Source organism: Streptomyces sp. NPDC060184, assembly GCF_042728795.1.
Lineage (GTDB): Bacteria > Actinomycetota > Actinomycetes > Streptomycetales > Streptomycetaceae > Streptomyces.
The window spans coordinates 103355-160419 of sequence record NZ_JBHWYX010000003.1 but is presented as its reverse complement, the minus strand read 5'-3'; the positions used below and the strand labels follow the sequence as shown (position 1 = coordinate 160419).

Annotated in this window: 46 protein-coding genes, 1 tRNA gene and 1 pseudogene (2 of these 48 running past the window's edge); 18 read left to right on the top strand and 30 right to left on the bottom strand. The window is 72.4% G+C overall.

All coding sequences use genetic code 11. The features are described 5' to 3' along the window. Both ACFWEE_RS03675 and ACFWEE_RS03670 read left to right on the top strand, forming a co-directional pair. Window positions 1–482: the final stretch of a PspC domain-containing protein gene (locus ACFWEE_RS03675; protein ID WP_386886030.1), read on the top strand. 949 nt of this gene lie to the left of the window's left edge; 482 of the gene's 1431 nt are visible here — the last part of the coding sequence; the start codon falls outside the window, past its left edge; the stop codon is at window positions 480–482. Further along, window positions 469–732, top strand: coding sequence for a hypothetical protein (locus ACFWEE_RS03670; protein ID WP_386886028.1), 264 nt, complete (start codon window positions 469–471; stop codon window positions 730–732). The genes ACFWEE_RS03675 and ACFWEE_RS03670 overlap by 14 nt, the downstream gene beginning before the upstream one ends. Here the strand turns inward: ACFWEE_RS03670 and ACFWEE_RS03665 are convergent. Then, window positions 639–1154, bottom strand: coding sequence for a DoxX family protein (locus ACFWEE_RS03665; protein WP_386886026.1), 516 nt, complete (start codon window positions 1152–1154; stop codon window positions 639–641). The two genes, ACFWEE_RS03670 and ACFWEE_RS03665, sit on opposite strands and share 94 nt — an antisense overlap. A gap of 197 nt (window positions 1155–1351) precedes the next feature. Between ACFWEE_RS03665 and ACFWEE_RS03660 the strand changes: the two genes are divergently transcribed. After that, on the top strand, window positions 1352–1801 hold the full coding sequence (locus tag ACFWEE_RS03660; protein ID WP_386886024.1) for a hypothetical protein: 450 nt from the start codon (window positions 1352–1354) through the stop codon (window positions 1799–1801). Here ACFWEE_RS03660 and ACFWEE_RS03655 read toward each other — a convergent pair. From ACFWEE_RS03655 to guaA, 3 genes are all read right to left on the bottom strand, one after another. Further along, window positions 1779–1949 carry a hypothetical protein gene (locus ACFWEE_RS03655; protein WP_386886023.1) on the bottom strand — a complete coding sequence of 57 codons (171 nt, stop codon included), beginning with the start codon at window positions 1947–1949 and terminating at the stop codon, window positions 1779–1781. The two genes, ACFWEE_RS03660 and ACFWEE_RS03655, sit on opposite strands and share 23 nt — an antisense overlap. A 137-nt stretch (window positions 1950–2086) precedes the next feature. Beyond that, window positions 2087–3355, bottom strand: a complete 1269-nt coding sequence (locus ACFWEE_RS03650) for a hypothetical protein (RefSeq protein ID WP_386886157.1) — start codon at window positions 3353–3355, stop codon at window positions 2087–2089. 193 nt (window positions 3356–3548) lie between these two features. Then, window positions 3549–5144, bottom strand: coding sequence for a glutamine-hydrolyzing GMP synthase (gene guaA, locus ACFWEE_RS03645; protein ID WP_386886021.1), 1596 nt, complete (start codon window positions 5142–5144; stop codon window positions 3549–3551). A 322-nt stretch (window positions 5145–5466) separates the two neighbouring features. Here guaA and ACFWEE_RS03640 point away from each other — a divergent pair, with 322 nt between their 5' ends. Continuing rightward, window positions 5467–5808, top strand: coding sequence for a chorismate mutase (locus ACFWEE_RS03640; RefSeq protein ID WP_386886019.1), 342 nt, complete (start codon window positions 5467–5469; stop codon window positions 5806–5808). 435 nt (window positions 5809–6243) lie between these two features. Here the strand turns inward: ACFWEE_RS03640 and ACFWEE_RS03635 are convergent, their stop codons facing one another. The 6 genes from ACFWEE_RS03635 to ACFWEE_RS03610 form a co-directional block, all read right to left on the bottom strand. Then, window positions 6244–8172, bottom strand: a complete 1929-nt coding sequence (locus ACFWEE_RS03635; RefSeq protein WP_386886018.1) for a GMC oxidoreductase — start codon at window positions 8170–8172, stop codon at window positions 6244–6246. Window positions 8173–8241: 69 nt separating this feature from the next. Continuing rightward, the gene (locus tag ACFWEE_RS03630) at window positions 8242–9948 is read right to left on the bottom strand and encodes a succinic semialdehyde dehydrogenase (RefSeq protein ID WP_386886016.1); all 1707 of its coding nucleotides are present in this window, start codon (window positions 9946–9948) and stop codon (window positions 8242–8244) included. A 197-nt stretch (window positions 9949–10145) separates the two neighbouring features. Next, window positions 10146–11939, bottom strand: a complete 1794-nt coding sequence (locus tag ACFWEE_RS03625) for a protein kinase (RefSeq protein ID WP_386886156.1) — start codon at window positions 11937–11939, stop codon at window positions 10146–10148. Window positions 11940–12177: 238 nt separating this feature from the next. Then, window positions 12178–15204: a protein kinase gene (locus ACFWEE_RS03620; protein WP_386886015.1), complete on the bottom strand. Its 3027-nt coding sequence runs from the start codon at window positions 15202–15204 to the stop codon at window positions 12178–12180. A 309-nt stretch (window positions 15205–15513) separates the two neighbouring features. Next, window positions 15514–17553 carry a protein kinase gene (locus tag ACFWEE_RS03615; RefSeq protein ID WP_386886014.1) on the bottom strand — a complete coding sequence of 680 codons (2040 nt, stop codon included), beginning with the start codon at window positions 17551–17553 and terminating at the stop codon, window positions 15514–15516. 322 nt (window positions 17554–17875) lie between these two features. Continuing rightward, on the bottom strand, window positions 17876–19582 hold the full coding sequence (locus ACFWEE_RS03610) for a glycerol-3-phosphate dehydrogenase/oxidase (RefSeq protein ID WP_386886013.1): 1707 nt from the start codon (window positions 19580–19582) through the stop codon (window positions 17876–17878). Between the two features lie 275 nt (window positions 19583–19857). Here ACFWEE_RS03610 and ACFWEE_RS03605 point away from each other — a divergent pair, with 275 nt between their 5' ends. Then, window positions 19858–21120 carry a nucleotide sugar dehydrogenase gene (locus ACFWEE_RS03605; RefSeq protein ID WP_386886011.1) on the top strand — a complete coding sequence of 421 codons (1263 nt, stop codon included), beginning with the start codon at window positions 19858–19860 and terminating at the stop codon, window positions 21118–21120. 146 nt (window positions 21121–21266) lie between these two features. Next, window positions 21267–21998, top strand: a complete 732-nt coding sequence (locus ACFWEE_RS03600; RefSeq protein WP_386886010.1) for a hypothetical protein — start codon at window positions 21267–21269, stop codon at window positions 21996–21998. A 113-nt stretch (window positions 21999–22111) separates the two neighbouring features. Here ACFWEE_RS03600 and ACFWEE_RS03595 read toward each other — a convergent pair whose 3' ends face one another. From ACFWEE_RS03595 to ACFWEE_RS03580, 4 genes are all read right to left on the bottom strand, one after another. Continuing rightward, complete coding sequence (locus ACFWEE_RS03595; RefSeq protein WP_018101158.1) at window positions 22112–23236, bottom strand: GuaB3 family IMP dehydrogenase-related protein; 1125 nt, start codon at window positions 23234–23236, stop codon at window positions 22112–22114. Between the two features lie 106 nt (window positions 23237–23342). Continuing rightward, entirely contained in the window at window positions 23343–24845 is a 1503-nt protein-coding gene (gene guaB / locus ACFWEE_RS03590) for an IMP dehydrogenase (protein ID WP_386886009.1), read from the bottom strand. 174 nt (window positions 24846–25019) lie between these two features. Next, window positions 25020–25595: a sigma-70 family RNA polymerase sigma factor gene (locus ACFWEE_RS03585; protein ID WP_266708156.1), complete on the bottom strand. Its 576-nt coding sequence runs from the start codon at window positions 25593–25595 to the stop codon at window positions 25020–25022. A gap of 304 nt (window positions 25596–25899) precedes the next feature. Further along, window positions 25900–26511 (bottom strand): response regulator transcription factor, encoded by a 612-nt coding sequence (locus tag ACFWEE_RS03580; RefSeq protein WP_003948568.1) that lies wholly within the window; start codon window positions 26509–26511, stop codon window positions 25900–25902. Window positions 26512–26991: 480 nt separating this feature from the next. Between ACFWEE_RS03580 and ACFWEE_RS03575 the strand changes: the two genes are divergently transcribed. Further along, window positions 26992–27339, top strand: a complete 348-nt coding sequence (locus ACFWEE_RS03575) for a WhiB family transcriptional regulator (protein WP_386886008.1) — start codon at window positions 26992–26994, stop codon at window positions 27337–27339. A 78-nt stretch (window positions 27340–27417) separates the two neighbouring features. Here ACFWEE_RS03575 and ACFWEE_RS03570 read toward each other — a convergent pair whose 3' ends face one another. After that, window positions 27418–28335, bottom strand: a complete 918-nt coding sequence (locus ACFWEE_RS03570) for a LysR substrate-binding domain-containing protein (RefSeq protein ID WP_386886006.1) — start codon at window positions 28333–28335, stop codon at window positions 27418–27420. Window positions 28336–28415: 80 nt separating this feature from the next. Here ACFWEE_RS03570 and ACFWEE_RS03565 point away from each other — a divergent pair, with 80 nt between their 5' ends. Then, window positions 28416–29081, top strand: a complete 666-nt coding sequence (locus ACFWEE_RS03565) for an MOSC domain-containing protein (RefSeq protein ID WP_386886004.1) — start codon at window positions 28416–28418, stop codon at window positions 29079–29081. Window positions 29082–29176: 95 nt separating this feature from the next. Here the strand turns inward: ACFWEE_RS03565 and ACFWEE_RS03560 are convergent, their stop codons facing one another. Continuing rightward, a complete protein-coding gene (locus ACFWEE_RS03560; protein WP_386886002.1) occupies window positions 29177–30634 on the bottom strand; it encodes an MFS transporter in 1458 nt (485 codons plus the stop codon). 206 nt (window positions 30635–30840) lie between these two features. Between ACFWEE_RS03560 and ACFWEE_RS03555 the strand changes: the two genes are divergently transcribed. Beyond that, a complete protein-coding gene (locus ACFWEE_RS03555; protein ID WP_386886000.1) occupies window positions 30841–31296 on the top strand; it encodes a MarR family winged helix-turn-helix transcriptional regulator in 456 nt (151 codons plus the stop codon). A 144-nt stretch (window positions 31297–31440) separates the two neighbouring features. Here the strand turns inward: ACFWEE_RS03555 and ACFWEE_RS03550 are convergent, their stop codons facing one another. Then, window positions 31441–31632 carry a hypothetical protein gene (locus ACFWEE_RS03550; protein ID WP_386885999.1) on the bottom strand — a complete coding sequence of 64 codons (192 nt, stop codon included), beginning with the start codon at window positions 31630–31632 and terminating at the stop codon, window positions 31441–31443. Between the two features lie 303 nt (window positions 31633–31935). On the opposite strand from ACFWEE_RS03550, the gene ACFWEE_RS03545 reads away from it, so the two are divergent. Next, a complete protein-coding gene (locus tag ACFWEE_RS03545; protein ID WP_386885997.1) occupies window positions 31936–32553 on the top strand; it encodes a TetR/AcrR family transcriptional regulator in 618 nt (205 codons plus the stop codon). Here ACFWEE_RS03545 and ACFWEE_RS03540 read toward each other — a convergent pair. The 9 genes from ACFWEE_RS03540 to ACFWEE_RS03500 form a co-directional block, all read right to left on the bottom strand. Continuing rightward, entirely contained in the window at window positions 32534–33892 is a 1359-nt protein-coding gene (locus ACFWEE_RS03540) for an MATE family efflux transporter (RefSeq protein ID WP_386885996.1), read from the bottom strand. The two genes, ACFWEE_RS03545 and ACFWEE_RS03540, sit on opposite strands and share 20 nt — an antisense overlap. Continuing rightward, the gene (locus ACFWEE_RS03535) at window positions 33889–34875 is read right to left on the bottom strand and encodes a phosphotransferase family protein (RefSeq protein ID WP_386885995.1); all 987 of its coding nucleotides are present in this window, start codon (window positions 34873–34875) and stop codon (window positions 33889–33891) included. Before ACFWEE_RS03535 ends, ACFWEE_RS03540 begins: the two co-directional genes overlap by 4 nt. A 560-nt stretch (window positions 34876–35435) precedes the next feature. After that, window positions 35436–35518: transfer RNA gene (locus tag ACFWEE_RS03530), tRNA-Leu, on the bottom strand. Window positions 35519–35792: 274 nt separating this feature from the next. Next, entirely contained in the window at window positions 35793–38255 is a 2463-nt protein-coding gene (locus ACFWEE_RS03525) for a glycoside hydrolase family 2 TIM barrel-domain containing protein (protein WP_386885993.1), read from the bottom strand. Next, complete coding sequence (locus ACFWEE_RS03520; RefSeq protein ID WP_386885992.1) at window positions 38252–39169, bottom strand: ATP-binding cassette domain-containing protein; 918 nt, start codon at window positions 39167–39169, stop codon at window positions 38252–38254. The genes ACFWEE_RS03525 and ACFWEE_RS03520 overlap by 4 nt, the downstream gene beginning before the upstream one ends. After that, window positions 39154–40095, bottom strand: a complete 942-nt coding sequence (locus tag ACFWEE_RS03515; protein ID WP_386885991.1) for an ABC transporter ATP-binding protein — start codon at window positions 40093–40095, stop codon at window positions 39154–39156. Before ACFWEE_RS03515 ends, ACFWEE_RS03520 begins: the two co-directional genes overlap by 16 nt. 4 nt (window positions 40096–40099) lie before the next feature. Next, window positions 40100–41044, bottom strand: a complete 945-nt coding sequence (locus tag ACFWEE_RS03510; protein ID WP_386885990.1) for an ABC transporter permease — start codon at window positions 41042–41044, stop codon at window positions 40100–40102. Next, window positions 41041–42036, bottom strand: coding sequence for an ABC transporter permease (locus ACFWEE_RS03505; RefSeq protein WP_327177516.1), 996 nt, complete (start codon window positions 42034–42036; stop codon window positions 41041–41043). Before ACFWEE_RS03505 ends, ACFWEE_RS03510 begins: the two co-directional genes overlap by 4 nt. Before the next feature lie 298 nt (window positions 42037–42334). Further along, complete coding sequence (locus ACFWEE_RS03500; RefSeq protein ID WP_386885988.1) at window positions 42335–44065, bottom strand: ABC transporter substrate-binding protein; 1731 nt, start codon at window positions 44063–44065, stop codon at window positions 42335–42337. A 254-nt stretch (window positions 44066–44319) separates the two neighbouring features. Here ACFWEE_RS03500 and ACFWEE_RS03495 point away from each other — a divergent pair, with 254 nt between their 5' ends. From ACFWEE_RS03495 to ACFWEE_RS03485, 3 genes are all read left to right on the top strand, one after another. Next, on the top strand, window positions 44320–45354 hold the full coding sequence (locus tag ACFWEE_RS03495) for a LacI family DNA-binding transcriptional regulator (protein WP_386886154.1): 1035 nt from the start codon (window positions 44320–44322) through the stop codon (window positions 45352–45354). 251 nt (window positions 45355–45605) lie between these two features. Further along, on the top strand, window positions 45606–46376 hold the full coding sequence (locus ACFWEE_RS03490) for an ABC transporter ATP-binding protein (RefSeq protein ID WP_327177514.1): 771 nt from the start codon (window positions 45606–45608) through the stop codon (window positions 46374–46376). Between the two features lie 207 nt (window positions 46377–46583). Continuing rightward, a complete protein-coding gene (locus ACFWEE_RS03485; RefSeq protein ID WP_386885987.1) occupies window positions 46584–49115 on the top strand; it encodes an ABC transporter permease in 2532 nt (843 codons plus the stop codon). 198 nt (window positions 49116–49313) lie between these two features. On the opposite strand, the gene ACFWEE_RS03480 is transcribed toward ACFWEE_RS03485, so the two are convergent. After that, window positions 49314–50621 carry a class I SAM-dependent methyltransferase gene (locus ACFWEE_RS03480; RefSeq protein WP_386885986.1) on the bottom strand — a complete coding sequence of 436 codons (1308 nt, stop codon included), beginning with the start codon at window positions 50619–50621 and terminating at the stop codon, window positions 49314–49316. A gap of 373 nt (window positions 50622–50994) precedes the next feature. Then, complete coding sequence (locus ACFWEE_RS03475) at window positions 50995–52380, bottom strand: NAD(P)/FAD-dependent oxidoreductase (RefSeq protein ID WP_386885984.1); 1386 nt, start codon at window positions 52378–52380, stop codon at window positions 50995–50997. Window positions 52381–52942: 562 nt separating this feature from the next. On the opposite strand from ACFWEE_RS03475, the pseudogene ACFWEE_RS03470 reads away from it, so the two are divergent. The 3 genes and pseudogenes from ACFWEE_RS03470 to ACFWEE_RS03460 form a co-directional block, all read left to right on the top strand. Then, window positions 52943–53206 (top strand): annotated as a pseudogene (locus ACFWEE_RS03470) (type II toxin-antitoxin system Phd/YefM family antitoxin); the annotation flags it as partial. A 230-nt stretch (window positions 53207–53436) separates the two neighbouring features. Beyond that, on the top strand, window positions 53437–53712 hold the full coding sequence (locus tag ACFWEE_RS03465; RefSeq protein ID WP_386885982.1) for a hypothetical protein: 276 nt from the start codon (window positions 53437–53439) through the stop codon (window positions 53710–53712). After that, entirely contained in the window at window positions 53709–54137 is a 429-nt protein-coding gene (locus ACFWEE_RS03460; RefSeq protein ID WP_386885980.1) for a type II toxin-antitoxin system VapC family toxin, read from the top strand. The genes ACFWEE_RS03465 and ACFWEE_RS03460 overlap by 4 nt, the downstream gene beginning before the upstream one ends. Before the next feature lie 149 nt (window positions 54138–54286). Here ACFWEE_RS03460 and ACFWEE_RS03455 read toward each other — a convergent pair whose 3' ends face one another. Next, window positions 54287–55654 (bottom strand): family 43 glycosylhydrolase, encoded by a 1368-nt coding sequence (locus ACFWEE_RS03455; protein WP_386885978.1) that lies wholly within the window; start codon window positions 55652–55654, stop codon window positions 54287–54289. Between the two features lie 722 nt (window positions 55655–56376). Here ACFWEE_RS03455 and ACFWEE_RS03450 point away from each other — a divergent pair. Further along, window positions 56377–56649: a type II toxin-antitoxin system Phd/YefM family antitoxin gene (locus ACFWEE_RS03450; RefSeq protein ID WP_386885976.1), complete on the top strand. Its 273-nt coding sequence runs from the start codon at window positions 56377–56379 to the stop codon at window positions 56647–56649. After that, window positions 56646–56915 carry a type II toxin-antitoxin system RelE/ParE family toxin gene (locus ACFWEE_RS03445; RefSeq protein WP_386885974.1) on the top strand — a complete coding sequence of 90 codons (270 nt, stop codon included), beginning with the start codon at window positions 56646–56648 and terminating at the stop codon, window positions 56913–56915. The genes ACFWEE_RS03450 and ACFWEE_RS03445 overlap by 4 nt, the downstream gene beginning before the upstream one ends. Before the next feature lie 55 nt (window positions 56916–56970). Here ACFWEE_RS03445 and ACFWEE_RS03440 read toward each other — a convergent pair whose 3' ends face one another. Next, on the bottom strand, window positions 56971–57065 hold the final stretch of the coding sequence (locus ACFWEE_RS03440; RefSeq protein WP_386885972.1) for an exopolyphosphatase. It continues 874 nt past the right edge of the window; 95 of the gene's 969 nt are visible here — the last part of the coding sequence; its start codon lies beyond the right edge, outside the window; it ends in the stop codon at window positions 56971–56973.

The window sequence follows — 57065 nt, the reverse complement described above, 5'->3', positions numbered from 1 at the left end:
CCTCGTTCTTCGGCCGGACCGGCTTCGGCACGCTGGTGTTCGCGCTGCTCGTCACGGGGGTGCTCGCGGCGTCGACCGTGCTGCCGAGGGACATCGGGACGACGTGGGCGCGGGCCGAGTGGCGTCCCGTCACCGCCGCCCAGCTGCGGCCCTCCTACGACATCGGGGCCGGTACCGCCCGGCTCGACCTGTCCGGGCTGCCGGTCCCGCCGGGGGCCGCCCTCTCCACCCGGGTGGAGGCGGGGGCCGGGCGCGTGGTGGTGGTCGTCCCGCAGGACGCGACGGTCCGGGTGCGGGCGGAGGTCGGGCTCGGCGACGTGACCCTGCCCGGCGACCCGGCCGGTCAGGACGTCGACATCGCCCCGGACCGGCGGACCACCCGCACGCTGGCGCCCCCGGAGGGCGCGGACCCGGCCGGCACGATCGAGCTGCGCCTGGAAGTCGGACTCGGACAGGTGGAGGTCACCCGTGCTGCTTCATGAGTTCCGGCCGGGCCGCGCGCTGGCCGGCCTGACCCTGCTGGCCCTGTCGGCCGGGTACGCGGCCGACTGGGCCGGGGCCTGGCAGGCACCGTGGGTGTTCTTCGTCGCGGTGCTGGGCGGCGGGCTCTTCCTCGCCGCCGTGGCCGCCTGGATCGCCTACAGGCTCCGGCGGCGGCGCGGCGGCAGGAGCGTGCCCAGTGAGAAGGGCCCCGATCCGGCGAGCAGCAGCGGCAGCCAGGCCATGAGGTAGACGAGGTCGTTGCCGTAGTAGTACGGGGTCGCCTGCCAGCTCACGGTGAGCCAGAGGCTCAGCGAGATCAGCGCGCCGCCGAGCGCGGCGAGGCGGCCCCAGAGCCCGAACAGGGTGCCGATGCCGACGGCGAGTTCGCCGAGCGCGATGGCGTACCCGAAGCCGACCGGGCTGTGCAGCGCCAGGTCGACGAGCCAGGGGGCCCCGGCGGAGTCGCGGACCCCGCGCATCTGGTCGCCGATCGAACCGGCCCCGCTCGACGACAGGAACGCGCTGTCCGTCAGCTTGTCGAGCCCCGCGTAGATGAAGGTGACACCGAGGAAGACCCGCAGCGGCAGCAGCGCGTACGTGCGCGCCTGCTCCCTCAGCCCCCTCGGTTCGCCGGGAACGCGTCCGTAACCGTTGCTTCCGTGCCCCTGCATGAACTGCCCCACCTTTCCGTTGCCCCGTCAACAGACCTTACGTAAGAACATGCGTACGTGGGAGCGCGCGGGTGCGCGGAGCCGCGACGGGCCCGCACGGGCGTACGCCGGAGCGGCCTGTCACGGCCCTGCACCTCTTCCGTCCCGGCGGGCGATACGGGTGGCGGCGCAGGCGGATCCTCGCGGACGATGCCCGCATGACGGATACGCCCAACTCTCCCGGTCTCGCGGCCCGTTCCGAGAACCCCGACGCCCACGCGGACACGGACCTCCGCGGGGACACGAACGCACCCGAGGGAACGGACCGCCCGGCCCGCCGCACGCTCGTCACCCTTCTCGTGGTGACCGCCGTGCTCCTGCTCCCCCTGCTCCTCGGCTTCTGGTACACCGCCGAAGAGGCGATCCGGAACAAGAGCATCAGCGACTGGCAGGGCAACCACGAGACGAAGCTCGCGCTGCAGCGCACCGCACTGGTGCTCTTCGGGGTACCGGTCCTCTGCGCCGCGTGCGGGTGGATCGTCGCCGCGCTCCGCGACCGGCCCGCCGCCGTCCCCGTCGCGCGCGCCCTGCTGACCGGTGCCGTGCTTCTCTGGCTGATCCTCGCCGGTTCCGTCTACACGACGTTCATGGCGGCGCCGGAGTTCTGAGCCGTACCGGTGGAGTGGTCCCGTCCTCGAAGGAGTCCAGGGAGAGGTCGATGGGCCGCCGGCCGGGATCCAGCGGCTCGTCGGCCGTCGGCGGCTTCACGTACGTGCGGAGGCGTTCATCCGCCACGCCGAGCCGCTGGTAGTGCATCAACTGGTCTCCGTGGCCCGAAGACCTGACGGCGCTCTACTGGTGGCGCCCCACCTTCTGGCGGCTCGGTGAACCGCCGTCGGAGCACCCCGGCACCCCGGGCCTCCGACCGCTCGGGCCTCCGGCCGCCCCGGGCGTCAGTCCGTCACGTCGATCCGGCAGCTGTTGGTCTCCACCCCGGCGGCGGTCACCACCTGGACGTCCACCGAGCCGGGTTCGACCTCCACCGGGACGGGCACGGTGAGGACGGTGTCGGTCGGGTTGGCGAAGCCGCCGGGGACCGGGATCAGCGGGACGTGGACGTGGACCGTCCCTATCCGCACGACGAGCCGGGCCAGCCCGGCCGGGCCGCCCGCGCCGGGCGGTACGAATCCGGCGCCCCGGATCTCGATGTCGTCGCCGGTACGGATCGGGGCGTCCAGGTCACCGGCCTCCCGGGCCCGGACGACCGACAGGACCACCGGCCGGCCGCCCTCCGCGTACTTCCCCGCGAAGTAGGTCGCCGCCGAGACCGCCACCAGCAGCGCGAGCCCCCACGGCAGGTCCGGGAGCTGCTCGGGGCGGCGGGCGAGGCGGACCGCCGCGAAGAGCACCGCGACGCCGCTCACCAGCACGTACTGCACGTCCGTGAAGCTGCCGCGGCCGGAGTCGTCGGTCAGCAGGTCCGCGGCGCGCGGCCGGTCGGCCCGGATCTTCTGGAGCCGCTGCGCCAGGACCCGTACGGAGACGACCCGGCGGACCACGACGGCGACGGCGCAGACCAGCGCCAGCACCGTCAGCACCCCCGCCGAACGCATCAGGTCCAGCCCCTCGATGAGCGCGTCGCGCTGCTCGTGGTCGGAGGCCCCGGCGAGCTGGAGGGAGAGCACCAGGACGGCGAAGACGGCGAGCAGCACCCAGGCGGCGGCGACGGTCCGCGAGGTGGAGAGGCGGTTGTCCTCGCCGATGAGCGGGGCGAGGAGCCCGCCGCGCGCCCGGTGGTAGGAGGCGCCGGCGGCCAGCAGCGCGGCGGTGACGAGCCCGGCGATCAGCCCGGCGGTACGGGCGGTGGACCAGCCCGGCCCGATCGCGGTGGCGGTCTCGCCGAGGACGAGGGCGACGAGCGCGACCGCGATGACGGCGAGGGTGCGCAGCCGTACCTCGTGGAGCCAGGCGTCACCGGCTTCGCGGCTGCGGTCGGCGACCGCGCGGGCCGCGCCGGTCAGCTCGTCGGAGACCCACTGCCGGGAGGCGGAGGGCGACTGCGCCACGCCGGGGGGCAGCCCCTTCCCGGCGGCGAACTCGTCCCGTTTGGCGAGGAAGGCCGCGACCGCGCGCCGGTGTCCTTCGCGTGCTCCGTGCGGGCAGTCGCCGCACGTACAGCCCCCGCCGTGCGCCCTGCTTGCCCTCGCCTCGTCCAACGCCACGACCCGTGCCGCCCTTTCCCTCCCCGGTGGAACCAACTGGCCCACGATGTCCATGAATTGTGCCGTACCGGACGCCTTCGGGCCGCATCGGGCAGGTCCGGGCGACGGCGCCCGCGCCGAGGAGGTCCGGACACGGCGATGCCGCCGCTCCCACGGGGGAAGCGGCGGCATCGTCAGGGGGCTTCGGGGAGGACTACTCCCACTCGATCGTCCCCGGCGGCTTGCTCGTCACGTCGAGGACGACGCGGTTGACGTCGGCGACCTCGTTGGTGATGCGGGTGGAGATCTTCGCCAGCGTCTCGTACGGCAGGCGCGACCAGTCGGCCGTCATGGCGTCCTCGGAGGACACCGGGCGCAGCACGATCGGGTGACCGTAGGTGCGGCCGTCGCCCTGGACGCCGACCGAGCGGACGTCGGCGAGGAGGACCACCGGGCACTGCCAGATCTCGCGGTCGAGACCGGCCGCCGTCAGCTCCTCGCGGGCGATGGCGTCGGCCTCGCGCAGCAGGTCGAGGCGCTCCTTGGTGACCTCACCGACGATGCGGATGCCCAGGCCGGGGCCGGGGAACGGCTGGCGCTGGACGATCTCCTCCGGCAGGCCGAGCTCCTGGCCGACCATCCGGACCTCGTCCTTGAACAGCTGGCGCAGCGGCTCGACGAGCTCGAACTCGATGTCGTCGGGGAGGCCGCCGACGTTGTGGTGCGACTTGATGTTGGCGGTGCCGGTGCCGCCGCCGGACTCGACGACGTCCGGGTAGAGGGTGCCCTGCACGAGGAAGGCGACCTGCTCGCCGTCGGCCGCGCCCTCGGCGATGATCTCGGCCTGGGCCTGCTCGAAGACGCGGATGAACTCGCGGCCGATGATCTTCCGCTTCTGCTCCGGGTCGGAGACTCCGGCGAGCGCGTCGAGGAAGCGCTTCTCGGCGTCGACGACCTTCAGCTGGACGCCGGTGGCGGCCACGAAGTCCTTCTCGACCTGCTCGGTCTCGCCCTTGCGCATCAGGCCGTGGTCGACGTAGACGCAGGTCAGCTGGGAGCCGATGGCCTTCTGCACGAGGGCCGCGGCGACCGCGGAGTCCACGCCGCCGGAGAGGCCGCAGATGGCGCGCTTGGTGCCGACCTGCTCGCGGATGAGCGCGACCTGCTCCTCGACGACGTTGGTGGTCGTCCAGGTCGGCTCGATGCCCGCGCCGCGGTAGAGGAAGTGCTCCAGGATCTGCTGCCCGTGGGTCGAGTGCATGACCTCGGGGTGGTACTGGACGCCGTAGAGCTTCTTCTCGTCGTTCTCGAAGGCGGCGACCGGGACGACGTCGGTGGACGCGGTCACGGTGAAGCCCTCGGGGGCGGCGGAGCAGGCGTCGCCGTGCGACATCCAGACGGACTGCTCGTCGGGGGTGCCCTCGAAGAGGGTGGAGCCCGACTTGGTGACGGTGAGCGGGGTACGGCCGTACTCGCGGGCACCGTTGTCGTCGACGGTGCCGCCGAGCGTGGTGGCCATCAGCTGGAAGCCGTAGCACATGCCGAAGACCGGGACCCCGGCCTCGAACAGCGAGCGGTCGAGGGAGGGCGCGCCTTCCGCGTACACCGAGGACGGGCCGCCGGACAGGATGATCGCGCGCGGGTTCTTCGCCAGCATCTCGGCCACCGGCATGGTGGACGGGACGATCTCGCTGTAGACCCGGGCCTCACGGACGCGGCGGGCGATGAGCTGGGCGTACTGCGCGCCGAAGTCGACGACGAGAACCACGTCGGTGGTCATGTCGGGGGCGGCGGGGGGTGCTGCTGGCACGAGGCGGCCTTCCGGCGGTGAGGGGTGTCGGTCCTTCAATGTTACCGGCCGCGGCGAAGCGGCCTTCCGCTCCGCGTTCCCGCGGCCGTTCCACGATCCGGACCCCCGTCGGGTGCCGGGCCGGAGTGGGTCCATACTGGCTGCCATGCGTCAGTACACGACCTCCGTCTTTACCTATGGCATCCGGCCCGCCGGGTGTCATGGTCGTGCTGCTTGAGCAACTGACGAGCGACCTTCCAGACGCCCCGGGCCGACAGGCCCGGGGCGTCTTGGCGTTCGGGGCCGTCGGGCCGGGGCCCGTGACCCGATCGGGAGTTGGACCATGAGCATCATCACGAACACCACCGCGCACACGGCCGCCACCAAAACCGCGCGGCCCTCGAAGACCGCCACCGAGGCGACCGGTGCGCACACCGAGGAGGCCGCCGCGCTGATCGGCGGCGCCCGGGAGCGGATCGACGCGCTGGACGACCGGATCATCGGCCTGGTCCAGGAGCGGATGGCGGTGTCGGCGGTCATCCAGGAGGCGAGGATCACGTCCGGGGGCCGCCGGGTGAACCTCGCCCGCGAGATGGAGGTGCTCAGCCACTTCCGGGACGCTCTCGGGAAGCCCGGCACCCCGCTCGCGATGACTCTGCTGGAGCTCTGTCGCGGTCAGGTGTGAGCCCGGCGCACCCGGGCGTACGGGCGGTGGGCGGGACGTACGGGGCGTACGGCGGCGCACCTCTGCGCGCAGGGCTGTACGGCCGCACCCCCGTTCGGCCCCGGTCTCACCCGTACGGAGCGTGACCGGCCCGGACCGGCCTTCGTTGTTCGGGGTGTCCGCGCCGGCCAGGGGCGGCACCGGCAGGAGAAAGCGCGTGGCTCCGCCTGGACGTGTGACGTATCTCAGGTGCGTCGTGGGACCGCGTCCCGGCGTATGTGACCGGTCCGCAGGGGACAGCAGCCCGGTCACCCGTGTGGGGGCCGGCTCCGGGGACGCCCGGGGCCGGCCCCCACTGGGTTGTGTGCGGGGGTGGCCCCGGCCGTCGGTTCTTCCGCGGGGACGGCAGCCCCGTACTTCGGCGGCGGGGGCCCGGTGTGCGCGGCCGGCGGGCCCTCACGCCTCCGGCGGCAGCTTCGGCGGTACGGCCGGGATGCCAAGGAACGGCAGCTTCAGCGCGCCGAACGCCTCCTGGGGCACCGCCGGGGCGGCCGGCTTCACCGGTGACAGCCGCTGGTACGCCTCGCCCGGGGCCGGTCGCGGGTCGGGCTCGCCCTTGTTGGGCCAGAACGCCATGGCGCGCTCGGCCTGCGCGGTGATCGTCAGCGACGGGTTGACGCCGAGGTTGGCGGAGACCGCCGAGCCGTCGACGACCGAGATGCCGGGGTGGCCGTGGAGCCGGTGGTAGGGGTCGATGACGCCCTCCGCCGCGCTCGCCCCGATCGGGCAGCCGCCGAGGAAGTGCGCGGTGAGCGGGGTGCCCATCAGCTCGCCGATGTTGGAACCGGCGAAGCCGTTGATCTCCTCGGCGAGCAGCGAGGCGCTCCGCGTCGCCTCGGCGATCTGCGTCGGGTTCGGGGCACCGTGGCCCTGCCGGGCGGTGAGCAGGCCCTTGCCGATGCCGCTGGGCTTGCGGTAGGCGGTCAGCGAGTTGTCGAGCGACTGCATGACGAGCCCGATGATGGTCCGCTCGGACCACTTCCGGTTGGAGAGCGAGCGGGCCGCGACGGTGGGGTGCCTGACCACGCTGGTCAGCCAGGCGAGCACCCGCCGCTTCGCGTACGGCACCTGGAGGATGGTGAGGCCGCCCATGGCGTTGGAGCCCTTGCCGTAGCGGACCGGTTCGATGTGGGTGTCGGCGTCCGGGTGGATCGAGGAGGTGATGGCGACGCCCTTGGTGAAGTCGGGCTTCGTGCCGTGCTTGCGGAGGTAGCGGCGGTCGCTGGTCTGCGCGCCGACCAGCCCCTCGGAGTTGGTGCGGGTCAGCTCGCCGAGCCGGTCCGAGAGCCGCGGCAGCCGCCCCTCGTCCTTCATCCGGTGCAGCAGGGTCTGGGTTCCGTACGTGCCCGCCGCGACGATCACGTGGCGGGCCCGGAGCGTGCGGGGCGCGGCCTTGCGGCGGCGGTCGGTGGGGACGGTCTCGACCCGGTGGCCGCCCGCCGGGTCCTCGGTGACGGCGAGCACGGTGGTCATGGGGTGGATGACGGCGCCGGCCTTCTCGGCGAGGTGGAGGTAGTTCTCGGTGAGGGTGTTCTTCGCCCCGTGGCGGCAGCCGGTCATGCACTCGCCGCACTCGGTGCAGGCCTTGCGGGCGGGCCCCGCGCCGCCGAAGTACGGGTCGGCGACCGTGCCGCCGGGCTCCGCCTTCGCCGTGCCGTCGGCGTCCCGGCCGTCGCCGAAGAACACCCCGACGGGTGCCAGGTGGAAGGTGTCGCCGACGCCCATCGCCTCGGCGGTCGCCTTGAGGTGCACGTCGGAGGGGGTGGTGGTCGGGTTGAGCCGGACCCCGAGCATCCGGGTGGCCTGGTCGTAGTAGGGCCGCAGCTCGTCCTGCCAGTCGGTGATGGCGGCCCACTGGCGGTCCTCGAAGAACGCGGCGGGCGGGACGTACAGCGTGTTCGCGTAGTTCAGTGAGCCGCCGCCGACCCCGGCTCCGGCCAGCACCATGACCTTGCCGAGCAGGTGCACCCGCTGGATGCCGTAGAGGCCGAGCGCGGGGGCCCAGAGGTAGTTCTTCAGGTCCCAGGAGTTCTTGGGCAGCGTCCCCGGGGTGAAGCGGCGGCCCGCCTCCAGGACGCCGACCCGGTAACCCTTCTCGGTCAGCCGGAGCGCGGAGACCGCACCGCCGAACCCCGAGCCGACGACGAGGACGTCGTAGTCGAAGGCGGCACCGGAAGCAGTCGCGGAAGCCGCACCGACGGCGGTCCCGGAAGCCGTGCCGGAAGCCGTGCCGGAAGCGGTCCCGGAAGCGACGTCGGAGGCGGCACCGGACGCGGCGCCGGAGGCGTTGTCGGCCTGGTTGCGGGCAGGGCTGTCCTCGGGCATGGCTCTCCTCGTCGCGAACCTCGGGTGGGACCTTCTGATCTGCCGGTGCTGCGGACCGTGCCGGACGGGTCAGCGCAGCCGGAACGCCTTCATCGCCTTGAGGCTGCGGCTCATGAACGCCGCGTACTTCTCGTCGTCCATCCCGAAGGAGGGGGCGAGCGGGATCAGCCGCTGCTGGGCGACGGTCTGCGCCTCGGTGTACTTGAGGATGCCCTCGGAGCCGTGCCGGCGGCCGAGCCCGGAGTCCTTCATGCCGCCCATCGGGGACCGCACGCTGCCGTAGGCGGAGGCGTACCCCTCGTTGATGTTGACGGTGCCGGTGCGCAGCCGGGCGGCGACCCGGTGGCCGCGGCGGGCGTCCGTGGTCCAGACGCTCGCGTTGAGGCCGTACGGGGTGGCGTTGGCGAGGGCGATCGCCTCGTCCTCGTCGGTGAAGCGGTAGACCGCGACGACCGGGCCGAAGGTCTCCTGGGTGCAGACCTCCATGGGCGCCTCGACGCCTTCGAGGATGGTCGGCTCGTAGAAGAGCGGGCCGATGTCGGGGCGGGCGGTGCCGCCCGCGACGAGTGTCGCGCCCTTCGCGACGGCCTCGTCGACGTGCCGGACGACGGCCTCCAGCTGGCGTTCCCCGGCGAGCGAGCCCATGTCGGCGCCGTACGCGAGGGAGCCGCCGAGCCGCATCCCCTTGGTGCGGGCGGCGAAACGGGCCACGAAGTCGTCGGCGACGGACTCGTGGACGTAGAGCCGCTCGATGGAGATGCAGAGCTGGCCGGCGGAGGAGAAGCAGGCCCGGACGGCTCCGGCGGCGGCCTTCTCCACGTCGGCGTCGGCGAGCACCAGCATGGCGTTCTTGCCGCCGAGCTCCAGCGAGACGCCGACGAGCCGGGCCGCCGCGCCCTGGGCGACCTCGCGGCCGGTGCGGGTGGAGCCGGTGAAGGAGACGTAGTCCGCGCGCTGGACGACCTCGGGGCCGACGACCGGGCCCTCGCCGAGGACGACCTGGAAGACCTCGGCGGGAAGTCCGGCCTCGATCAGCAGGTCACGGGCCCAGAGCGCGGTGAGCGCGGTCTCGGTGTCGGGCTTCATCACGACGGCGTTGCCGGCGACGAAGGCGGGCAGCGCGTCGCCGACGGAGAGTTCCAGCGGGTAGTTCCACGGGGCGATCTGGCCGACGACCCCGCGCGGCTGGCGCAGCTCGGTGACCTTGGTGAGGGTCGGTACGACTCCGGTGTGCCGCTTCGGGCGCAGGTACGCGGGGGCCTTGCGCCCGTAGTGGCGGGAGGCGATGGCGACCGCCAGCACCTCCTCGTGGGCGTGCAGCCGGGCCTTGCCGGTCTCCAGCTGGATGAGGTCGAGGACCTCGGCCTGGCGCTGGAGGACGAGGTCGTGGAAGCGGAGCAGCACGGCGGCCCGGGCGCGTACGGGGGTGGCGGCCCAGGCGGGCTGGGCGGCGCGGGCCCGCTCGAAGGCGGTCGCCACGTCCTCGGGGGTGGATTCCGGCAGGTCGGCCAGCTTCTCGCCGGTGAGGGGGGTGTGGTTGGCGGTGCGTCCGGAGCCGACGACCCCGCGGACCAGCCGGGCGACGAGGTCGGGGGTGACCACGTCGGCCGCCGTGCGTACGCCCGCGGGGGCCGCCGCCACCGGGTTGGTGCCCGGGGCGGCCGTCGCCGCCCGCGCGTCGGGGGCCTGCGGGTCCGCCGCCTCGGGGGTTGCCGCCGCGGCGTCCGGTGCCTGGGGGTCCGCTGCCGTCGAGTCCGCTGCCTGCGAGTCCGTCATGAGGGCGAGAGTAAGTCCACGGGGCGACTTTGGGTACCCGCGGGTAACACCCTTTTCACACTCCCCACACTCAGCCAGTGATCACTGGCGACATAACCGCTGATCAGGGCGGTTCCCGTGCCGGTCGGGGCTGTTCCCGGTGCGGCAGCGGGACTTTCGTGACACCCCGCAGGGCTCCGCCCCGCACCGGGCCGGGTTCACTCCGTCCGGGCGGGTGGGCGCCAGCTCCGGAGCATGGCGTCGAACAGCTCGCGGGTGTTCTCCCAGTCGTCCACCGGGGCGGTCAGATAGAGCGCGTACTCCGGGCCGCCGGTGCCGGCGAAGTACATCTGGTCGATTCCGCGCCGCTCCCCCGGATGGTCCTTCGTCTCCGTCCAGGTGAACTCCCAGAGCGAGCCGGAGTGGTCGCGGAAGGTGTTCTCCTCCAGCGAGATGCGCGAGTAGCCCGGGAGCCGCTCCATGAGGTTCTCCTCCATGGACTGCATGTGGGCGTACGCGGTGTCGAAGTCGGGCGCGTCGTCGACGCTGATACGGAGCCGGTGCCCGCCCTCGTCCGGGGTGTAGTCGATCTGGGTGCCCTCCGTCCGGCGCTCCCACCCCTCCGGTACGGCGAGGCTGAAGCCGGCCGGGTCCTCCACCCGCTTCCAGCCGGCCGGTATCGAGGAGTCGGCCGACCCGGCGGTCGGCGAGGCGGCGGAGTCGGCGGGTCCGGTGGTGGCGCCCGCCTCCGAGGCGCCGCCCGCGCCACCGGCCGAGGGCTCCGAGGTGGCGGTGGGCCGCTGCGCGGTGGCCGTGGGCGAGGGGCGCCCGCCCTCGTCGTCCGAGCCGCCGCCCGCGTAGTGCATCGCGCCCAGTCCGGCCCCGGTGCCGAGCACCGCCGCGACCACCACGGCCACCACGGTGTTGCGCCGCCGGGACCCGGACTTCGCCCCCGGAGGCGTGGGCGTCGCGGCGGTGGTGCGGCCGGGCGGTGTTCCGTACGGGAACCCGACCGGAGGGGTGGGGGCGCCGTACCCGGACACGGCGGAACCCTGCCCGGCCCGGGTGCCGTACCCCGGCGGGGCGGAAGCCGGTCCGGGCGTCGTGGCCGCCGTCCGGGCGACGGTCGGCCCGGTGGGCCCGGTCGTACCCGCCCGGTCCCCCGGCGCCTCCTGCCCGTACGGCGGAGCGGCCTGCTCGCTCCGGGTCTCGCCCGCGTAGTGGCGCGTGTCCACGTGCACCTGCGCGGTGCGCGGTTCGCGGCCGGTCAGCACGGAGCGCAGCATCCGCTCGGTCTCGGCCGCCGAGGGCCGGCCCGCCGGGTCCTTGCACAGCAGGGCGGCGATCACCGGGCCGAGGGTGCCGGCCGCCGGGGGGATCGACGGTTCGTCCGTGACGACCGCCTGCATGGTCGCGATGGGCGAGGAACGCCGGAACGGCGAACGGCCGTCGATCGCCGCGTAGAGCGTGGCGCCGAGCGACCAGAGGTCGGACGCGGGGCCGGGGTCCTGGCCCTGCACCCGCTCGGGCGCCAAGTAGTCGATGGAGCCGATGAGTTCACCGGTCCGGGTGATGGTCGAGTCGCCCTCGATGGCGGCGATGCCGAAATCGGTGAGGAGGATCTGTCCGTCGCGGGCGAGCAGCACGTTGCCCGGCTTGACGTCCCGGTGCAGCACCCCTGCCGCGTGCGCGGCCCGCAGCGCGCCGAGGACGCCGAGCCCGATGCGGGCCGCCTCGTGCGGGGTGACCTCGCCGTTCTCCTTCGCGGAGTCGGCGAGCGACGGACCGTCGACGTACTGCATGACGATCCACGGGCGGTCGTCGTGGTCGAGCACGTCATGGACGGTGACGACACCGGGGTGGCTGATACGGGCCGCCGCCCGCGCCTCCTTGCGGGTACGGGCGTGCAGCACGACCCGGTCCGCCTCCGCGACGTACAGTCCGGCGGTCAGCTCCTTGACGGCGACCGTGCGGTGGAGCACCTCGTCCTCGGCCCGCCACACCTTGCCCATGCCGCCCCGGCCCAGCACGTCCACCAGCCGGTACCGGCCCGCGAGGACCAGTCCGGGCGCCGTTCCGGCGGCCTTTTCGGTGCGCCTGCCGCTGTTCGATGAGTGATCCACGTGTCGTCCCCGCCCCGTTGCTCGGGTGCCAGATTACGGAGGGGCCCGGAGACGGGGAACCTCGCACCACCCATGAGACCGCACTGTGATGACCCCGGACGGCGACGTACCGGAACATTCCGGACCGTCAGGACGTCACCTTGTACGAGGAGATGACCTGCTGGTAGATGCTGGAGACCTGGTCGCGCTCGTTGACCGGGCCGATGACCTGGATGATGTGGTAGCGGCCGTCGACGACCATCGCGAGGTTGCGGACGTACACCTCACGGCCGTTGACGTCCTGCCAGGTGTACTGCCCTTCGGCCATGGACTGCCGGCCGACGTCGACCCGGCGCAGCCCGGTCGCGGTGGACCAGGAGGAGTCGCGGAACGGCTGCAGCTCGGGCTCCTTGTCGCGCTGGTAGGCCAGCGGATCGGAGCCGTTGGCCTGCACAGTGTCCCGGCCCGGCACGATCAGCAGGCTGAACCCGTCGCTGCCGTAACGGATCTGACGGTCCGCGTTGGCGGGGCTGCGCTGCCAGCCCTTCAACACGCCCACCTCGAACCCTTCCGGGTCCGTACGGAGCGTGTACCCCGGCGGGAGCGCCACGGCGGACCGGCTCGTCTGCGGGTCCTGCGTCCCGGGCTCCGTCGAGGGCTTGCCGGAGGCGGACGGGGAGGGCTTCTCGGCGGGCGGCTCGGAACCGGCGGGTGCGGCGGAGCCGGAGGCCGCCGGGGTGGTGGCCGCGCCCGTACGCGTACCGGCGTCTTTCTTCGGCATGAACATCAGGGCGTAGACCACCGCGCCGGCCAGCGCCAGCAGGACGAGCAGCAGAAGCAGCCGGCCGAGGCGGCGCGGCGGCCGGCCGCCGTTGTCCCGCAGCACTTTGGGCTCGCGCGGGCCCCGGGGCGGCCTGCGCTCCTGCGTGGCCCGGGGCTCGTACGCGTACGGCTGCGCGGGCTCCTGGTACTCCCGCTCGTCGGCCTCCGGGTAGGGGCGCAGCCCCAGGGCCTCAAGGCCCACGGTCTCCTGGCCGTCCCGGCCGGCCGGGACGCCTCCGGTGCCCTGGCGGTGCCGGCCCTGCGTGGCGGAGCGGAACCGGCGGCGTCTGCGGACGAGCTCGCCCTTGCGGCGGACGATGGGCAGCTTGGTGGCGTCGTCGGCGGGGAGCGGCACGACGTCCGTACCGGCCTCCGGCTCCGGGGCGGACCGGATCAGCGAGCGCAGCCAGCCGCGCAGCTCCTCGAAGTCGGGCCGCTCGGCGGGGTCCTGGCGCAGCAGGGACTCCACGACGGGCCGCAGCGGACCGCACTCCTCCGCGAAGGCGGGCGGCTCCCCGCACACCATCTGGACGAGCTCGGCGGCGTTCTCCTCCGGGTAGGGGGCGTGCCCCTGGACCGCGCGGTAGAGCAGCGCGCCCAGCGCCCAGAGGTCGGTGGCGGGGCCGATGGGCGGGGCGAGCTGCCAGTTCTCGTGGACCGGCCCGGCCTGTTCGGGCGCCCACCGCTCGGTGACGGCCCCGACGACGGCGATACGGGCCTGCCGGGCGCGTTCGGCGGCGAGCGGCGTGGCGGGGCCCCGGTAGGCGGGCCCCTGGTCGCCGGAGGCCACGACGGCGTCCCAGCCGGCGCCGGGCACCCGGTCGACGGCCGCGCCGGAACGGGCGGCGGGCAGCATCTCCCGGCGGGAGTCGGCCCGCAGGGCCTCGGCGCCGGAGCCCCCGGCGGGCACGGGGCGGCCGGAGTGGCCGTCCTCCCAGGAACCGGCGAGGTGGACGCGGCGGCCGGGCGCGGCCGGACCCGGGTCCTCCGGGTCGTCGTCCTCCTCGTCGTCCTCCTCGTCGTAGAGGTCGGGGTAGAGATCGGCGGAGGAGCGGCCCCAGCCGCTGGGCAGCGGCGGCAGCGCCCCGGCCGCGGGACGCGGCGGCGGCAGCAGCCCCGGCCCGTCCGAGGCCTCGGACGGGCGCTGTTCCTCCGCCCGGCGCTGTTCTCCGGCGAGGCGCTGTTCGTCCGCGCGCTGTTCCGCCTCGGCCCGGCGCTGCTCCTCCGCGAGGCGCTGCTGCTCGGCGCGCTGCTGCTCCTCGGTGACGCGGGCGGAGGCCGCGAGGGCGCCCGCGCGGTAGGCGGCTATCGCTCCGGCCCGGGCGGCCCGCAGCTGGGCGGCGCTCGCCGCGCCGGGGTCGGCGGGCGGCGGGACCGCGCCCGGGGGCGCCTCCTGGACCGGCGGGCGGTGCTGAGGGACGGCGGGGAGGGCAGGGGCCGCCGGAGCGGCCGGGAGCGGCGCCGGAAGGGCGTCCCGGTCGGAGTGCCCGGAGTACGGCTCCCGGTCCGCGTACGGGTCCCGGGGCTCGCCCCACGGGGTGTGCGGCGGGGCGGGGACGGGGGGCAGGGCCGGGGGGAGCGCGGCGGGCAGCTCGGGGGCGTACCCGGTGTGCCGCTCGTCGTAGCCGTCGCCGTCGTAGCCGTCGCTGTCGTCGTCGGGCCCGCTCCCGTGCTCGTACGCGTGCTCCTGCTCGTACTCCTGCGCGGGGTCGCTCTCCGGCTCGTGGAGCCGGGGCGGGGCGTCCGGTTCGTCCAGGTCGGGGCGGGGCACGGTGACGTACCCGCAGAGCGCCTCCTCGGCGGCGCCCGCCGCGAGGCCGGTCAGCATGACCCGGCCGTCGTCGCAGACCAGCACGGTGCGCACGGTGATGTTGCGGTGGGTCCAGCCGTGCGCGTGCAGCACCCGCAGGGCGGTGAGCACGTCGGAGCCGATCTCGGCGGCGCGGTAGGGGTTGAGGGGACGCTCGGCCAGGAGCGCGGCGAGCGGGCGGGCGGGGACCAGTTCGCTGACGATCCAGAGCGAGCCCGCCTCGGCGAACACGTCGAAGACCTGGTCGAGACGCGGGTGGTCCGGGACCTGGGCGGCGGCCTGCGCGGCCTCTATCGCCCGGCGCACCGCCGGGTCCGAGGAGCGGCGGACCGCCCGGCCGGTGGTCCGGCGCACGGGCGACGGCCGGCCGTCGCCGTCGAGCACCTCGGCGTCGACGACTTCGGGGAGCGGCACCTGCCGGACCAGGACCTCCTGGCCGCTGTAGGTGTCGAAGGCGCGCGTCTCGACCAGCTCGTAGGCGTCGGACGGCGGCAGCGGAAGGCGGTAGCGGTCGGCAAGCACCCGACCCGCGTAGTCGTCCACGACGCCTCCCCAGAGCGCACGGTCCCCCGGTCACGAGATCCGGACGGGCCGTCACATCACGGACTTTGCCGTACATATGACGCGCCATCACGGCTGCGAACGGTTCTCGGCCTCTTACGATACGTGGCGGGACGCGGCGGCGTGTCCGGGTCGCGCCAACCCGGGCGGACCGGACCGGCGGGAGCGACGGGGCGACCGCCCCTGAGGGCGGTCACCGGTCACCGTCGGCCCTTCGCCGGTCCGCCGGTTCTCCTCCGGTTCTCCGCCGGGCCTTCGTCAATCCCCCGCCGGCTCCTCGTCAGTCCTTCGTCAGTCCTTCGGCGCGAAGGTGGCGAACGCCGTCTCCCGCAGGGTGCGGCACTCGTCCTCGTTCCACTGCGCGGCCTGGCAGCTCACCATGATCGAGTAGCCGTGGGTCGAGTCGGCACGGAAGCCCCGGTTGAGGACGTGCACCCGCTCGCCGTTCTGGGTGCGCTCGAACTCCCAGTCCGCGACGGTCGGGTAGCCGTTGTACTCGACCTTCCTGATACCGATGTGCTTGTAGCCGTTGCTCGCGGCGCTCACCCCCGCGACCGCCGCCGACCAGGCCGCGGCGGCGTCCTTGCCGGGCGAGCTGTTGTAGTCGACCTGGACGCGCGGGAAGCTGCCCTTCGACGCGTTGTAGATGCCGCCCGAGTTGGACCCGGCGATGGCGGTGCGCCCGTAGGTGTCGGGCATCGCCATGGTGAAGTGGAAGCGGCTGTCGTTGACCGTCTTGTACCCGGCCGGCAGCGCGCCGCCGCCCTTGTCGTCCTTGCCGCCCTTGTCGTCGTCGCCGTCCTTGCCGGACGAGGAGGCGGACGGGGTGCCGGAGGCGGACGGGGTGCCGGCCGCGGACGGAGCCGCGGAGTCGCCGGACGTGCCCTGCCCGTCGGTGCGGTCGTCGCCCTTGCCGGAGGCGTCGGCCCCACCGGTGGACCCGGCCGCGGTTCCCTGCGTGGCGGTGCCCTTGCCGTCCTGGTCGTCCCCGCCGCCGAGGCTGAGCGCGAGCACGGTGCCGACGACGGCCAGCACCACGACGCCCGCGATGATCGCGAGGGTCCGGCGCGGCACCACGTCGGTGAGCGAGGCGCGGGTGGACGCGCCGGGCGTGCGCGGCGGCACTCCGCCGGAGGCCGAGGCCGTGCCCGGGGCGCCGGCCTTCCCGGCCTTCCCGGTGAGTGCGGCGGGACGGGCAGGGGTGGAACCGGCGGCGGACCCTCCGGCGGGCGGGCCGGCCGGGGTCGCGGCGGACGTGCTCGCGGCACCGGCCGCACCCGCCGCCCCGGCCGCCGCGGCGGCCTTGGAGTTCCGCACGGAGCGCAGGGCGCCGCGCAGCCGGTCCCGGGTTCCCTCGCCGGTCCCGGAGGAGACGGGCGTCCGCGCGTCGGCACCGGGCCCGGTCCCGCCGTCCGAGGGGGCCGGGCCCACCCCGGTGGGTACGGCCATCACCTGGGTGGCGTCGGCGGGCGGCTTCTCCGGGGCGTTGACGATCGCGGTGAGCAGGGCGCGCGCACCGGCGTCGTCGAGCCGCTGCTCGGGGTCGCGGGTGAGCAGGCCGTAGATGACGTCCTTCAGCGGGCCCGCGTTCTTCGGCGGGTCGAGCGGTTCGGTCATGACGGCCGTCAGCGTCGCGATGGCCGAGCCCTTGTCGTACGGGGGGCTGCCCTCCACGCTCGCGTAGAGCAGGCCGCCGAGCGACCAGAGGTCGGCGGGCGGTCCGGGCTTGTGGCCGCGGGCGCGCTCCGGCGAGATGTACGAGGGGGCGCCGACCAGCATGCCGGTGGAGGTCACCGACGGGTCGCCCTCGACCTGGGCGATGCCGAAATCGGTGAGGACGACCCGGCCTTCCTGGGATATCAGCACGTTGGACGGCTTCACGTCCCGGTGCAGGATGCCCTCGCGGTGCGCGGAGCGCAGCACGTCGAGGATGGCGAGGCCGACCTCGGCCGCCCGCCGGGGCGTCAGCGTGCCGTCCTCGCGGATCACTTCGGCGAGGGACTTGCCCTCGACGAGCTCCATGACGATCCACGGCCGGTCGTCCTCGTCGACCACGTCGAACACGGTGACGGCGCTGGTGTTGCGGATGCGCGCGATCGCCTTGGCCTCACGCAGGGTGCGCGTGATCAGCCGGCGCTTCTCGTCGTCGTCGATGGCCGAGGGGAACCGGAGTTCCTTCACCGCCACCGTACGGCCCAGGGTCTCGTCCTCGGCGCGCCAGACCGTACCCATACCGCCCCGGCCGAGCACCTTCCCGAGCCGGTACCGTCCCGCGAGAAGACGCCCCTCGGTGTCCCGTTGGGGCCCGTTTGCCTGCTCCGCCTCCGACATGCGTCCCCTCTGCGATCAACCCGCCCTGGCAGAGCGTCCATTGTCCCTCACCCCGGGACCGGTTCTGGTGCCGGGTCCGCGGTCGGCCCCGGCGGGGCCGGGGAAAGGGCTTGCCGGGCGCGGGGCGCGACTTCCCGGCCCCGGTGCCGGGCGCCCCCGCCGTGTACGAGCGGGTGCCCCCCGCGCGTCCTCCCATGCCCCGGGCGGCCCGGCGGGTGGCCGTCGCCGCCCGCCGCGCGGCGGCGCGACGCCCCGTCAGTTCGGCACGCCGGAACGGACCGCCGGGCCGGACCGCCCGGACCGGACCGGATCGCCCGGACCGTCAGATCGGCACGATGTCCGGTGCGCCGAGCCGGGCGGCGTCGGCCGTGAGGTCGTCGGGCTGGCGCTGCGACTCCCGTTCGGCCTGGACCCGCTTCTCGTAGTGCTCCACCTCGCGGTCGACCCGGTCGGCGTCCCAGCCCAGCACCGGGGCCATCAGCTCCGCGCAGACGCGGGCGCTGAGAGTACCCCGGTCGAAGGTCTCGATGGAGATGCGGGTCCGCCGGGTGAGGACGTCGTCGAGGTGGCGGGCGCCCTCGTGCGAGGCGGCGTAGACGATCTCGGCGCCCAGGTAGTCGTCGGCGGCGGGCAGCGGCTCGCCCAGCGCGGGGTTCTGTGCGATCAGCGCGAGGAGTTCCTCGGCGAGGGAGCCGTACCGGTTGAGCAGGTGCTCCACGCGGACGACGTGCAGTCCGTTGGCGGCGGCGATGCGGGCGCGGGCGTTCCACAGGGCGCGGTACCCCTCGGCGCCGAGCAGCGGTACGTCCTCCGTGACGCAGTCGGCGACCCGCTGGTCGAGCCCGTGCACGGCCTCGTCCACGGCGTCCTTCGCCATCACCCGGTACGTCGTGTACTTGCCGCCCGCGACCACGACGAGGCCGGGCACCGGGTGGGCCACCGTGTGCTCGCGGGAGAGCTTGCTGGTCGCGTCCGACTCGCCGGCCAGCAGCGGGCGCAGCCCGGCGTAGACGCCCTCGACGTCGTCCCTGGTCAGTGGGGTGGCGAGCACGGTGTTGACGTGTTCGAGGAGGTAGTCGATGTCGGCGCTGGAGGCGGCCGGGTGGGCCTTGTCGAGGCTCCAGTCGGTGTCCGTGGTGCCGACGATCCAGTGGCGGCCCCACGGGATGACGAAGAGGACGGACTTCTCGGTCCGCAGGATCAGCCCGGTCGAGGAGTGGATGCGGTCCTTGGGCACGACGAGGTGGATGCCCTTGGAGGCGCGGACGTGGAACTGTCCGCGTTCGGCGATCAGCGCCTGGGTGTCGTCGGTCCACACGCCCGTCGCGTTCACCACCTGCCGGGCCCTGACCTCGTACCGGCCGCCGGTCTCGACGTCCTCGACCAGGGCGCCGACGACGCGCTCGCCCTCCCGGAGGAATCCGGAGACCCGCGCGCGGTTCGCCGCGTGCGCGCCGTAGCTCACGGCGGTGCGCACCAGGGTGGCGACGAAACGGGCGTCGTCCATCTGGGCGTCGTAGTACTGGAGCGCTCCGACCAGGGCGTCCTTGCGGAGCGCGGGGGCCACGCGCAGGGCCCGGCGGCGGGAGAGGTGGCGGTGGACGGGGAGTCCCCGGCCGTGCCCGGAGGAGAGGGACATCGCGTCGTAGAGGGCGACGCCGGAGCCCGCGTACAGCCGCTCCCACCCCTTGTGCTGCAAGGGGTAGAGGAACGGCACCGGCTTCACCAGGTGCGGGGCGAGGCGTTCCAGCAGCAGGCCGCGCTCCTTGAGCGCCTCGCGGACCAGGGCGAAGTCGAGCATCTCCAGGTAGCGCAGACCGCCGTGGATGAGCTTGCTGGACCGGCTGGAGGTGCCGGAGGCCCAGTCGCGCGCCTCCACGAGTCCGGTGGAGAGCCCTCTGGTGGCGGCGTCCAGCGCCGTCCCGGCGCCGACCACGCCCGCCCCGACGACCAGTACGTCCAGTTCGCGTTCGGCCATCGCGGCGAGCGCCTCGGATCGCTCGGTGGGTCCCAGTGTCGATGTCCTCAACTCTGCCTCCCGGTGGATCGGTGCGGGCGGGCGCCCGGGCGAGGTGTCCGGGTTCCGTCCGGCCGGAGCGGCCGTGCCCACGTTCCCGATTCTGTCCGCGCACGGCGACTTCAGCCACCGCCTGTGGACAAAGCTCCCGGCCGCCACGGATGACAGCGATCATTCCGTGCGACATAAATGCGACATACAGGTCATATTTACGCCTAGTCTGACATCGCGCGGTCCACAGCAGTTGCGCTTTCGGTCCTCATGGTTATGGGAAGGACGGCCCTCGCATGCCCGCAGACCTCGCGGTCATCGGCCTCGGTCACCTCGGCCTGCCCCTCGCGCAGGCAGCGGTCGCCGCCGGTATCGACACCATCGGCTACGACACCGATCCGCGCCCCTACGCGGATCTGGGCGCCGGGCGCACCCCGGTCGAGGGCACCCTCACGGCGTCCGAGGTCCGCAGGATGCTCTCCCGGGGCTTCCGCCCCACCACCAACGCCACCGAGCTCGGCCGGGTGCGCACCGCGGTGATCTGCTCCCCCACCCCCCTGGGGCCCGACCGCACCGTCGACCTCACCGCCCTCGGCGACGCAGCCCGGGCCCTGGCCGCCCGGCTCCGTCCGCACACCACGGTGCTGCTGGAATCACCCGTACCCCCCGGCACCACCGAGAACTTCCTGCGCGGGCTCCTCGAAGAGGGGTCGGGGCTGCGCGCGGGCCGCGACTTCCACCTCGCCTGCTCCCCCGGCCGCCTGGACCCCGGCAACCGGACCCACACCTACGCCAACACCCCCAAGGTCATCGGCGGCCTCACCCCCGCCTGCACCGAGTCCGCCGCCGCGTTCTACGGCCGGCTCACGGACAAGGTGGTACGCGCCCGGGGCCCGCGCGAGGCCGAGATGACGAAGGTGCTGGAGACCAACTTCCGGCACGTGAACATCGCCCTCGTCAACGAGATGGCGGTGCTCTGCCACGAGCTCGGCGTGGACCTCTGGGACGTCATCCGGTGCGCCGAGACCAAGCCCTTCGGCTTCCAGCCGTTCCGCCCCGGCCCCGGGGTCGGCGGCCACGGCGTCGCCCTGGACCCGGGCAGCGCCCCGTACGCCGGCCACGCGCCCGGCCCTCCGCTGCGCCTGGTCTCCATGGCGCAGGAGATCAACGACCGGATGCCGAGCTATGTGATCCGGCGCAGCGCCACCCTGCTGAACGAGCACGGCAAGTCGGTGCGCGGCGCCCGCATCCTCCTCCTCGGCGTCACCTACAAGCCGGACAGCGCCGACCAGGAGGCGGCCCCGGCCCGCGAGATCGCGAGCCGGCTGATGGACCTGGGAGCCCAGATCGGCTACCACGACCCGCACGTCCAGGACTGGCGCGTCCGCGACGTCCCGGTCCCCCGCGCCGACTCGCTCTACGAGGCGGCAGCCGCCGCCGACCTGACACTGCTGCTCCAGCACCACCGCACGTACGACCTCCAGGGCCTCGCGGTGAAGGCGCAGCTGCTGCTCGACACCCGGGGGGCCACTCCGGCGGGGGCCGCGCACCGGCTGTGACGGTCAGGACGGTGTGCGGGGGAACGGGCCGGGAATCCCGGTGGGCACTGTCACAGGCGGCTGCTAGCCTGCGGCGTCACCTTCGCACAACCGTGCGTATCCGTCGCACCGTCGTGCGCGCATCCGTCCCAGGGGGGATTTCCACCATGAGCCAGCCCGTGCCGCCGCCCAGCCGGCCCCAGCAGCCCGAGGACGGCCGGCCCGTCGAGGGCAACCCGTACGCGGCCGAGGCGCCCACGGCACCGGCTCCGGCGGCCCCGCCCTTCGCGCCCCCGGCCGGAGCACCCCTCGCCCCGCCCGCCGGTCCTCCGGTGGGAGCGCCGGTCGCCCCCGCGCCGGGTGCGCCCACCGGCAACCCCTTCGCGGGCGCGCAGCCCGGTCAGCCGGGGCCGCCCCCCGGCACCCCCTGGCCCGCGCAGCCGGGGCAGCCGGGGCAGTACCCCGGGGTGCCGTTCGCGCCGGTCACCGGTCCGGTCCGCAACAACCTGGCCCTCGGCCTGCTCGCCTCGCTCGGCGCCGCCGCCGTGATCGGGGCGGTCTACGGCGCCATCATCGGGGCCAGCGAGCGCGAGTTCGGCTACGCGGCGGTCGTCCTCGGCCTCGTCACCGGTTGGGCGGCCGGCAAGGCCGGCGGCCGGAACCCCGTGCTGCCGTTCGCCGCCGCCCTGTTCTCCCTCGCCTCGGTCTACTTCGGCCAGCTGCTCGGCGAGGCGATCATCGCCTCCAAGCACCTCCCGGTCTCCGTCTCCGAGATGTTCTTCGAACACTTCGGCGTGCTCCAGGAGGCGTGGAAGGCCGACGCCGACTTCCTCAGCTTCGTCTTCTTCGCGCTCGCCGTGTTCGCGTCGTTCTCCACCGCCAAGAAGCTCTCCGACTGACGGCCGACCGCCCGGCCCACGCAGAGGGCCCCGACCACACGTGGTGGTCGGGGCCCTCTGCGTAGGCGCGAAACCGGGCGGAACCGCGCGGAACGCGGTCGGCGGGGGTGCGGTCAGCGGCGGTGCTGCGAGTCCGCCACCGTCACCTCGACGCGCTGGAACTCCTTGAGGTCGCTGTAGCCGGTCGTGGCCATCGCGCGGCGCAGGGCGCCGAAGATGTTCATCGAGCCGTCCGGGGTGTGCGACGGGCCGGTCAGCACCTCCTCGGTCGTACCGACCGAGCCGAGGTCCACCAGCTTGCCGCGCGGCACGTCCTCGTGGACGGCCTCCATGCCCCAGTGGCGGCCACGGCCCGGGGCGTCGGTGGCACGGGCCAGCGGGGAGCCCATCATCACGGCGTCCGCGCCGCAGGCGATGGCCTTCGGCAGGTCGCCGGACCAGCCGACGCCGCCGTCCGCGATGACGTGCACGTACCGGCCGCCGGACTCGTCCATGTAGTCGCGGCGGGCACCAGCCACGTCCGCCACGGCGGTCGCCATCGGCACCTGGATGCCGAAGACGTTGCGGGTGGTGTGCGCGGCGCCGCCGCCGAAGCCGACCAGGACACCCGCCGCGCCGGTGCGCATCAGGTGCAGGGCCGCGGTGTACGTGGCGCAGCCGCCGACGATCACCGGGACGTCCAGCTCGTAGATGAACTGCTTGAGGTTGAGCGGCTCGGCGGCACCGGAGACGTGCTCGGCGGAGACGGTCGTACCGCGGATGACGAAGATGTCCACCCCGGCGTCGACGACGGCCTTGGAGAACTGGGCGGTGCGCTGCGGCGAGAGCGCGGCGGCGGTGACGACACCGGAGTCGCGCACCTCCTTGATGCGCTGCCCGATCAGCTCCTCCTGGATCGGCGCGGAGTAGATCTCCTGGAGGCGCCGGGTCGCGGTCTCGACCGGCATCTCGGCGATCTCGTCGAGCAGCGGCTGCGGGTCCTCGTGGCGGGTCCACAGACCCTCCAGGTTGAGGACGCCGAGTCCGCCGAGCTCGCCGATGCGGATGGCGTGCTGCGGGGAGACGACGGAGTCCATGGGAGCGGCCAGGAACGGCAGCTCGAAGCGGTAGGCGTCGATCTGCCAGGCGATCGAGACCTCCTTCGGGTCCCGGGTCCTGCGGCTCGGTACGACAGCGATGTCGTCGAATGCGTATGCCCGGCGGCCGCGCTTGCCGCGCCCGATCTCGATCTCAGTCACGATGTGTGGCCTTTCCCTCTACGTCTGCGCTGACCAGTATCCCCGACACGCGCGGGAGGGGCGGCCCGGGGAACCCCGGTCCGCCCCTCCCGCACCGTCTCCGGTGCTACTTCCTGCTGTAGTTCGGTGCCTCGACCGTCATCTGGATGTCGTGCGGGTGGCTCTCCTTGAGCCCCGCCGACGTGATGCGCACGAAGCGGCCCTTGCTCTCCATCTGGTCGACGGACTCGGCGCCCACGTACCCCATGGTCTGCCGCAGACCGCCGACGAGCTGGTGGAGGACGTTGGCGAGCGGGCCCCGGTAGGGAACCTGGCCCTCGATGCCCTCGGGCACGAGCTTGTCGTCCGACGCCACGTCGGCCTGGAAGTACCGGTCCTTGGAGTACGAACGGCCCTGGCCGCGGGACTGCATGGCGCCCAGCGAACCCATGCCCCGGTACGACTTGAACTGCTTGCCGTTGATGAACATCAGCTCACCCGGCGACTCCTCGCAGCCCGCGAGGAGGCTGCCCAGCATCACGCTGTCCGCGCCCGCGGCGAGCGCCTTGCCGATGTCGCCGGAGTACTGCAGGCCACCGTCGCCGATGACCGGCACACCCGCCGCGCGAGCGGCGAGAGCGGCTTCGTAGATCGCGGTGACCTGCGGGACGCCGATGCCGGCGACCACGCGGGTGGTGCAGATAGAGCCGGGTCCGACACCGACCTTCACGCCGTCGACACCGGCGTCGATCAGCGCCTGGGCGCCGTCGCGGGTGGCCACGTTGCCGCCGATGACGTCTATGCCGACGCTCGACTTGATCTTCGCCATCCAGTTGAGGGCGTTGCTGTTGTGGCCGTGCGAGGTGTCGACGATGAGGAAGTCGACCCCGGCGGAGGCGAGCGCCTGGGCGCGGTCCAGCGCCTCGGGGCTGGCGCCGACGGCCGCGCCGACCAGCAGACGGCCTTCGGCGTCCTTGGCGGCGTTGGGGTACTGCTCGGCCTTCTTGAAGTCCTTGACCGTGATGAGGCCCTTGAGGGTGCCCGCCTCGTCGACCAGCGGCAGCTTCTCGATCTTGTGGCGGCGGAGCAGCTCCATCGCCTCCACGCCGGAGATGCCGACCTTCCCGGTGACGAGCGGCATCGGCGTCATGACCTCGCGCACCTGGCGCGAACGGTCCGACTCGAAGGCCATGTCACGGTTGGTCACGATGCCCAGGAGCTTGCCCGCGGGGTCGGTGACCGGCACGCCGCTGATGCGGAACTTCGCGCAGAGCGCGTCCGCCTCGCCGAGGGTGGCGTCGGGGTGCACGGTGATCGGGTCGGTGACCATCCCGGACTCGGACCGCTTGACCAGGTCGACCTGGTTCACCTGGTCCTCGATCGAGAGGTTGCGGTGCAGCACGCCGACGCCGCCCTGACGGGCCATCGCGATCGCCATCCGCGACTCGGTCACCTTGTCCATGGCGGCCGACAGCAGCGGGATGTTCACGCGCACGTTGCGGGAGATGAGGGACGAGGTGTCGACCGCGTTGGGCAGGACCTCCGACGCGCCCGGCAGCAACAGCACGTCGTCGTATGTCAGCCCGAGCGTCGCGAACTTCTCAGGCACTCCGTCGACGTTTGCAGTCATGACACCTTCCCCAAATGGTCTTGATCGGTGCGGATGTCCATGCTAACGGCCTTCGGGGGTGTCTCATTCCACGACCAAGATCGTCCGACCTCTCCGTAGGTTCCTACAGAAGCCCGGAAAGCCCGGCGGAACACGGGGTCGCCCTCGGGAAGGCCGACGCGGATGCGGCCGAAGTCACTGCTCGGCGAGGGCGCGGAGCCGGCTGAGCGCGCGGTGCTGGGCGACGCGTACGGCGCCCGGCGACATGCCCAGCATCTGTCCGGTCTCCTCGGCGGTCAGGCCGACCGCGACCCGCAGGACGAGCAGTTCGCGCTGGTTCTCCGGGAGGTTGGCGAGGAGCTTCTTGGCCCAGGCCGCGTCGCTGCTGAGCAGCGCGCGCTCCTCCGGGCCGAGGGAGTCGTCGGGGCGCTCGGGCATCTCGTCGGACGGGACGGCCGTGGACCCGGGGTGGCGCATCGCGGCGCGCTGGAGGTCGGCGACCTTGTGCCCGGCGATGGCGAAGACGAACGCCTCGAAGGGGCGGCCGGTGTCGCGGTAGCGGGGCAGCGCCATGAGGACCGCCACGCAGACCTCCTGGGCCAGGTCCTCGACGAAGTGACGAGCGTCACCGGGCAGCCGGTTCAGCCGGGACCGGCAGTACCGCAGGGCGAGGGGGTGCACGTGGGCCAGCAGGTCGTGGGTTGCCTGCGCGTCGCCGTCCACGGCCCGATGCACCAGGGCGGCGATCACCGTCGTCTCGTCGTCGCGCATCGGACCATGGTGCCTTGGTGCCGACCGGTCCGCGCCATCGCGTTCCGAGTTGTGCACCGAAGCGTTACGAGCGGGTGCGCCGGATGTCATGTCCTGCGCCCTCCCCTTCCGCTGGATCCGCTGGTCCGAATCGTCGTTCCCGAGGAACTCCACAGCTCAAGGATGCGTCATCGGCCGGGAAGCGTCACCCACCGCCGAGGACGGCCGGCTCGCCACGGGCGGGCCGCCCCGCCCGTGCCCTCCGTCGCCCCGTCCGCGGGTCCGCGGACGGGGACGGTTCCGGGCACATGGGACCGGCGGGCCCTCAGCGCACCAGGCCCCAACGGAAGCCGAGCGCCACGGCGTGGGCACGGTCCGAGGCGCCGAGCTTCTTGAAGAGCCTCCGGGCGTGGGTCTTGACCGTGTCCTCGGAGAGGAAGAGCTCGCGCCCGATCTCCGCGTTGGACCGGCCGTGGCTCATGCCTTCGAGCACCTGGATCTCACGCGCGGTGAGCGTGGGGGCCGCGCCCATCTCCGCGGACCGCAGCCGCCGCGGGGCCAGCCGCCACGTCGGGTCGGCCAGCGCCTGGGTCACGGTGGCCCGAAGCTCGGCGCGCGAGGCGTCCTTGTGCAGGTAGCCGCGGGCACCGGCGGCGACCGCGAGCGCGACACCGTCCAGGTCCTCGGCGACCGTCAGCATGATGATCCGGGCGCCGGGGTCGGCGGAGAGCAGCCGCCGGACGGTCTCCACACCTCCCAGGCCGGGCATGCGGACGTCCATCAGAATCAAATCCGAACGGTCGGCTCCCCAGCGGCGGAGTACTTCCTCGCCGTTGGCCGCCGTCGTCACACGCTCGACGCCGGGCACGGTCGCAACCGCGCGACGGAGCGCCTCTCGGGCGAGCGGGGAGTCGTCGCAGACGAGGACGGATGTCATGACCGTCCTCCGCAGCTGATGCGCGTCACCTTGAGCCTCCAGGCTGATACAAGTCGTCACCTGTGCGGTTGACCCCCTCGGACATGTGCCCGAGCCGGTTAGTCGCCAACCGCCTCCGCACTCTCAACGATGGTCACTCGAAAGAGTTACGGGTCGGACCGTAGGGTTCGGCACTCTACGTGAAGGCGCACACACGGAGCGGATCGACGCGGGCACTTCACCCTTCAACCGAAACTTCACCGGTTGGCATGCCCTATTTGGCGGGTTTTCTTCCCTTTTGCTGGTGTCTGTGACTAGATTCGCAATCAGTCATATTTACATCTACTACGACCATAGATGTACGGTCACGCCTCAGCCTCGGCGGTCACGCTCAGCGGAACCGAGGGGCCGGGGAACTGAGGATCGGCCCGCCGACGGACGACGACGGACTGCGACTGCCGGGGACGTCTCCGGCAGAGCACGGTTTCGAGGGGACAAGCAATGGCAGATTTCTCCCGCCTTCCCGGACCCAACGCGGACCTGTGGGACTGGCAGCTGCTCGCGGCCTGCCGAGGGGTCGACAGTTCGCTGTTCTTCCATCCCGAGGGCGAGCGCGGAGCCGCCCGCAGCGCCCGCGAGACCTCGGCGAAAGAGGTGTGCATGCGCTGCCCGGTACGCGCCGAGTGCGCCGCCCACGCGCTGGCGGTCCGCGAGCCCTACGGGGTGTGGGGCGGCCTGACCGAGGACGAACGCGAGGAGCTGATGGGCCGCGCCCGCAACCGCCTGATCACCGCGGCCCACTCCGGTACGGCCCACTCCGGTACGGGCGACAGCGCGCGGCACGACTGAGGGGCGCCCGCCGCCCCGTACCGCAGGAACGTTTCCGCAGTCACCGCGCGGTCCACCGGACCGGCGGCGTCGACGGGATCAGCGCGCCGCCGCCAGCGACAGCTGGTCGAGGGTGGCCGCCACGGCGGGGACCCGGGCCAGGTCCGGCAGGGTCAGCGCCACGATCTCGCGCACCACGGCGGGCTCCACCGTCACGGTCACGGCCCCCTTGGGGCGCACCGACTCGATCGCCAGCGCGGGCAGCACCGCCACCCCGAGCCCGGCGCCGACCAGTCCGATCACGGCGGGGTAGTCGTCGGTGGCGAAGTCGATGCGGGGGGTGAAGCCGGACTCCTCGCAGACCTCCACGAGCTGCCGGCGGCAGCGCGGGCAGCCGGCGATCCACGGGTCCCCGGCGAGTTCGCCGATGTCGATCGCGTCCGTCCCGGCCAGCCGGTGCTCCTCGGGCAGCAGGCCGATCAGCCGGTCCGCGAGCAGCGGGCGGACGACCAGGTCGTTCCAGTCGCCGTCACCGCTCTCCGCACCCTCACCCGCGCCGCTGTTCCCGTACCGGAAGGCCAGCGCGATGTCGCAGTCCCCGTCGCGGAGCATCTCCACGGAGCGGGGCGGTTCGGCCTCCACCAGCGAGACCTGGGTGCCGGGGTGCTCGGCGCGCAGCGCGGCGAGGGCGCCGGGAACGAGGGTGGAGCTGCCACTGGGGAAGGAGACGAGCCGGACCCGGCCCGCGCGCAGCCCCGCGATGGCGGCGACCTCCTCCTCGGCGGCGGTGAGCCCGGCGAGGATGCCGGAGGCGTGGCGTACGAGGGCCTCGCCCGCCTGGGTGAGGCGCATCTCCCGGCCGGTACGGATCAGGAGCGGTGTGCCGACCGACGATTCCAGCGCCTTCATCTGCTGACTGATGGCCGGCTGGGTGAAGCCCAGCTCGCGGGCGGCGGCGGAGAACGAGCCGGTGGTGGCGACGGCGCGCAGGACGCGGAGATGACGGGCTTCGATCACCCTTCCACCATAAGCGTCACTTCTGATGATCGCGAAAAACTGCCGTGCGACTTTGATGTCCGGCGTTCTAACCTTGCTCCATGCATCTGCTGACCGTGAACGTCGGGACCGCCCGACACTCCGAGCACACCAGCGCCCGCGACGGCCTCACCGGCATCGACAAGCGCCCGGTGGAGGGCCCGGTCCTGGTGACCGACCCGGGCCCGAAGGGCGTCGGCGGCAGCGGTCTGGCCGGGGACACCGTCTGCGACCTGCGCCACCACGGCGGGAGCGACCAGGCGGTGTACGCGTACGCCCGCGAGGAACTCGACACCTGGGAGCGGAAGCTCGGCAAGCCGCTGCCCAACGGGATCTTCGGCGAGAACCTGACGACCGCGGGGCTGGAGGTCAGCGAGGCGCTGGTCGGCGAGCGGTGGCGGATCGGCCCGGACCTGGTCCTGGAGGTGACCGCCGGCCGCATCCCGTGCCGTACGTTCGCGGGCCACGTGCGGGAGGAGCGCTGGGTGAAGCGCTTCAGCCAGGAGGCGGTCACCGGCGCGTACCTGCGGGTCATCACGCCCGGCTCCATCAGCGCAGGGGACCCGATCGAGATCGTCCACCGCCCGGACCACGGGGTGACCGCCGCGCTGGAGTTCCGCTCCTTCACCGACCGCACCCTGCTGCCGAGCCTCCTCCCGGCGGGCGAGGCGCTGCACCCTGAGGCGCTGGCGGCGGCGCGGGAGTACGTGGCGAAGCAGAAGGTCTGACCCGCCGCGGCCCCCCGGGCCCGCACGACGAGGAGGGCTCCGCACACCGGGTGTGCGGAGCCCTCCTCGTCGACTACGGACGGTTCGGCGACGGGTCAGGCGGCTTCGACGGCGGCCTTCTCGGCCGGGGCCTCGCCGGCCTCGTCCTGGCCGGCGGCCGGGCGGACGAGGCCCGGGATGAACGCGGCGACGGCGGCGGCGACCAGGGCGACGCCGCAGCCGACCGTCAGGCCGACGCGGAAGCCGTCCTCGGAGGCGAGGGAGTGGCCGCCGAGGTTGACGGTCATCTGGGCGAGGACCACACCGATGACGGCCGAGCCGATGGTCGTACCGAGCGAGCGCATCAGGGTGTTGAACCCGTTGGCGGCGGCGGTCTCGGAGATCGGGACCGAGCTCATGATCAGGGCGGGCATCGCGCCGTAGGCGAGGCCGACGCCGCTGTTGATGACGATTCCGACGATCATCAGGCCCCAGGCGGAACCCATGAGGACGAGGGAGAGGCCGTAACCGGCGGAGATGACGAGCGCGCCGAGGACGAGGGCGATCTTCGGACCGCGGGCGTTGATCAGCTTTCCGCCGAGCGGGGAGACGATCATCATCATCACGCCGCCGGGGGCCATCCAGAGGCCGCACGCCAGCATCGACTGGCCCAGGCCGTAGCCGGTGGCCTCGGGGAACTGGAGGAGCTGCGGGGCGATCAGCATGAAGGAGTACATGCCGACGCCGACCAGGACCGAGGAGATGTTGGTCATGAGGACGCGGGGGCGCGCGGTGGTCCGCAGGTCGACCAGCGGGTCGCGGGTGCGGAGCTCGTAGAAGCCCCAGACGCCCAGGGCCACGACGGCGACGGCGAACAGGCCGAGCGTGGTGCCCGAGCCCCAGCCCCAGTCGGCGCCCTTGGAGATGGCGAGCAGCAGGGAGACCAGGCCGATGGCGAGCCCGACCGCTCCGGGTGCGTCGAAGCGCTGCCCCTTGGCCCCGGCGGGGACGTCGGGGACGAAGGTGTGGATCAGTACGGCGACGATCAGCGCGAGCACCGCGGAGCCCCAGAACAGGACCCGCCAGCTGGTGTACTCGGCGACGGCGGCGGAGATCGGCAGGCCGAGGGCGCCGCCGATGCCCATGGAGGCGCTGACCAGGGCGATCGAGCCGCTGAGCTTCTCGGCGGGGACCACGTCACGGAGCAGCGCGATGCCGAGCGGCACCATGCCCATGCCCATGCCCTGGAGACCGCGGCCGACGATCATCGGCACGATCGAGGAGGAGAGCGCGCAGACCACGGAGCCGACGATCAGCGGGACGGCGCACGCCAGGAGCATCCGGCGCTTTCCGAGGAGGTCGCCGAGGCGGCCGGTGACCGGCACGCACACGCCCGCGACGAGCAGCGTGACCGTGATGACCCAGGCCGTGTTCGAGGACGAGGTGTGCAGGATCTGCGGGAGCTCGGCGATCAGCGGGGTGACCAGGGTCTGCATGATCGCGGCGGCGGTGCCGGCGAGGGCCAGCGTGGTGATCACGCCGCCTGTGCGGGCCGTGGGCTGGGGGGCGTCCATAACGCGATTCCTCGATGTGGGTCGGGACGGGAGGTCCGGGACGAAAATCGGGCGGGCTGGAGCAGGGCGGGACAAGGGTGAGCATCGTGCATCCCCATTGCATTATGCATGTCATGTGCTCGATGCACATCATGTGTCAGGATGGAGCCGGGCCACCCCGGGACCCCGACACACCGGCCCGGCAGGAAGCTGGAGGCATCCCACCCATGGACAGGGCCGTCAAGGACGTCGAGTACGAGCAGATGCTGCTCAGCCGCCACGGGCTCCTGAACCACCGCAGGGGCCGCCGCGAGAACGGCGTCCTTGAGCGCAGCGCGTACATCCTGCTCAGCCGCATCCGCATCCAAGGCCCCATGTCCATCGGGGAGTTGAGCGAGGCGTTCGACCTCGACACCTCGACGCTCAACCGCCAGACCACGGCCGCGATGCGGGCCGGACTCGTCCAGCGCATCCCCGACCCGGCGGGCGGGATGGCCCGCAAGTTCCGCATCACCGCCGAGGGCGGCCGGATCCTCGACGAGGAGCGCGAGGGGATGATCGAGTCCCTGGGCCGGGTCATGGTCGACTGGCCGCGCGAGGACGTCGCTTCCTTCGCCCGTTACCTCCGCCGGTTCAACACCGACCTCGAACGCCTCGGGGGACGACCCTGGCCCCGGCCCTGAGCCGGGGTCCGCCGGGTCCGCCGGGTCCGCCGGGTCCGCCGGGTCCGCCTGGTCCGCCTGGTCCGCCTGGTCCGCCGGACCAGGCTTCCCTCCGGCGGGAGTTCACCGCCGGGCGGGGGTCGTCGAGGGGTACCGGGTGCGGGCTCACCCGCTCCGGCGCGAGCCCGCCCCTTCGACGCCGTCGATGAGGCGTCGCAGCCTCGCCTTGCCGGGCGTACGGGGCACGCACTCCGGGGAGTTCGGCGGGTGGGCGTAGGCGCCGGCGCGCGCCCCGGACATGCTGTCCGCCTCCGAGACCAGCACGGCCGGCCCGAGAATGGCCTGATCGCAGTCCACGCAGATCAACGGAACCTCCGCCATTCCTCGGCCAGCCGCGACGCGGACGCGCAGCGTTCACCCGCGCGGCAGGTCGAGCACTGGATGGTATGCCTCAAATACGCACGGTATGCGGCATCGGGCTCCGCCGCGCGAGGTCCCTCTCGTTCTGTGGTCACGTAGGGATTCGGGCGCCGGAGTGCGCCCGGATGAGGGCCGGGACGAGATGGCCGAAACCGTCCGACGGGTGCCGGACGGGGCGCTGCGGCGGGTGGCGCGGCGGGCGCGGCGCACCCGTTCTCCTGCCGCTGCGAGGATGGAGACATGTCGGATGAAGCCAAGGTGTCCGCCTCCTCGGACGGGTACGCGAAGGGGCGGGCGCGCCGCGAGCAGATCGTGACGGCGGCCGTCGAGGTGTACGCGGACAAGGGGTTCCACGGCGCCTCGCTGCGGGAGATCGCGAAGCGGGCGGGGATCAGCCACGTGGGCCTCCACTACTACTTCCCCAGCCGTGAGGCGCTGTTGGCCGCCGTACTGGAGCGCCGTGACGAGGAGGACTCCGCGCGGCTCGCGCCGAAGGTGTTCACCCCCGGGGCGGTGGTGCGGCATCTGCTCGATCTGGCCGACCACAACGCCCGGCATCCGGGCATGGTGGAGCTGTACGTGCGTCTCGCGGCGGAGGCGATCGCCGAGGACCACCCCGCGCACCGGTACTTCAAGGAGCACTACAGGTCGACGCGGGAGTACGTGTGCCGGGCGCTGCGGGAGCTGGCGGAGCAGGGGGCGTTGCGGGACGGGGTGGACCCGCGGGTGGCCGCCGCCGGGTTCGGGGCGTTGATGGACGGCTTGCAGGTGCAGTGGCTGACCAGTCCGGATTCGGTGGACATGGCCGGGGTGCTCGGTTCCTACGTGGAACAGCTCCTCAAGGAGCCTTCGGCGTAGCGCCGTGCAGGCGTCGCAGCAGCAGGAGCGCGACGGCCGCGGTGGCCACCTCGCCCGCGGCCAGCGCGCTCCACACGCCGGTGGCGCCCAGCCGGCCCAGGACGGCGACCAGCGGGACCTTGATCAGGAGCAGGGTGCCGGTGGAGAGGAGGTAGGCGGGTGCGGGGCGGCCCAGTGACTGGGCGTAGGCCGCGACGAGCGGGCCGATCCCGGCGACGGTCATCCCGGCCGCGACGACCGTCAGTGCCCGCGCGGCGGCGGTGACGGTGACGGCGTCGTTCAGGAAGAGCCCGGCCAGGGGCCCGGCGAACACGGCGAGGGCCGCGGCGGTGAGCAGCCCGTACAGGAAGGAGGCGGCGAGCGCGTAGTCGCGGGCCCTGTGCGCACGGCCGGTCAGGCCGCGGCCCGCGTTGTAGCCGACTATGGGCTGCAGTCCTTGGCCGATGCCGGTGTGCGGCATCAGCACGAACGTCTGCAGGCGGGCGCAGACCGCGTAGGCGGCGAGCGCGGTGACCGATCCGGTGGCCGCGAGAGTGGCGTTGACGAGGACGGCCAGGAGCGTGACGCCGGTGCCGGCCAGGAACGAGGGCAGGCCGACCCCCAGCAGCGCTCGCAGCGTCGGGCCGTGCGGCAGCAGGTCCCGGGGACCGATGCGGTAGGGGCGGTGCCTCTGCACGAAGAAGAACCAGAGGCTCATCGCCGCGGAGACGGCCTGGCCGCCGACGGTGCCGAGCGCGGCACCCCGTACCCCCATGCCGCATCCGAGGACCAGCAGGGGGTCGAGGGTGATCTGCACGGCGACGGGCAGGAGCCACAGCAGGGTCGAGAACCCCATGCGGCCTTCGGCTCGCACCAGGCTGGAGAAGCCGGTGGACACCAGGGCCCCGCCGAGCAGCACCACGGCGTAGGGACGGGCGGTCGCGCCCAGTTCGCCGGTGGCGCCGAGCAGGGTGAGCAGCGGGTCGAGGAAGGCCAGGCCGAGCACGGTGGTGGCGGTGGCGCAGGCCCAGAACAGGACGAAGGAGTTGCCCGCCGCGCGGGCGGCGGCCCGCTGGTCTCCCGCGCCCAGGGCACGGGAGACCAGGGAGGCGCCACCCGCCCCGACGGTGGTGGACACCGCGCCCAGCAACAGCAGCAGCGGGGCCGCCAGGTTGACCGCGGCCATCGCCGTGTCGCCCACGCCGCGGCCGACGAACCAGGCGTTGGTCAGGGCGTAGACGCCGTACACGCCGACGGCCGCGGTGGTCTGCGCGCAGGTGCGCCACAGCAGCCCTCCGACCGGGTCGGTGCCGAGTCTGCTGGTGTGGTCCGTGGTGTCGGCCGTCCGTGCGGACGTCACCGTCGGGTGCGGCCGAGCAGGGCCATGGCCTCGTCGAGGCGGGGGCGCGCCCAGTCGTACTGCTTGGTGTCGGTGTGGCCGCGGTACACGGTCTCGATGACCATGACCAGCATCAGGTGCAGGCAGTACAGGTGGCGGCGCGTCCGTTCGGTGCCGGTCAGCTCGCCCTGCCCGTAGCCACGCATGAAGGGTGCCGGGTCGCCGAAGGCGGATATGCCGATCCCGGCGAATCCGGCCTCGATCAACGGGTCGCCGTAGAAGGCGCGTTCGTGGTCGATGACGCAGACGATCCTGCCGTCGCGGACCATGGTGTTGCTGTCCCACAGGTCCCACTCGACCAGGCGGGGTTCGGTGACCTCGTCGAGGCTGTCGGCGTGTTCGGCCACGACCTCCCGGACGCTGTCGTAGTCCCAGCCGATGTCGACTCCGCGACGCTCCCCGTCGGCGAGGACGTCCTCGATCATCGCGGTGAACGCCTGCCGCCAGTCGGCGTGGCCCGGCCCGGCCAGCGGCCCGAAGTGCTCGCCGCGGACGGAGTTGATCTCCCGGTTGACGGAGCCGAGCCGGCTCATCAGGGCGTCGCGTTGGCCGGCCGGAAGCGTCTCGCCGACGATGCCCAGGTTGTCCGCGTCGACGTACGGCATGAAGAAGTAGTCGGCGTCGCACAGCTCCCGGCTCCGGTCCGCGAAATCGACCGCGGGGACCGGCACGGTGGTCCGGGTACGCAGAAGCTCCAGCGTGTGCAGTTCGATCGACATGGCGCCCCGCTCATAGGTCATCACCTCCACCGCGGGCGGCGGGGCGATCTTCAGCACGACCTCGGCGCCGTCACGCAGCCGGATGCGGTAGGCGACGTTGAACCAGCCGTGCCCGAGTTCGCTCGCCCAGCCGTCGCCGACCGGGACCCGCTCGGCCCCGTAGGCGCGCTCGATCATGGCGCGCAGCACCTCGGCAGGCTGCCTGTTCTTCGTGATGCTCTCCACACCGGTCCCCTTCGTCGACGGCGCTCGGGTGGCGCCCACTACGCGCGGCGAGTCCCTGGGCCGGACCGGGGACGCGGCGCACGGGACTGCCGGCGGCACATACTTACCACGTGTTCGAAATCTTCTCCAGAGAGTTCCGGGCGCCCCCGCGCACCCGGATCCGCACGCGCACGACCGACGGCGCCCACGGCCCCCTCCCGTCGGCGCCCCCTTCCCCGGGAGCCGGGCCGCCACCGCCACCGCCACCGCCACCGCCACCGCCACCGCCACCAGGATCACGCAACGGTCCGGCCCGGGAGGATGCCGGACGACGTCACCGGCGGCGAGGCTCAGCCGTTCCGGCCGCTCGACCACCCACGGACGGACCCGACCCGCCGACGGGTCGACGGGCCGACGAGTCGACGGGCCGATGGGGGCATGCCGCGTTCGGGCGGTGTCCGCAGTCCGGTGGTGGAGACCATGCCGCGCGCGGCCATGACATCCCGCAGACGCCACCGCCGGCCCAGTCCGCTCGTCACGCCGCCTCCCCCGTGGGAGGCCGGAGCCGCGATGAGAATGGGTGCCCGGAGCCGGACTCGAACCGGCACGCCCCCGAGGGGCAGCGAGGTTTAAGCTCGCCGTGTCTGCGTTCCACCACCCGGGCTGGCGCGCGGCTCCGCGTCGGGTCTTGACCCTATCCGGGGGTGTCCCCCACCAGCGGAGCAGTAGCGCGATGTTGTCTTATTTTATTGATCGCTTGATGGAGCGTCAGACCGCGCTCCGAGGTCATGACCACGGCCCCGACCCGATCATGGTCCCTCTCCCCGGCGCACGGGATTGACGGAAAGTCGCCGCACTCTTACGGACGAATGCGCCGGGCCTCCACCACCCTTCGCCAGGGCCTCGCCACCCCTGTCCTTTCCCAGCCCCTCCCCCGGTCAGTCGGCCGCGTCCGCGGCGGTGTCGTTCACGCACCGCAGCACCGGCTTCCGGGTCAGGGCGTCCGGGTCGGAGAGAGGGGCTCCGGTGACGCGGAAGAGGGTGGTTTCGCCGGGCAGGAGAGTCACGAGCATTCCGTCCACCCGGGCCGCCGGGTCCAGCCGGTCGGGGAAGAGCGCGAGGTCGCGCAGGAGGGTGTGGGCGGTCACCCGTACCTCGTAGGCGGCGGGACCGTCCGCGGCCTCGCGGGGGGTGACGGTCGCCGTCCAGCGGGCCGGGGGGAGGTCCACGGCGGGGTCCTCCGCGTAGAACTCCACGGTCCGCAGCTCGCCGAGCCGCACCACCAGCAGCTCGCGCGCCGGGTCGGCCGGGGTGGCGACGGACGGCGGGAGGGGGACGCGGGTGACGCCCCGGGCGGGCGTGGCGACGGGCAGCCGTTCCTCGGCGAGCACCGTGCCGTCGAGCGCGTGCCGGGTCAGGTGCAGAGTGCCGTCCCAGGGGTCGGCGGCGTCGTTGACCAGGTGGAGGGTGGCGTCGCGGAGGACGGCGAGGCGGTCGGCGTACACCGAACGCAGGGCGTACCAGAGGGGTTTGCGGCGGCCGTCGCCGTCGAGGGCGGACCAGGAGACGACCGGCCAGCAGTCGTTGAGCTGCCAGACGACGGAGCCCATGCAGTAGGGGGTGTGAGAACGGAAGTGTCGGATGCCGAAGGCGACGGCGCGGGCCTGGTTGAGCTGGGTGAGCCAGTGCCAGTCGTCGAAGGAGGCGGTGCCGGTGCCGCCGGGCTGCGGGAGGTGGTCGCCGAGGCCCCGGAGCAGCTTGGCGTCGCCGTCCTCGGCCTTCTGGTGGTGGCGCACGTAGGGGGCGTCGGGGGCGAGCGGGCCGCTGACCGCGCGCCGGAGGGTGGCGTACGCGGGCGGGCCCTGGAAGCCGAACTCGGCGACGAAGCGGTGCGCGTGGTCGGCGTAGTGGCGGTAGTCCACCCGGTTCCACACGTCCCAGAGGTGGACCGTTCCCGACTCCGGTGCGTTCGGAGGGAGTTCGGGTGACCCGGAGTAGGGCGAGCCGGGCCAGTACGGGCGGGTGGGGTCGAGTTCGGCGCAGATCGCGGGGAGCAGCTCGTGGTAGTAGCCGTATCCCCAGGTGCGGTCGCCCAGGTCCTTGGCCCAGCCCCAGTCGGCGTGGCCCTCCAGGTTCTCGTTGTTGCCGCACCACAGGACGAGGGAGGGGTGCGGGGCGAGGCGGGCGACGTTCTCGCGGGCCTCGGCGGCGACCTCGTCCCACAGCGGCTGCTCCTCCGGGTAGGCGGCGCAGGCGAAGAGGAAGTCCTGCCAGACCAACAGTCCCTTCTCGTCGGCGAGTTCGTAGAATTCGTTGCTCTCGTAGAGGCCGCCGCCCCAGACGCGCACGAGGTTGACCCCGGCGGCGACGGCTTCGTCGAGCCGGTCGGAGAGGTGCTGCCGGGTGGTCCGGGACGGGAAGCAGTCGTCGGGAATCCAGTTCACGCCCCGGACGAACACGGGTTCGTCGTTGACGGCGATCCGGAACGCCTCGCGCTCCAGCGCGACCGTGCGGAAGCCGGTCCTGCCCTGCCAGACGTGGCCGCCGAGGCGGACCTCGACGGCGTACAGCGGCTGCTCGCCGTGGCTGTGCGGCCACCAGCGTCCGGCTCCCGGTACGGGCACCACGAGGGTCGCGGTCGCGTCGCCGGCGGGGACGGTGAACGTGTGCTGTTCGCCCGCGACTTCGGCCGTGGCGGTGAGCGGTTCGGAGCCGTCGCCGCGCTCGCCCCGGCGGTCCACCGTCAGTGTCGCGGTCAGGCGGGGCACGCCGTCCGGGTCCACGTCGCCGAGGAGCTTGACCCCGGCGATCCGGGGGCCGGTCCAGGTCTCCAGGGCGGCGGGGCGCCAGATGCCGGAGGTGACGAGGGTCGGGCCCCAGTCCCAGCCGAAGTTGCAGGCCATCTTCCGGATGAAGGGGTACGGCTCCGCGTAGGCGCCGGGGCGGTCGCCGAGGCGTTCGCGGAGCGCTTCCGCGTAGGCGTACGGGGCGGTGAAGCGGACCTCCAGAAGGTTGGTGCCCTCGCGCAGCAGGTGCTCGGCCGGGAAGCGGTAGGAGCGGTGCTGGTTGGCGGTGCGGCCGAGCTCGGTGCCGTTGAGGGTGACGGTGGCGACGGTGTCGAGGCCGTCGAAGCACAGGTCGGCGCGGAGGTCCGCGGGGGAGGCGTCCGCGGCGGGCCGGTGGAAGGTGGTGCGGTACGTCCAGTCGGTGCGGCCGATCCAGCCGAGCCGGTTCTCGTTGTCGTCCAGGTACGGATCGTCGATGAGCCCCGCCGCGAGCAGGTCGGTGTGGACGCAGCCGGGGACGGTGGCGGGTACACCACCGGCCGGGAGGCCCACCGGGACCGGCCCGTCCGGGTGCAGCGTCCAGCCGTCGGCGAGGGGCAGTCGGTGGAGGGTCACGCGGTGATCCTTCCGCAGTCGGGGAGTCCGGCACAGGCCACGAAGTGATCTTCTTCGGCTCGGTACAGCCCGCCGCCGCCGTCCGGTTCCGTGATGCCCCGGTGGTAGGCGCAGTGCTCCACCGGCTCCGGCGGGTCCCAGGGGGTGTTGAGCCGGGGCACGGCGGCCAGCAGGGTCCGGGTGTACGGGTGCAGGGGGTTGCCGAACACCTTCTGGGTGTCGCCGCGTTCCACGACCCGGCCGCGACGGAGCACCACGGTCCGTTCGGCGAGGTAGGTGCCGAGGGAGAGGTCGTGGGTGATGTAGAGGACGCCGAGGCCGCGTTCCTTCAGCCCGGCCAGCAGGTTGAGCACGTCGATGCGGGTGGAGGCGTCGAGCATGCTGGTGATCTCGTCGGCGACCAGGAAACTCAGGTCGAGCAGGAGGGCGCGGGCGATGAGCAGGCGCTGCAACTGGCCGCCGCTGAGCTGGTGCGGGTAGCGGCCGAGCACCTGGCCGGGGTCGAGGCGTACGTCCCGTACCGCCTTCTCGACGCGCTCGGCCCACTCCCGGTCGCCGACGCCGGGGTGGTAGGCGCGGCGGATCATGGCGAAGACGCGGTCGGCCTTGAAGACGGGGTTGTAGCAGGAGAACGGGTCCTGGAAGACGCCCTGGACGCGGCGGTAGAAGTCCTTGCCCGGGCGGACGGGCGCGCCGTCCAGGGTGAGGCTGCCGCCGGAGATCTGGGTGAGGCCGAGGATCATGCGGCCGATGGTGGACTTGCCGCTGCCGCTCTCGCCGATGAGCGAGACGACCTCGCCGGGCGCCGCGTCGAAGGAGACCCGGTCGACGGCGGTGACGGAGCCGCCGCCGAAGGCGCCCGCGCGGTAGGTCTTGGTGACTCGGTCCAGGGTCAGCATCATGCCTTCCAGCACGCGACGGAGTGACGGGGGGCGATCTCCACGACCGGCGGCTCCTCGGCGCATCCGGCGTCGGCGAGCGGGCAGCGGTCGCGGAAGCGGCAGCCGGCGGGCGGGTCGAGGAGCGAGGGCGGGGAGCCGGCGATGCCGCTGAGCGGGCGGTCGCGGTGGCGGACGCCGACCTCGGGGAGCGAGCCGAGGAGCATCCGGGTGTACGGGTGGCGGGGCTCGCTCGTGAGGACCCGGGTGGGCGCCTTCTCGGCGAGCTTCCCCGCGTACATCACCATGATCGAGTCGGCGATGTGCGAGGTCAGGGCCAGGTCGTGGGTGATGAAGAGCATGCTGGTGACGAGGCCCGCGTCGCGCAGTCCGGTGAGCGCGGTGACGACGGCCTTCTGGGTGGAGACGTCGAGCGCGGAGGTGACCTCGTCGGCGATGAGGACGGCGGGGTCGAGCAGGGTGGAGATCACCATGACGGTGCGCTGCTTCATGCCGCCGGACAGCTCGATCGGGTAGCGGTCGAGGACGTCCGGGTCGAGGCCCACCAGGTCGAGCCGGCGGTGGAGTTCGGCGGTGTCGACGCTCACCCCGCGCGAGGCGAGGAGTTCGCGGATCATGCGGCCGATGCGCCGGGTCGGGTTGAGGGCGCTCATCGAGTACTGCGGTACGAGCGAGATCCGGTGGAAGCGGAAGGCGTTCATCGCCCGGTCGTCGGCGATCGGCACGTCCTCGCCGTCGAGGGTGACGGTGCCGCCGGCGTGCCGCATCCGGCCGTCGAGCCGGATCAGGGACTTGCCGAGGGTGGTCTTGCCGCAGCCGGACTCGCCCGCCAGGCCCAGGATCTCGCCGTCGGCCACGTCGAAGCCGACGCCGTCCAGCGCCCGGACCTCGCCGCGCAGGGTGCGGTAGTGGACCCGCAGGTCGGTGACGGTCAGCGTCATGTGCTCAGGACTCCCTCAGCTTCGGGTTGAAGACCTCGTCGAGGCCGACGTTGGCGACGTACAGCGCGCCGACGATGGCGGTGATCCCGGCCCCCGGGGGCACGAACCACCACCACATGCCGAGTTGGAGCGCGCTCCACTGCTGGGCGCTCTGGAGCATCAGGCCGAGCGAGACGCCGCCGGTCGGTCCGAGGCCGATGAAGTCGAGCGAGGAGGCGATGAGGACGGACCCGCCGAAGAGCAGGATGAACATCATGAAGAGGTAGGAGCTCATGTTGGGCGCGATCTCGCGGAACACGATCCGCCAGGTGCCGTTGCCGCTGAGCCGGGCCAGGTCCACGAACTCGCGGGTGCGCAGGGTGAAGGTCTGCGCGCGGATGGCGCGGGCCGCCCAGGGCCAGGAGGTGAGGCCGATGAACACGCCCTGCACGGGGACGGAGCGCACGCCCAGGTACGCGTTGATGATGAGGAGCACCGCGAGCGCCGGGATGACCAGCACCACGTTGGTGACCATGGTGAGGAGTTCGTCGAGCACCCCGCCCCGGTAGCCGGCGAAGAAGCCGACGAGCATCGCGACGACCGCGGCGATGGCCCCGCCGACCGCGCCGACCAGGAAGGTGGCGCGCAAGCCGTGCACGAACTGGGCGTACACGTCCTGGCCGAAGGTGGTGGTGCCCATCCAGTACGTGGAGTCGGGCGGCGCGGCCTGCGGGCCGCCGTAGGCGTTGGGGTCGGTGGTGTCGAGCAGGGGCGGGCCGAAGAGCCCGAGGGCGAGCAGGACGAGGACGACGGTGAAGCCGATGAGCAGCTTCGGGTTGCGGACGGCGTAGTGCAGGGTCTCGCGGGCGGGTCCGGCGGCCTTCGTCGCCGGAGTGTCCCCGAGGGTTTCCGGGGTGTCCCCGGGGGCTTTTGGGGTGCTCCCGGCCGGAGGTCCGGGCGGTGCGCTCATGACTGGCCTCCTGCCATGCCGGTGCGGGTCCGGGGGTCCACGAGGACGTACACGACGTCGATGACGAAGTTGGCGATCAGCACGCCGATGACGATGAAGAGGAACGCCCCCTGGAGCAGGAAGAAGTCCTGGTTCTGGATGGCGGCGAGGATGAGCGAGCCGAGGCCGGGATAGGCGAAGACGATCTCGGTGACCAGCGCCCCGGCGACCAGCACGCCCAGCTGCAGGGCGAGTCCGGTGACCTGGGGCAGTACGGCGTTGCGGAAGGCGTAGCGCCGGATGAGCCGCTGGGGCGCGCCGAGGGCGGAGAGGTACGAGGAGTAGTCGGACTCCAACTCGTAGATGATCATGTTGCGCATGCCGATGGCCCAGCCGCCGAGCGCGACGAGGAAGAGCGAGAGGAACGGCAGCACCCAGTGGTGCGCCAGGTCGAGGACGAAGTCGAGGGTCCAGCTGGGCTGGATGTCCAGGCTGTAGCCGCCCGAGATCGGGAACCAGCCGGCCTTCGAGCCGAGGGCCCAGGCGAGGATCACCGCGATCCACATGTACGGCATCGCGGTGAGCAGGTAGCCCGCCGGGAGCACCGTGTTGTCGAGCACCTTGCGGCGGGCGGCGAGCGCACCGGCCCAGTTGCCGACGATCCAGCTGAGCAGCACCGCCGGGATCATCAGCCCCAGGGTGTACGGGAGGGCGTCGAGCAGCACGTCGGAGACGGGGGTCGGGAACACCCAGACGGAGATCCCGAAGTCGCCCTGGAACAGGGCTCCCCAGAAGTGCAGGTACTGCTGCCAGACGGGCTGGTCGAAGCCGAAGAGGTTGTTGTAGTAGGCGCGCATCGCCTCGGCCGCCTCCGGCTGGGAGACGCGGGCGCGGGAGACCATGGCGGCCACCGGGTCGCCCGGCATGAAGCGCGGGATCATCCAGTTGACGGTGACGGCGACGACGAAGGTCAGCGCGTAGACCAGCAGTTTTCGGGCGAAGTAGCGGCGCAAGGGAGCTCCCGTCGAGGTGTCCCGCCGGGGCGCGTGCGCCGTGGGGCGGCGCGCGGCGGGGCGGTGCGTTCAGAGGGCCGGGGCGGCACGGGGGACGCGGGCGGGTGCGGGCCACCGGTCGGCGGCCCGGAGGGGTGCGCGGGCGGGGGTGGGACCCCCGGGCCGGTACGGAGATACGCGGGTACGCGGGTGGGGCCCGCGGGGCAACCGGGCCGGTACGGGCGGCTGTGGACCCGCCCGGACCGGCCCGGACCGGCTCGTACCGGCCCGGCCCGGCCCGGCCCGGCCCGGCCCGCGGCTACTTCGCGGGCTTGAGCTGGGTCAGCATCTCGAAGCCGCCCATCTCCAGCCAGTTGCGCCAGAGCGCCGGGGCGTAGGCGGGCGCTCCCGGCTTGTCCGAGGGCCAGTTGGTCCAGGTGCCGGTGGTGGACTGCGACCAGAGGCCGTTGTACCAGAGGGGGATGAGCGGCATCTCGTCCAGCTGGATCTTCTGGAGCTTGCTCGTCACCGCCTTCATCCCGGCGGCGTCGTCGGTCGGCACCTGGCCGAGCTGCTGGACCAGCTTCCACGCCTCCTGGTTCTCGTACCGCCCGAAGTTCACCGTGTTCTGCTGCTTCTGGACAGGGAGTTGGAACATGTACTCGTAGTACGTCCACGGAGTGTTGGACAGCTGGCGGTCGTTGTTGAGGACGAGGTCGAAGTCGCCCTTCGCGCGCTGCTCGTTGAGCGCGTTCTGGTCGGGGAACTCCGTGGTCACGGAGATGCCCGCGGACTTGGCCCCGGCGGCGACGACCTTGGCGGCCTCCATCCAGTCGGTCCAGCCGGTGGGCACGGCCAGCTTGAGGGAGATCTTCGACCCGTCCTTGTTCTCGACGAGCCCGTCGCCGTCGGTGTCGCGGTACCCGGCGTCCGCGAGGATCTTCTTCGCGCCGGCGGTGTCGTACGAGAACCCGTCCGAGGCGACCACGCCCTTGTCGATGTACTGGTCCCACTGCGGGAGCAGTCCGGTCGGGTCGGCCTTCTTGACCAGGTCGCCGTAGACGCCCTTCACGATCTTGTCGATGTCCACGGAGGCGGCGAGCGCCTTGCGGAAGGCGGCGTCGTCCAGTGGCTTGCGGGTGGTGTTGGGCACCAGCCAGGCGGTGTTGGCGGAGAGCATGTAGGGCGGCTGGTCGTAGTAGGAGACGACCTTCTTGGCCTTGACCAGCGAGGAGGCGCCGGGCAGGAAGTTGTTGCTCAGGTCGAGCTGGCCCTGGCCGAGCTGGCCGATGACGACCTCGTTGCTCGGATTGGAGACGTCCACGATGTAGCGCGGCGCGGGCGTCATGCCGAGCGCCTTCGTGCCCCACCAGGTGTCGCGGCGCTGCCAGACCACGCGGTCCTGGGACTTGCTCTTGAGGGTGTAGGCCCCGGTGCCGACCGGCTTGTCGTTGACCCCGTTCAGGATCTCCTCCTCGGACCGGCCGCTCCACACGTGTTCGGGGACGATCGGCCGGCCGTAGAGGGTGAAGTCCCACTCCTGGTAGTGGGCGGAGGTGAAGGTGAAGCGGACGGTCGTCGCGTCGACCGCCTCGGCGGCGGAGAGCCAGCTCCACAGGGAGTGGAAGGAGGAGGCCTCGATCTTGCCGAGGCCGTAGGAGTACGCGACGTCCTGGGCGGTGAGCGGCTCGCCGTCGGACCAGGTGATCCCGGGCCGCAGCTTCACCTCGTAGGTCTTCGCGTCCTTCCAGGCGCCGGACTCGGCGAGCCAGGGGGTCAGCTTCCCGGCGTTCGGGTCGAAGTGGAACAGCGTCTCGTAGACCAGTCCCTTGGTGCCGGTGGCGTGGTCCCAGTCGCGCAGCGGGTTGTAGTTGGCCGGAGGCCCCCACTGCGTACCGGTGGTGTAGAGCGTCTCACCGCGCGGTAACGAACCGCCCTGCGCGCCGCCCGGACCCTTGCCCGTCGCCGGGCTCCCTCCGGTGCACGCGGTGGCGGTGAGCGCGATCACGGCGAGTGCGCAGGCGATCCGCACCCGGATACCCGTACCCATAGCCCTTCCTCTCCCCGCCGTCCCTGCGAGCGGAGTCACTGAACCGGGTAAGTGCCGTGAAGGTATGGGGGCCTCGATGGCGTGTCAAGGGTTTGCGGGAGCGCTCCCACCCTTTCCCTGTACGGGAGTTGACGGTACGTTCGAGTCGAGCGGAGGGAGTTCGAGGACGCCCGGAGGCGGCGAGAACCCCGCCGCACGGGGGGTGGCCAGGGGTTACGATGCCGATGGCCATGAACCGGTTAAGCGAGGTCACCTTGCCCAAGAACCGCCCGACGATCGCCGACATCGCGCTGCGCGCCGGGGTCTCCAAGGTCGCGGTGTCCTACGCGCTCAACGACCGTCCTGGGGTCTCCCCGGCCACCCGCGCCGCCATCAAGGCCATCGCCGAGGAGATCGGCTGGCAGCCCAACAGCGCGGCCCGCGCACTCACCCGCGCCCGCGCGGACACGGTCGGCCTGGCGCTCTCCCGCCCCGCCCGGATGCTGGGGGTGGAGCCGTTCTTCATGGAGCTGATCAGCGGCATCGAGAGCGAACTCTCCGCCGGAGGCTGCGCGTTGCTGCTCCAGGTGGTGAGCGGACCGGCGCAGGAGCTGGAGGTGTACCGGCGCTGGTGGGGCGAGGGCCGGGTGGACGGGGTGTTCCTCGCCGACCTGCGCGAGCCGTACCCGGGCGAGCCGGACCCGCGCGTCACGGGCGTCGCCGCGCTCGGGCTGCCCGCCGTCGCGATCGGCCACCCCTCGGCCGCCGGTCCGCTGGTGCCGGTGTGGTCCGACGACGCGGCGGCGCTCCGCGACACCCTGGCGTACCTCCACGCGCTCGGCCACCGCCGGGTGGCCCGCGTCGCCGGGCTCGCGGAGCTGACGCACACCCGGCTCCGCGACCGCGAACAGCACCGGACGTGCGCCGAACTCGGCCTGGGCGCACCGGTGGTGGTGCACACCGACTACTCCGGGGACGAGGGCGCGCACGCGACCCGCCGGCTCGTCAGCGCACCGGACCGGCCGACCGCGATCATCTACGACAACGACATCATGGCCGTCGCGGGGCTCTCGGTCGCCCAGGAGATGGGCCTTGAGGTGCCCGCCGACCTCTCGCTGGTCGCCTGGGACGACTCGCAGCTCTCGCAGGTCGTCCGGCCGCCGCTGACCGCGCTGAGCCGGGACATCCCGGCGTACGGGGCGCTGGCCGCACGCACCCTGCTGACCCTGGTCGCCGAGGGCGCGGCCGAGGCGAGCGAGGACCCCGCCGCCCGTCTCGTCCCGCGCGGCTCGACGGCCCCACCGCGCTGACCTGGCGGTTCGCCGCCGGGCCGCCGCGCCGGACCGGCGGTACGCCGCCACCCGGCCCCGGTGTCATACCGGAGGAGGAGGCGGGTCCCACCCCGGTGCGACTCAAGAGTGCCACCGGAACGGGCACCGGGGCTGACGACCGGGGCGGCGGGCGCGGGGAGGATGGGAGGGCCCCGAAGGTACCGCCGGTCCGGCCCCGGACCCGTCCCGGGGCCGTCGCACTCCACCCCCGTCCCCTCAGGAGCGTCCCTGTGACCACCGCACCCCCCGTCCCCCGTGCCACCGGCGTCGCCGCGCGCGCCACGGAGCTGTCGAAGGTCTACGGCCAGGGCGAGACCCAGGTGGTCGCGCTGGACCGGGTCTCCGTGGACTTCCCGCAGGGCGAGTTCACCGCGATCATGGGCCCCTCCGGCTCCGGCAAGTCCACGCTGATGCACTGCGTGGCCGGGCTCGACACGTTCAGTTCCGGGTCGGTGCGCATCGGCGACACGGAGCTCGGTTCGCTCAAGGACAAGCAGCTCACCCAGCTCCGCCGGGACAAGATCGGGTTCATCTTCCAGGCGTTCAACCTGCTGCCTACGCTGACCGCGCTGGAGAACATCACGCTCCCGATGGACATCGCGGGCCGCAAGCCGGACGCCGCCTGGCTGCAGCAGGTCATCGACATGGTCGGCCTCTCGGACCGGCTGAAGCACCGGCCGACCCAGCTCTCCGGCGGCCAGCAGCAGCGGGTCGCGGTGGCCCGCGCGCTGGCCTCGCAGCCCGAGATCATCTTCGGCGACGAGCCGACCGGGAACCTCGACTCCCGGTCCGGCGCGGAGGTCCTGGGCTTCCTGCGCAACTCCGTGCGCGAGCTGGGCCAGACCGTCGTGATGGTGACCCACGACGCCGTCGCCGCCTCCTACGCGGACCGGGTGATCTTCCTCGCGGACGGCGCGGTCGTCGACGAGATGGCGCGGCCCACGGCCGACGGCGTGCTGGACCGGATGAAGGCGTTCGACGCCAAGGGCCGCACCAGCTGACCCCGGGCGGGCGCGTCGGCCCTCACGCGGCAGAGCGGCGACGCCCTTCCGCCGCACCGCCCCCGGCCCCCGTCCCCGTACAGCCCCGTCCCGTCCCGTTCCCGTACGGCTCCGCCTCCGCACGGCCCCGTTCCCGTACCGCCCCCGTACCCCGGGCGTGCCGCGCCCTTCCCCGGGCGCCCCCGGACCTCATCCCAGGACACACACATGTTCCGTACCGCCCTGCGCAATGTGCTGGCGCACAAGGCCAGGCTGTTGATGACCGTGCTCGCGGTCATGCTCGGCGTCGCCTTCGTCTCCGGCACGCTGATCTTCACCGACACCCTCGGCAACGCCTTCCGCAACCAGTCCGCCAAGAGCTACGACGACGTCGCCGTCGCCATCTCGACCTCGGGAGGCCACCGCGACGGCGGTACCCCCGAAGGCATCGACGCGGCGACCCTGGAGAAGATCCGGGCGCTGGACGGCGTCGCCGGGGTCACCGGGCGGGTCTCCGGATTCGCCGGGGCAGCCGACCGCGACGGCAAGCTCATCGGCAGCGGCTGGTCCACCAGCGGCGGCAACTTCGCCCCCGGCAAGGACGGCGAGGACCCCGCGTACACCTTCACCTCCGGTGACGGACCGGCGAAGGACGGCCAGATCGCCCTGGACCGGGCCTCCGCCGACAAGGGCGGCTACCACGTCGGCGACACGGTGCGCGTGGCGACCAACGGGCCCGTGAAGGAGTACGCCCTCACCGGCGTCTTCACCACCGAGGACGGCGCGGTCAACGCGGGCGGCAGCCTGGTCCTCTTCCAGGAGGCCACCGCGCAGCGGCTGTTCCTGCGGGCCGGTGAGTTCCAGGAGGCCACCGTCACCGCGGCCCCCGGCGCCTCGGACACCGCGCTGCTGGCCGAGGTGAAGTCCCTGCTGCCCAGCGGCGCCGACGCCCGCACCGGGCAGGCGCTCGCCGACGAGCAGGCGAAGCAGATCGAGGACGGGCTGGGCAATCTCGACACGATCCTGCTGGTCTTCGCCGGGATCGCGCTCTTCGTCGGCGTCTTCCTGATCGCCAACACCTTCAGCATGCTGATCGCCCAGCGCACCCGGGAGCTGGCGCTGATGCGTGCCGTCGGCGCGTCCCGTCGGCAGGTGAAGCGGTCGGTGCTGATGGAGGCGGCCGTGGTGGGCCTCGTCGCCTCGGCGGTCGGCTTCGCGGTGGGTACCGGCCTGGCCGCCGCGCTGCGCTCCGCGATGGGTCTGATCGGCGGGAAGATTCCGGCCGGTCCGCTGGTGATCGCCCCGGGCACGGTACTCGCCGCCTTCGCGGTGGGCGTCCTGATCACCGTGTTCGCCGCCTGGCTGCCCGCCCGCCGGGCCGCGAAGATCGCCCCGGTGGCCGCGATGAGCAGTGTGCACGCGGTGGCCGGCACCCGTTCGCTGGTCGTGCGGAATTCGATCGGCGGCGCCGTCGCCCTGCTGGGGGCGGCCGGGATCGTCGGCGGCGCCGCCGCGGCGGACGGAAACGGCCGGAAGCTGATCGCCGCCGGCGCCTTCCTGGCCCTGATCGGGATCATCGTGCTGATCCCGCTGCTGTCGCGGCCGTGCATCGCGCTCGTCCGCCCGCTGCTGACCCGGGTGTTCGGCGTGTCCGGGAAGCTGGCCGCGCAGAACGCGGTGCGCAACCCGCGCCGCACCGGTGCCACCGCCTCGGCCCTGGCGATCGGGCTGACCCTGGTCACCGGCATCTCGGTGCTGGGCGTCACCCTCGGCCAGGCGGTCGACCGGATGACGACGGACAACATCAAGGCCGACTACCTGGTCTCGATGGCGAGCGGCGACGCGCTGGACTCGTCCGCCCTGACCGCGCTGCGGAAGGCCGACGGCATCACCGCCGTCTCCCCGCAGCAGGCGAACTGGCTCACGGTCGGCGGCAAGCACCACGCGGCGTCCGGCGTCACCCCGGGCGACGTGGAGAAGCTCTTCGCGCTCAAGACGGTCACCGGTTCGCTGGACTCGCTCGCCGAGGGCCGGATCGCGGTCGACGACGACACCGCCCGGAACAACCACTGGAAGGCCGGTGACACCCTGCCGGTGACCTTCGAGGACGACAAGAAGGGCGAGGTGACGATCGGCGCGGTCTACGAGGCCAACGAGTTCGTCTCCCCCGTCCTGCTCCCGGAGGACCTCGCGAACGCCCACACCGAGACCGCCGACATCCGGGAGATCTGGCTGACGACCGAGGGCGGCGCCTCCGCCGCGAACGAGCAGGCCGTCGTGGACGCACTGGGCGACAACCCGGCGATGACCGTGATGGACCGGCAGGACATGCGGGACATGTTCGGCGGCTTCGTGAACCTGGCGCTGAACATCATGTACGGCCTGCTGGCGATGGCTCTGCTCATCGCGGTGCTCGGGGTGGTCAACACCCTGGCGATGTCGGTGTTCGAGCGCAAGCAGGAGATCGGGATGCTGCGGGCGATCGGCCTGGACCGGGCCCGCGTCAAGCGGATGATCCGGCTGGAGGCCGTGGTGATCTCGCTCTTCGGCGCGCTCGTCGGCGTCCTGCTCGGGACGTTCCTGGGGTGGGCGATCGGCCGGACGATCGCCGCAGCACTCCCCCAGTACGAGCTGGTCATCCCGTGGGGCCGCATCGGGATCTTCCTGCTGCTGGCCGCGCTGGTCGGCGTCCTCGCCTCGCTCTGGCCCGCCCGCAGCGCCGCGCGGCTGAACATGCTGACGGCGATCAAGACGGAGTGACCGATCAAGACGGAGTGACCGAGGGTCCGTTACGGGCCTTCCGGGGGCTTACCGTCCGGGGGCTTACGGGGCGCACCGGGGCCCTCGACGGCCCTGACCGCCTTGACGGAAACCAGGGGCCGGAGACCGCCATTTTCGACGCGGTCTCCGGCCCCTGGTGCGTACAGCCCCCTTGCGCGGGGTGTGCCGCCGGGCGGGTCAGTCGGTGGCGGAGGCCGTCCAACGGCGGGAGCGGGCCGGCATGCGGGAGTGTCCGGCGTCCGTCGGCTTGACCGCGAGGATCTGGTTGACGCCGATCTTGTTGTGCTCGAAGGAGAGGGCGGACGCCGCCATGTAGAGCCGCCAGACCCGGGCCCGTCCGGGCGAGGTGGCCGCGACCGCGGCGCTCCAGTTGTCCTCAAGGTTCGCGACCCACTGACGCAGCGTCAGCGCGTAGTGTTCGCGCAGCGCTTCGACGTCACGGGCCTCGAAACCCGCTTCCTCCAGAATCCCCAGCGTCCGCCCCACCGGGGCGAGTTCGCCGTCGGGGAAGACGTAGGCGTCGATGAACTCATCGATCTGGTAAGCATCTTCGTCCTTCTCGGGACGGCGGGCGATCTGGTGGTTGAGCAGCCTGCCGCCGGGCTTGAGGAGGGCGAAGAGGTCGTCGGCGTACTCGCGGTAGCGGACCGAGCCGACGTGTTCGGCCATGCCGATGGAGGAGATCGCGTCGTAGGGCCCGTCGCGCACGTCCCGGTAGTCCTGCACCCGGATCTCGACGCGGTCCGTCAGCCCTTCCTCGGCGACCCGCTTGCGGGCGTAGGCGGCCTGTTCGACGGAGAGGGTCACGCCGGTGACGACGGCGCCGTACTCGCGGGCCGCGTGGATGGCCATGGAGCCCCATCCGCACCCGACGTCCAGCAGGCGGTCGCCCTCCTTGAGGGCGAGCTTGCGGCAGACCAGGTCGAGCTTGTCGCGCTGGGCGTCCTCCAGGGTGCCGCCGTCCTCCCAGTAGGCGCAGGAGTAGACCATGGACGGGCCGAGGACCATCTCGTAGAAGTCGTTGCCCACGTCGTAGTGGTGACTGATGGCCTCCTTGTCCCGGCGCCGGGTGTGCAGCGGTCCGGTGCGGCGGCGGTGCATCTCCTCGGCGGGCGGAGCGGGCGGCGGGTAGGGGCCCGCGAGCTGGGCGAGGCCCTTCGCGAAGGCCCGGACCTTCGGGTCGCGCAGCGGGTGGACGGCGTCCTTGGCGTCGACGCCCCGCTCCCAGAGGAGAGAGGCGATGCTGTCGAGCGCCTCGTACAGATTGCCCTCGACGTCGATCTCGCCCGCCACCCAGCCCCGGGCCAGACCCAGCTCGCCCGGCTTCCAGAGCAGTCGGCGCAGCGCGCGGCGGTGGCGGATGACGAGAGCGGGGGCGTCCGGCGGTCCGGCCTCACTGCCGTCCCAGGCCCGGATACGGACCGGAAGACGTTCTCCGAGCAGATCCGTGAGAAGAGCGGTCAGCCGCGACGCGGCGTCTGCCATGGCGCACACCTCCGTGGTGGTGTTTCCCAAAATGCCCATATGCGTACACATGCATCATCGCCCCGCCGGTGCGCACCAACGCCACGCCGAGGTAACACATGCGTCAACTCTGGCCGGAGCCACCGTCATCCCGCTACTGGGCAATGCTTGGGCAAAGTGCATGTAGTCACCAAGTATCCGTCGCGGGCGACGCCTCTTCCCTCAGGGAGCACCCGCCCGGGTACGCCGAAGGGGCCGCCCGCACCACGGATGGCGGACGGCCCCTTCGGGTCGCACTGGTACTACAGGTCATGCGGGGTCGTGCGGATCGCGCACGTGCCGAAGGCTCCTCGGTGGACGGAGCCGACGCGCCCTCGCGGGAGCGCCGCCGGGGTCAGGAGGCCTTGGCCTTCTCGCCCTCGGGCTTCGCGGCGGCGGGAGCCGGAGCCGGCTTGGCCGCCTCGTAGAACTCCTCGCGCGGCGTCTCCATGGCACCCAGGGAGACGACCTCACGCTTGAGGAACATCGCGAGGGTCCAGTCGGCGAAGACGCGGATCTTGCGGTTGAACGTCGGCATCGCCATGCCGTGGTAGCCACGGTGCATGTACCAGGCGAGACGGCCCTTGAGCTTGATCTTCACCTTGCCCATGACGATCATCGCGACGCCCTTGTGCAGGCCGAGACCGGCGACCGCACCCTTGTTGGCGTGGCTGTACTCCTTCTGCGGGAAGCCCCGCATGCCGGAGACCACGTTGTCGCCGAGGACCTTGGCCTGGCGCAGCGCGTGCTGGGCGTTCGGCGGGCACCAGGCGTTCGGGTTGCCGGCGCGGCGGCCGACCATGTCCGGGACCTGGGCGTTGTCGCCGGCGGCCCAGATGTAGTCGGTGCCCTGAACCTGGAGCTTCTCGCTGGTGTCCACGTGGCCACGCGGGCCGAGCGGCAGACCGAAGCGGGAGAGCGCCGGGTTCGGCTTCACACCGGCGGTCCACACGATGGTGCTGGAGTCGACCTCGAGGCCGTTCTTCAGCACGACGTGACCGTCGACGCAGCTGTCCATGGAGGTGGAGAGGTAGATCTCCACGCCACGGCTCTCCAGGTGCTCCTTGCCGTAGGCGCCCAGCTTCGGGCCCACCTCGGGCAGGATCTTGTCGGCGGCGTCGACAAGGATGAAGCGCATGTCCTCGCGCTTGACGTTCGTGTAGTACTTGGCCGCGTCCCGGGCCATGTCCTCGACCTCACCGACGGTCTCCGCACCGGCGAAGCCACCGCCGACGAAGACAAAGGTCAGCGCCTTGCGGCGGATCTCCTCGTCGGTCGTGGAGTCAGCCTTGTCCAGCTGCTCCAGGACGTGGTTGCGCAGGCCGATGGCCTCCTCGATGCCCTTCATGCCGATGCCCTGCTCGGCGAGGCCGGGGATCGGGAAGGTGCGGGAGACCGCGCCCATCGCGATGACGAGGTAGTCGAACGGCAGCTCATAGGCCTCGCCGACGATCGGCGCGACCGTGGCGACCTTGCGCTCCTGGTCGATGGTCGTCACACGACCGGTGAGAACCTCAGCCTTGGGCAGCACGCGTCGCAAGGGGACGACGACATGCCGAGGCGAGATGCTGCCTGCGGCAGCTTCGGGGAGGAAGGGCTGGTACGTCATGTACGAGCGCGGGTCGACAACCGTGACGGTCGCCTCTCCGTAGCGCATCTTCTTGAGAATGCGTCGAGCTGCGTACAGGCCTACGTACCCACCGCCTACAACGAGGATCCTGGGACGCTCCGTGGTGCTCATGCAATCGAGTATCCACCCAGCCCCGGGGGGTACCTCGTGAGCCCCTTCACAAGGTTGGGTGCCCCCTCTGCTACACTGCGCGGCCCGCGTGACCCAGGTCATGGTCCACACGGGGAACCACAGCCTCGTGGCGAACGTTGTTCACCGCCTGTGAGCTGGCCCTTGGCCCCGGAACGACAGCCCGTAGCGTCCCTTTCGCCCCCTCCGCATCCCCCGCGCGCACCACGCGGGGGACACCCGCGCGTAGCGCACAAAACGTACGCACAGGCCCATTCGAACCCGTGAGAGCGAAGAACTTGGCCCGTCGGGACCGAATTCCTTGTGAAGAACTTCACGAAGGTCGCGGCGGCACCTCCCCGGACGACCCCTCCGACCCCCTCGTCACCCGTCGGAACGCCTCAGTAAAGCATCAGAAGTGCAGGCCGGGCCGCATGTGAGCGCACGCATCCCGGGAGGTGAGGTTGCGCGCCGGGAGGGTCCCGGGCGAGGTCACGGGCCGGGCCGACGGGCGGACCGGCGGCCGGACGCGCGGACCCGCCCCGGGTGCGCACACACTGGACATATGACCACAAGGAGAACCGTGACGGTCCGGGAGGCCTGCGCGGACCCCGCCGCCCCCATCGACCACGCCGAGCAGGGCGAACCCACGGTGATCACGCGCGACGGCACCCCGGTGGCCGCCGTGGTGCCGATCGCGGACTTCGAGGCCCTGGAGGAGGCGGCCGACGTGCTCGACATGGAGGCGGTGCTCTCCGGGGTCGACCCCACCACGACCGTGGCCGAACTGCTGACGGACGTCCTCGGGGACCACTCGGGGGCGGCGGAGGAAGAAGACAAGGACGAGGACGAGGACGGCGACGAGCGAGACGGCGGAGAGGGCGGAACCGGGGACGGGAAGCGCTGAGTGCGGCTGGCCGTGTTCGCGCCGGGAGGCGTCCGCAGGTGCGCGATGCCCATCCTTCCCGGACGACCTGCGGGGACCCCTCCGGTGCCGCGCCCGGCACTAGAGTGGGGACGAGGCACGCGTCCGTGGACCGCAACGTGGAGGAGCTGACCATGAGCACTGCCCCGAATCTGTCTCTCCCGCCGCGCGGCCCCGAGGAGCCCCATCCCCTGCGGACGATCCGAGAGATCCGGGAGTCTCTGCCCGAACACCAACTCGCCCATTTCGATGCCGAACTGGCCGACACCGACATCGATGCCTTGCCCGGCATACTTCACCGCTGGGCGACCCTGGGCCGCGACAGCTTTCTCGACCAGCTCACGGCAACCCCGTTCGAGGGCCTGGAGTTCGGACAGCGGTCGTACGACGATGCGGCGGGCAGCGAGTGATCCATCTGCTCGACACCAATGTCGTCGCCGAGCTCACCACTCGACCGAGACCCGCACCAGCCGTTGTCGCCTGGGCCCTCTCGGTTCCCTCCCCGTCCCTCCAGCTCAGCGTCATCACCATCGCGGAGATCGAGGCGGGCATCGAGCGGATGCCCGCCTCGGAGCGACGCACCGCATTCGGCCTTGCGCTCATGAACATCCGTAGCCAGTACCGGGGCCGGATCGCCTCTGTCGGTGAGCGGGAGGCACTCGCGTATCTCGCCCTCCACCGGAAGCTCAAAAGCGCCGGAACCAGCATCGATCCGCCCGACGCGCTGATCGCCGCCACCGCCTTGGCGAACGACTGGACGCTGGTGAGCCGCAACACCAAGCACCTGGCTCGATCAGGCGCGCGTCTTCTCAACCCCTGGGACTACCGGGGATAGGCCGTCGAGCCGGAGCCCACCCACGCGAGGCACCCGCAGGCTCCGGCCCACGGGTGCCTTCCACAGCCTCCCGTCCGCGGACGGGGTCTCCGGCTCGTGGACCGACCGCGCTCCCTCCTCGGCCGCGACCTCCGCGCCCCGCGCCCTCCTCAGTCGCGGCGCCGGACGTACAGCCGGTTGCCCTTCGGGCCGGTCCACTCCACCCGGACGACCCCGGGCACGGCGGCGTCGGCGAGGCGGGAGGCGTTGGACCAGTAGCCGACGTTCGGGTTGCGGAAGAAGGTCGCCCACAGCTGCCCGCGGTGGTCCTCGAAGAAGTTGTTGTGCCCGGCGCCGACGCCGACGGTCCAGCGCTGCGAGTACGGCCCCTCGAAGGTGTCGGAGACGGCGGCGACGGCGTCGTACTGGTACTGGACGCGTCCGGCCGCCGCGGTGTCGTAGCCCTGGCGGGTGGTGCCGTCGGCGTTGACCGAGGTCCGGTCCCAGGCGGCCTGGAGCAGGAAGTACTTGCCGCCGTACTTGAACACGTACGCGCCTTCGAGGTACGGCTCGGGCGCGTAGGGCGTCTGGCGGAACGCCGGGAGGCCCGTCGCGGGGACGATGTCCTCCATGTCGTCGCGGAACCTGGCGTACAGGTTGTTGTGCAGCACCAGCCAGGCGTCGTCGCCCTCGGAGTACAGGCTGCCGTCGATGTGGTGGTACGCACCGGGCGCGATGAAGGCGGGTCCGCCGATGAAGGAGTCCCCGAACGGCTTGTCGAGATTGCCCTCGATCAGCCGGTACGGGCCCTCCACGCCCCCCTCACTGACGAGCAGGAACGAGCCGACCTTCCGGGAGTGGTCACCCATGCACGCGACGATGTACCAGGTGTCGCGGAAGCGGTGCACCTCCGGCGCCCATGCCTCGCCGCGCTTGCCGAACTGGCTGTCGTACCAGTACTCCTGCCAGGGGGCGACGACCGTGCGGCCGGGCCGGTTCTCGTCCACGAACTCGGGCGACCACACCTTGCCCTTCTCCGCGCCGGGGCGGATTCCGGTCGTGTCCGCCAGTTTCCAGGGCCCCTTGAGGTCGCGCGCCGTCCACACGAAGATGCCGTCGTTCCAGGGTCCGGCGATGTCGAGACCCGGCACCCGCGTGGTGCCCGTGGCGACGTACAGCGGACGGCCGTCGACCTCGAAGCAGTTGACGTACGTGTCGCGCATCCAGACCCGCCCGAGCTCTTCGTCCCGCGGGCGCAACTCCAGTGGCAGAACGAAGGAGTTGTCCTCCCTCGGCCAAAGGTCCTCGCGGACGTCGGCGGTGCCGTAGGGGGCGGGATCGGGCCAGTTCGCGGGGTACCTCCCCCGGCCACCGGAAGCGCCCTTCGGTACCGCGTGTGCGGCGGACTCGGAGCCGGCGGACACGTGCGGCGCGGCCTGCGCCGCCTGCGCGGGCAGGGCCACCGCCGCCCCCAGCCCGGCGGCTCCGGCCAGCAGGGCGCGGCGCCCGACGGGCGGCAGGTTCTCGTGGCTGTTCATCGGTCAGCTCTCCTTCGTCGGGAGTACGGGACGCCGGGCGCGGGCACCGCGCGCCCGCATCAAGTGCGGGCGCAGGAAGAGGCGTTCAACCCGGCGCACGGCACGCAGCGGGGCGCGACGCCGCCGCGGCACGGACAGCCGCAGTCCAACGCCCGCTGCGGGCAGGGAAATCGAAAGGTCAGCGCGAACCCGGACAGTCGGTCCACCCGTGGCACGGCACTCCCGCACGGGGCGCCACACCTCGCTCGGAGCGAGTCGACGCAGTGACCTCGGATGGCATGCGACCAGCATGGGAAGCCCTGATGATCTACGTCAAGGGGTCGCCGATTTAATCCGGATGCCCTGGGCGTGTGTCGGAAGTGGCGCCGTCCGCCCGGAGGCCGGACAGGCGGGACTTTCGACACACGCCCGAGGCCGTGACCCGGCTCACGGCCCGATCGGCGGCACCGGGATCTGCGACAGGCCAACGGCCCGGGTGAACGCCGCCGCCCCCGGACGGAAACCTCACCGATCCGTCGGCGCGCGATGGGATCGGCCACGCGCTCGGGCTGCCGGCGGGAGCCACTGAAGGGATGAGCCGCTGCCGCATGCGTACGAGATGCCTACCAGACGCCCACGAGATCGCGCTCAGGCCGCCAAGAGCGCGATCCCGTCGAGTATTGCCCCCGAAGTGCGCTTCGCTCGACTCGGCACGTGTACACACTGGCGCGTACACTCTTTTCATGACTGAGACGACCGCGACCGTGCGAGAAGCCCGCGCCCACCTCGCGGACCACATCAATCGCGCCGAGGAGGGAACACCCACGGTGATCACCCGTAACGGGGAGCCCGTGGCCGCCGTGGTGCCGATCTCCGACTACTACGCGCTGGAGGACGCGGCGGACGTCTTGCTGGCGCGGGAAGCGGAGGCGGTCCTGGCCGAGGGCGGCCCGACCGTGACCATGGCCGAGTTGCTGGCCGATCTGTTCACCGAACGCTCCGAAGGCGCGGCGTGAAGTACGCGTTCCGGTTCACCGCCGCGGCACAGCGACAACTCCGTGCCATCGACCGGCCTGCCGCCATGCGCATCCTGGCCGCGCTGACCGCGCTCGGCGAAGATCCGTACCGCGAAGACGCCGACGTCAAGAAACTTGTCGGCTCCTCAGGTCTCTACCGCCTCCGGGTCGGGAACTACCGGGTCGCCTACCAGATCGAGAACGACGAACTGGTGATCCCCGCCGTCAAGGTCGGCGACCGGCGCGACGTCTACCGCAGCACCTGAGACAGAGGACGGGCCCGGGAGCGCCACGCCCCGGGCCCGTCCACCACTCAGCGGATCACTCGCCGCCGAGCGTCGCCGCTCCAAGGGCGATCCCGTCCAGAATGTCGTGCTCGCTGACCACGATCTCCTTCGCCCCCGTGCGCCGCATCA

Bases quoted from the DNA above. Each gene is read 5' to 3' on its own strand.
- ACFWEE_RS03500 (WP_386885988.1), bottom strand. From the start codon at position 44,065: ATGGGTACGGGTATCCGGGTGCGGATCGCCTGCGCACTCGCCGTGATC.
- ACFWEE_RS03560 (WP_386886002.1), bottom strand. From the start codon at position 30,634: ATGGACGCCCCCCAGCCCACGGCCCGCACAGGCGGCGTGATCACCACG.
- ACFWEE_RS03625 (WP_386886156.1), bottom strand. From the start codon at position 11,939: ATGGGCAAGGTGTGGCGGGCCGAGGACGAGGTGCTCCACCGCACGGTC.
- ACFWEE_RS03635 (WP_386886018.1), bottom strand. From the start codon at position 8,172: ATGCCCGAGGACAGCCCTGCCCGCAACCAGGCCGACAACGCCTCCGGC.
- ACFWEE_RS03450 (WP_386885976.1), top strand. From the start codon at position 56,377: ATGACTGAGACGACCGCGACCGTGCGAGAAGCCCGCGCCCACCTCGCG.
- ACFWEE_RS03660 (WP_386886024.1), top strand. From the start codon at position 1,352: ATGACGGATACGCCCAACTCTCCCGGTCTCGCGGCCCGTTCCGAGAAC.
- ACFWEE_RS03575 (WP_386886008.1), top strand. From the start codon at position 26,992: ATGGCAGATTTCTCCCGCCTTCCCGGACCCAACGCGGACCTGTGGGAC.
- ACFWEE_RS03555 (WP_386886000.1), top strand. From the start codon at position 30,841: ATGGACAGGGCCGTCAAGGACGTCGAGTACGAGCAGATGCTGCTCAGC.
- ACFWEE_RS03665 (WP_386886026.1), bottom strand. From the start codon at position 1,154: ATGCAGGGGCACGGAAGCAACGGTTACGGACGCGTTCCCGGCGAACCG.
- ACFWEE_RS03600 (WP_386886010.1), top strand. From the start codon at position 21,267: ATGAGCCAGCCCGTGCCGCCGCCCAGCCGGCCCCAGCAGCCCGAGGAC.
- ACFWEE_RS03485 (WP_386885987.1), top strand. From the start codon at position 46,584: ATGTTCCGTACCGCCCTGCGCAATGTGCTGGCGCACAAGGCCAGGCTG.
- ACFWEE_RS03480 (WP_386885986.1), bottom strand. From the start codon at position 50,621: ATGGCAGACGCCGCGTCGCGGCTGACCGCTCTTCTCACGGATCTGCTC.
- ACFWEE_RS03605 (WP_386886011.1), top strand. From the start codon at position 19,858: ATGCCCGCAGACCTCGCGGTCATCGGCCTCGGTCACCTCGGCCTGCCC.
- guaB (WP_386886009.1), bottom strand. From the start codon at position 24,845: ATGACTGCAAACGTCGACGGAGTGCCTGAGAAGTTCGCGACGCTCGGG.
- ACFWEE_RS03545 (WP_386885997.1), top strand. From the start codon at position 31,936: ATGTCGGATGAAGCCAAGGTGTCCGCCTCCTCGGACGGGTACGCGAAG.
- ACFWEE_RS03615 (WP_386886014.1), bottom strand. From the start codon at position 17,553: ATGTCGGAGGCGGAGCAGGCAAACGGGCCCCAACGGGACACCGAGGGG.
- ACFWEE_RS03455 (WP_386885978.1), bottom strand. From the start codon at position 55,654: ATGAACAGCCACGAGAACCTGCCGCCCGTCGGGCGCCGCGCCCTGCTG.
- ACFWEE_RS03515 (WP_386885991.1), bottom strand. From the start codon at position 40,095: ATGACGCTGACCGTCACCGACCTGCGGGTCCACTACCGCACCCTGCGC.
- ACFWEE_RS03510 (WP_386885990.1), bottom strand. From the start codon at position 41,044: ATGAGCGCACCGCCCGGACCTCCGGCCGGGAGCACCCCAAAAGCCCCC.
- ACFWEE_RS03580 (WP_003948568.1), bottom strand. From the start codon at position 26,511: ATGACATCCGTCCTCGTCTGCGACGACTCCCCGCTCGCCCGAGAGGCG.
- ACFWEE_RS03585 (WP_266708156.1), bottom strand. From the start codon at position 25,595: ATGCGCGACGACGAGACGACGGTGATCGCCGCCCTGGTGCATCGGGCC.
- ACFWEE_RS03655 (WP_386886023.1), bottom strand. From the start codon at position 1,949: ATGCACTACCAGCGGCTCGGCGTGGCGGATGAACGCCTCCGCACGTAC.
- ACFWEE_RS03465 (WP_386885982.1), top strand. From the start codon at position 53,437: ATGAGCACTGCCCCGAATCTGTCTCTCCCGCCGCGCGGCCCCGAGGAG.
- ACFWEE_RS03640 (WP_386886019.1), top strand. From the start codon at position 5,467: ATGAGCATCATCACGAACACCACCGCGCACACGGCCGCCACCAAAACC.
- ACFWEE_RS03630 (WP_386886016.1), bottom strand. From the start codon at position 9,948: ATGACGGACTCGCAGGCAGCGGACTCGACGGCAGCGGACCCCCAGGCA.
- ACFWEE_RS03475 (WP_386885984.1), bottom strand. From the start codon at position 52,380: ATGAGCACCACGGAGCGTCCCAGGATCCTCGTTGTAGGCGGTGGGTAC.
- ACFWEE_RS03565 (WP_386886004.1), top strand. From the start codon at position 28,416: ATGCATCTGCTGACCGTGAACGTCGGGACCGCCCGACACTCCGAGCAC.